Annotated in this window: 35 protein-coding genes, 2 pseudogenes and 1 riboswitch (1 of these 38 running past the window's edge); of the genes and pseudogenes, 12 read left to right on the top strand and 25 right to left on the bottom strand. The window is 53.3% G+C overall.

Annotated features, from left to right (window positions below):
• The 5 genes from ABKW30_RS28420 to ABKW30_RS28440 all read right to left on the bottom strand — a co-directional run.
• A protein-coding gene (locus ABKW30_RS28420) for a class I SAM-dependent methyltransferase (protein WP_348602332.1) crosses the window boundary here: on the bottom strand, positions 1-313 show its beginning. It extends 533 nt beyond the left edge of the window; only the first 313 of its 846 coding nucleotides appear in the window; the start codon lies at positions 311-313; its stop codon lies off the left edge, out of view.
• Positions 310-2568 carry a glycosyltransferase family 2 protein gene (locus ABKW30_RS28425; protein WP_348602333.1) on the bottom strand — a complete coding sequence of 753 codons (2259 nt, stop codon included), beginning with the start codon at positions 2566-2568 and terminating at the stop codon, positions 310-312. Before ABKW30_RS28425 ends, ABKW30_RS28420 begins: the two co-directional genes overlap by 4 nt.
• Before the next feature lie 78 nt (positions 2569-2646).
• Positions 2647-3306 carry a calcium-binding protein gene (locus ABKW30_RS28430; RefSeq protein ID WP_348602334.1) on the bottom strand — a complete coding sequence of 220 codons (660 nt, stop codon included), beginning with the start codon at positions 3304-3306 and terminating at the stop codon, positions 2647-2649.
• 294 nt (positions 3307-3600) lie between these two features.
• Complete coding sequence (locus ABKW30_RS28435) at positions 3601-5019, bottom strand: HlyD family type I secretion periplasmic adaptor subunit (protein WP_348602335.1); 1419 nt, start codon at positions 5017-5019, stop codon at positions 3601-3603.
• Complete coding sequence (locus ABKW30_RS28440; protein WP_348602336.1) at positions 5016-6725, bottom strand: type I secretion system permease/ATPase; 1710 nt, start codon at positions 6723-6725, stop codon at positions 5016-5018. Before ABKW30_RS28440 ends, ABKW30_RS28435 begins: the two co-directional genes overlap by 4 nt.
• Before the next feature lie 256 nt (positions 6726-6981).
• Between ABKW30_RS28440 and ABKW30_RS28445 the strand changes: the two genes are divergently transcribed.
• The 3 genes from ABKW30_RS28445 (at position 6982) to ABKW30_RS28455 (ending at position 10457) form a co-directional block, all read left to right on the top strand.
• A complete protein-coding gene (locus tag ABKW30_RS28445) occupies positions 6982-7551 on the top strand; it encodes a MarR family transcriptional regulator (protein WP_348602365.1) in 570 nt (189 codons plus the stop codon).
• A 44-nt stretch (positions 7552-7595) separates the two neighbouring features.
• On the top strand, positions 7596-8816 hold the full coding sequence (locus tag ABKW30_RS28450; protein ID WP_348602337.1) for a glycosyltransferase family 4 protein: 1221 nt from the start codon (positions 7596-7598) through the stop codon (positions 8814-8816).
• Between the two features lie 417 nt (positions 8817-9233).
• A complete protein-coding gene (locus tag ABKW30_RS28455; RefSeq protein ID WP_348602338.1) occupies positions 9234-10457 on the top strand; it encodes an adenylate/guanylate cyclase domain-containing protein in 1224 nt (407 codons plus the stop codon).
• Here the strand turns inward: ABKW30_RS28455 and ABKW30_RS28460 are convergent.
• Entirely contained in the window at positions 10450-10638 is a 189-nt protein-coding gene (locus ABKW30_RS28460) for a hypothetical protein (protein ID WP_348602340.1), read from the bottom strand. The two genes, ABKW30_RS28455 and ABKW30_RS28460, sit on opposite strands and share 8 nt — an antisense overlap.
• A 451-nt stretch (positions 10639-11089) precedes the next feature.
• Between ABKW30_RS28460 and ABKW30_RS28465 the strand changes: the two genes are divergently transcribed.
• A complete protein-coding gene (locus ABKW30_RS28465; protein WP_348602341.1) occupies positions 11090-11308 on the top strand; it encodes a hypothetical protein in 219 nt (72 codons plus the stop codon).
• Between the two features lie 127 nt (positions 11309-11435).
• Here the strand turns inward: ABKW30_RS28465 and ABKW30_RS28470 are convergent.
• A pseudogene (locus ABKW30_RS28470) lies at positions 11436-11594 on the bottom strand (LacI family transcriptional regulator); the annotation flags it as partial.
• Positions 11595-11862: 268 nt separating this feature from the next.
• Complete coding sequence (locus ABKW30_RS28475; protein ID WP_348602342.1) at positions 11863-12114, bottom strand: TraC family protein; 252 nt, start codon at positions 12112-12114, stop codon at positions 11863-11865.
• A gap of 252 nt (positions 12115-12366) precedes the next feature.
• On the opposite strand from ABKW30_RS28475, the gene traA reads away from it, so the two are divergent.
• Positions 12367-15669: a Ti-type conjugative transfer relaxase TraA gene (traA, locus tag ABKW30_RS28480; protein ID WP_348602343.1), complete on the top strand. Its 3303-nt coding sequence runs from the start codon at positions 12367-12369 to the stop codon at positions 15667-15669.
• A gap of 52 nt (positions 15670-15721) precedes the next feature.
• Here the strand turns inward: traA and ABKW30_RS28485 are convergent.
• A pseudogene (locus tag ABKW30_RS28485) lies at positions 15722-16276 on the bottom strand (helix-turn-helix domain-containing protein); the annotation flags it as partial.
• A gap of 339 nt (positions 16277-16615) precedes the next feature.
• On the opposite strand from ABKW30_RS28485, the gene ABKW30_RS28490 reads away from it, so the two are divergent.
• Complete coding sequence (locus ABKW30_RS28490) at positions 16616-17671, top strand: nucleotidyltransferase domain-containing protein (protein WP_348602344.1); 1056 nt, start codon at positions 16616-16618, stop codon at positions 17669-17671.
• 39 nt (positions 17672-17710) lie between these two features.
• Here the strand turns inward: ABKW30_RS28490 and gcvP are convergent, their stop codons facing one another.
• The 4 genes from gcvP to ABKW30_RS28510 form a co-directional block, all read right to left on the bottom strand.
• On the bottom strand, positions 17711-20512 hold the full coding sequence (gcvP, locus tag ABKW30_RS28495) for an aminomethyl-transferring glycine dehydrogenase (RefSeq protein ID WP_348602366.1): 2802 nt from the start codon (positions 20510-20512) through the stop codon (positions 17711-17713).
• Between the two features lie 2 nt (positions 20513-20514).
• On the bottom strand, positions 20515-20883 hold the full coding sequence (gene gcvH / locus ABKW30_RS28500; RefSeq protein WP_348602345.1) for a glycine cleavage system protein GcvH: 369 nt from the start codon (positions 20881-20883) through the stop codon (positions 20515-20517).
• 5 nt (positions 20884-20888) lie between these two features.
• A complete protein-coding gene (gene gcvT / locus ABKW30_RS28505) occupies positions 20889-21995 on the bottom strand; it encodes a glycine cleavage system aminomethyltransferase GcvT (RefSeq protein WP_348602346.1) in 1107 nt (368 codons plus the stop codon).
• 159 nt (positions 21996-22154) lie between these two features.
• Positions 22155-22252: riboswitch (glycine riboswitch) on the bottom strand.
• 96 nt (positions 22253-22348) lie between these two features.
• Complete coding sequence (locus tag ABKW30_RS28510) at positions 22349-23395, bottom strand: adenylate/guanylate cyclase domain-containing protein (protein ID WP_348602347.1); 1047 nt, start codon at positions 23393-23395, stop codon at positions 22349-22351.
• Positions 23396-23562: 167 nt separating this feature from the next.
• On the opposite strand from ABKW30_RS28510, the gene ABKW30_RS28515 reads away from it, so the two are divergent.
• Both ABKW30_RS28515 and ABKW30_RS28520 read left to right on the top strand, forming a co-directional pair.
• Entirely contained in the window at positions 23563-24018 is a 456-nt protein-coding gene (locus tag ABKW30_RS28515; protein ID WP_348602348.1) for an Rrf2 family transcriptional regulator, read from the top strand.
• Positions 24008-24913, top strand: a complete 906-nt coding sequence (locus ABKW30_RS28520; RefSeq protein ID WP_348602349.1) for an NAD(P)/FAD-dependent oxidoreductase — start codon at positions 24008-24010, stop codon at positions 24911-24913. Before ABKW30_RS28515 ends, ABKW30_RS28520 begins: the two co-directional genes overlap by 11 nt.
• Here the strand turns inward: ABKW30_RS28520 and ABKW30_RS28525 are convergent.
• From ABKW30_RS28525 to ABKW30_RS28540, 4 genes are read right to left on the bottom strand one after another with little or no spacing between them, the layout of a single operon-like run.
• Positions 24910-25758: a metal ABC transporter permease gene (locus ABKW30_RS28525; protein ID WP_348602350.1), complete on the bottom strand. Its 849-nt coding sequence runs from the start codon at positions 25756-25758 to the stop codon at positions 24910-24912. The genes ABKW30_RS28520 and ABKW30_RS28525 overlap by 4 nt on opposite strands.
• Positions 25755-26612, bottom strand: a complete 858-nt coding sequence (sitC, locus tag ABKW30_RS28530) for an iron/manganese ABC transporter permease subunit SitC (protein ID WP_348602351.1) — start codon at positions 26610-26612, stop codon at positions 25755-25757. Before sitC ends, ABKW30_RS28525 begins: the two co-directional genes overlap by 4 nt.
• Positions 26613-27512 carry a manganese/iron ABC transporter ATP-binding protein gene (locus ABKW30_RS28535; RefSeq protein WP_348602352.1) on the bottom strand — a complete coding sequence of 300 codons (900 nt, stop codon included), beginning with the start codon at positions 27510-27512 and terminating at the stop codon, positions 26613-26615.
• Complete coding sequence (locus ABKW30_RS28540; RefSeq protein WP_348602353.1) at positions 27509-28429, bottom strand: metal ABC transporter substrate-binding protein; 921 nt, start codon at positions 28427-28429, stop codon at positions 27509-27511. The genes ABKW30_RS28535 and ABKW30_RS28540 overlap by 4 nt, the downstream gene beginning before the upstream one ends.
• A 220-nt stretch (positions 28430-28649) precedes the next feature.
• Between ABKW30_RS28540 and ABKW30_RS28545 the strand changes: the two genes are divergently transcribed.
• Entirely contained in the window at positions 28650-29645 is a 996-nt protein-coding gene (locus tag ABKW30_RS28545) for an ATP-binding cassette domain-containing protein (protein ID WP_348602354.1), read from the top strand.
• Positions 29645-30454 carry an ABC transporter permease gene (locus tag ABKW30_RS28550; protein ID WP_348602355.1) on the top strand — a complete coding sequence of 270 codons (810 nt, stop codon included), beginning with the start codon at positions 29645-29647 and terminating at the stop codon, positions 30452-30454. The genes ABKW30_RS28545 and ABKW30_RS28550 overlap by 1 nt, the downstream gene beginning before the upstream one ends.
• Positions 30455-30484: 30 nt before the next feature.
• Here ABKW30_RS28550 and ABKW30_RS28555 read toward each other — a convergent pair whose 3' ends face one another.
• From ABKW30_RS28555 to ABKW30_RS28590, 8 genes are all read right to left on the bottom strand, one after another.
• Positions 30485-32881, bottom strand: a complete 2397-nt coding sequence (locus tag ABKW30_RS28555; RefSeq protein WP_348602356.1) for an aldehyde dehydrogenase family protein — start codon at positions 32879-32881, stop codon at positions 30485-30487.
• 10 nt (positions 32882-32891) lie between these two features.
• Positions 32892-33851, bottom strand: a complete 960-nt coding sequence (gene deoC / locus ABKW30_RS28560; protein ID WP_348602367.1) for a deoxyribose-phosphate aldolase — start codon at positions 33849-33851, stop codon at positions 32892-32894.
• Positions 33852-33892: 41 nt separating this feature from the next.
• On the bottom strand, positions 33893-34900 hold the full coding sequence (locus ABKW30_RS28565) for an ABC transporter permease (RefSeq protein WP_348602357.1): 1008 nt from the start codon (positions 34898-34900) through the stop codon (positions 33893-33895).
• The gene (locus ABKW30_RS28570; RefSeq protein ID WP_348602358.1) at positions 34893-36383 is read right to left on the bottom strand and encodes a sugar ABC transporter ATP-binding protein; all 1491 of its coding nucleotides are present in this window, start codon (positions 36381-36383) and stop codon (positions 34893-34895) included. Before ABKW30_RS28570 ends, ABKW30_RS28565 begins: the two co-directional genes overlap by 8 nt.
• Complete coding sequence (locus ABKW30_RS28575) at positions 36373-37368, bottom strand: sugar-binding transcriptional regulator (RefSeq protein WP_348602359.1); 996 nt, start codon at positions 37366-37368, stop codon at positions 36373-36375. The genes ABKW30_RS28570 and ABKW30_RS28575 overlap by 11 nt, the downstream gene beginning before the upstream one ends.
• Positions 37365-38882 (bottom strand): FGGY-family carbohydrate kinase, encoded by a 1518-nt coding sequence (locus ABKW30_RS28580; protein WP_348602360.1) that lies wholly within the window; start codon positions 38880-38882, stop codon positions 37365-37367. Before ABKW30_RS28580 ends, ABKW30_RS28575 begins: the two co-directional genes overlap by 4 nt.
• A 25-nt stretch (positions 38883-38907) precedes the next feature.
• Positions 38908-39930 (bottom strand): galactitol-1-phosphate 5-dehydrogenase, encoded by a 1023-nt coding sequence (locus ABKW30_RS28585; RefSeq protein ID WP_348602361.1) that lies wholly within the window; start codon positions 39928-39930, stop codon positions 38908-38910.
• A 74-nt stretch (positions 39931-40004) separates the two neighbouring features.
• Entirely contained in the window at positions 40005-40964 is a 960-nt protein-coding gene (locus ABKW30_RS28590; RefSeq protein ID WP_348602362.1) for a substrate-binding domain-containing protein, read from the bottom strand.
• A gap of 366 nt (positions 40965-41330) precedes the next feature.
• Between ABKW30_RS28590 and ABKW30_RS28595 the strand changes: the two genes are divergently transcribed.
• Together ABKW30_RS28595 and ABKW30_RS28600 are read left to right on the top strand one after the other, a co-directional pair.
• Positions 41331-41507: a hypothetical protein gene (locus ABKW30_RS28595; RefSeq protein ID WP_348602363.1), complete on the top strand. Its 177-nt coding sequence runs from the start codon at positions 41331-41333 to the stop codon at positions 41505-41507.
• 17 nt (positions 41508-41524) lie between these two features.
• Positions 41525-41839 carry a hypothetical protein gene (locus ABKW30_RS28600; protein ID WP_348602364.1) on the top strand — a complete coding sequence of 105 codons (315 nt, stop codon included), beginning with the start codon at positions 41525-41527 and terminating at the stop codon, positions 41837-41839.
• Positions 41840-42478: the final 639 nt, after the last annotated feature.

Below are 42478 nucleotides of genomic sequence, written 5' to 3' on the forward strand. Positions count from 1 at the left end.
CAGGATCAATACCGCAGTAACTACCCTTTTCGAAATCAAGATACTGCGTCAGTGGCACTGCCATGCGTCCAATGCCGCAACCGATATCCAGTATGCGATTTGTCTTTTCCAGCCCGCCCTTACGGATGAAATGGCCAAGGAACTCAGCGCCAACGGCCTGATAACTGCCATCCCCTACAAATATACTCTCCGGCTCCGGGCAGGGGAGGAACCGGTTCTTCAACACCGCATCCATCAGCCATTCTACATGGTCATTATCATACAGCCGGATATGGTCAGCTGGTGTTTTCTTGAGTGCGATGACCTCGGTCAAGCGGCGCTCCTTTCGGACTTGTTACTGACAAATGGTGTGACCGTATCTTCGTCCGTTTCGTTAAGATAACTCGTCATCAATTCTGAAATATCGTGGTTCCAGCGCTGGGTGTGAAGCCACGAATTATACTGGCTGGCGAGACCCCGCATGTAATCGGAGCTCCGGCGTATTGAACGCCGCTCGAAATGGTAGAGCGCGACACCCGGTTCGTAGGCAATCTGAAACCCTATCTGGCGGATTTTAAGGCAAAGATCGCTGTCCTCGTAGTCGCCTATGACGTAATCTTCCGTAAAACCGCCGACGAGATCGTAAATATCCTTACGTGTAACGAGGCACGCTCCCGTTACACCGGGGACAGATCTGGGATTCTGAGCTGGCGCATAATCACCCGGCATTCCCTTGTAAAAATGATGATTGAGCCAAACTCCGCGCTGATCGCGAGCAAAATACAGGCCTGCATGTTGAAGAGAGCCATCTTCGAATAGCAGCTTGGGTCCGACAGCACCAAGCTTCTTCTGCTTGAACAGCGGATTGATCAGTTCATCCAGCCAACCTGCCTTACATGGCACTACGTCCGAGTTCAGCATCACCAGTATAGTCCCGGTAGCAAGGCTTGCACCTGCGTTACAGGCACGCGCATAGCCACCATTGCGGTTCATCGTTGCCAGCTTCATCGGTAAGTCGTGCAGGATATGCAATCCACCGAGCATGTGCTCCGTATCATCCTGAATTTCGGGTGAATCCAGCACGAAAATGACCTCGGCATTCTCAACCAGCCAAGGATCCGTTGCCATCGCCGAAAGCTGGAAACGGAGGAAGTCAAGATTCCGATAGAGTGGAATGACGATTGATACCAAAGGCGCTTCAGGCATCACCCCATAATCTTTGACATCCGCAATCTTGACGATTGTTCCGATCTTTTGTTCGACTTCCCGCAGGGCTGGTGCCAGAATCTTCTCGAATACCTGTGCCTTGGCATGCTGCGGCGGGACCGCGCGTAAGATGCAATTGCGTTGAGCGCTCACCTCGAATGGCTGCATCTGCGGTACGAGTGCGGATGTCGCGCCGGATATCAAACGCATCTGAAATCGCGGCTGCAACAGAGGGCCGAGATTGTTTACCTGAGGCATCCAGGCGGCAAAACCTGTTACATCGGACCGTGACCCATCTTCGTTTTTCCCGGTTTTTCCCGGGAAACTATAAAAATTGGGTTCTAGCGGAAGGGCAGTTCCGTCTTCAGTCACATATTCGATGCGGGTAAGCATTCCGGAAGGATCATTGGTCCAGCCTCCGACGAGCAGTCCGCCATCCAGTGCCAATGCCAGATCAATCTCGCCGGATGGCTGCGTTGGCGATTTGGCTATTTGCCGAGCAGAAAGCGGGGCCCTTATCTGCATGTCAATTGCAGTTGCGTTTCCTGCACCTGGCACCTTTGCAAGATGGCGTACAAGAAACGCACGTAGTCCAGCATCACCCTGACGCTTTCCCCACCATTTCTGGAAATCACCCGTACTGGTATTGTCGGAGAGCTTTCGCACAGCGACGCCATTTTTTCCTGAAATGACCAAGCGAAATGATTGGGGCAGGGCGCGGGTAGATTCAACAAGCAGATGGCATTGCTGCAAGCCTTTTTTGGCTGCATGGCAAATTATTAGCTTAACCGGAAGGGATGTGACAGAATTGCCGGTTATTCCATAGATTGCGGTGACTGCACCAAGATCAGGATCAAGAGCAGTCTCAAGCAGGTGGTGTCCGTCGATCGGCTGTCCGCAGTTGCGTGCTTCACGCGGCTCGGGCGTGAGCGCCACAGTGACTTCGCGTGCGACACCCGCGAAAATTGAATTCTGTGAAAGGCGGAACGCGCTCCGCCAGGTTCCGAGTAAATTATTGAGAAGCTTGATGTGTCCGCTCGCCCCGATATTGTTCAGAGCAAGGTCTATATCGAAAGCATCCAGTTCCGCTGCCGGATAGAGCAAAACTTCCTGACTTGACGTCGAGCCTCCATTGGAAAGCTTGATTGCAACAGGCTCATCTTTTGTCCGCATTGCCCAGAACATACGCTGGCCACCTGTATCAAGCGGCATGTTCAGACTAACAAGTGGAACGAGCGGATCAGATGTCTCAATCGTACATTTTGTTGAAACTTTGGAGGGCCCGGGAATATCCCATATTATAACGGCCACGTCAGCGCACAAGCGCGAGATCGAAAGGTTCTGCGTATCGTCTTCAATATTCGTTGAATGGTCTAGGTGCAACAAATTGCCCTTTCACTCACTGCGCAACGCAAGAAAAAAGCGTGCCCTGTGGGAGACAGGGCACGCCATAAATCGATATTAGTGAACGACGAAGAAATCGCTTGGGTTTGCGAGTACATCGTCAGCATTCACACCAACGAGAGTGACAGAATCGCCATTGCCGAGATCGACAACTACGTCACCGCCAACCTGTGTAACGTGGGAAGCTACATCGTCAGCCGAGTGGATATCAGTTCCATTGATGCCACTGGAGATCTGGAGATGATCCTGACCTGGAGTGAAATCGAGCACGACGTCATTGCCGCCGCCTCCATTGAAGACGAAGGTATCGCTGCCGGAGCCGCCGATGAGTATGTCATCGCCCGCACCGCCATTGAGGATATCATTGCCGGAACCGCCGGACAGGATATCACTGCCTTCGCCGCCATACAGAATATCGTTACCCGAGCCGCCAAGGAGAACATCATCCCCCTGACCGCCGAATAGGACATCACTGCCTGCCCCGCCGGTCAATGTATCGTTACCGACATCTCCGTAAAGAATGTCGTTACCATCACCACCGAACAGGGAATCATTCCCATTCCCACCGAATAGCAGGTCGTCACCGCCATCCCCGAATATCGTGTCATTTCCGTCCCCGCCAAAAACGACATCATCCCCGCCCTGTGCATGAATGAAATCGTCAAAGCGCGAGCCAAACAAAACGTCGTCGTAGGCGCCGCCTTCTAAAGTGGCCATCTGCTTCTCCTTTGTTGTCCTGCATTGAGTTTACGCATTGCCGGGCAATCCCCCGGCGATCAGGTGCTTTGACGATTGTGCGCTGCACCAAATCGAAATGCAACATATGTTATGAATATAAATGTGGCAATCTATAGTAACAATTTATTACATGAATGTATTACGACATGTTTATATTAGACTTATAATTCTGCTTTAAATTGAATATACTTTAGTTATGCGCTATCATTACGATTAAATTATTTTGAAATTTGAATTAATGCCACAGACGTCAGTTATACCAACGCCTTCCTGTTAATCTTCTCTGAAGGCTCTATTAAAGCTATCGGTGATTGGACCGGCAATATAGTCGATCGCTCGCCGCGATTTGTGGACGATCAGAATTTCCGCCGGCATGCCGGGATAAAGTTTTATTGTTGGATTTGCCGTGAGTGACCGGGGTGATATCTCCGCCCGTGCCACAAAGTAGGCCGTTTCGCTTTTTTCATCGATAAGCTGATCAGCAGCGACATAGGTCACTTTGCCATCAAGCGGCGAGAGTGACCTTTGGTTAAATGCGGTTAGTTTAACCTGAACTGCTGAATTTACAGCCACGCCATCAATGTCACGCGGACTGATCTTCATTTCGACGACCATGCGCTCATTCTCTGGAACGATATCAAGGATCGCCTCTCCAGCCGCGACAACGCCGCCAGGAGTCCGCAACCGGATATTGTCGACTATACCGGCCTGCGGCGAACGTATCTCGACGCGGCGCATGACATCTTTTGCAGCAACGATCCGCTCTTCCGTATCAGCGAGATCGGTTTGGCTGGTAGTAATCTCGCCAGCAATTTCCGACTGCACATCGCTTTCAATGCCGGTAAGGGCAAACTCAGCGCCTGCTTTCGCTTGCTCTGCTTTAGCCTTGTCACCCGCATATTCGCCGCGACTTCCTGCCAGTTCGCTTAATCGTGTATCGATTTCAGTAAGCTTGGACTTCTGTGCAAAACCCTTCTTGACCAGACCCGCAATTGCCTCCCGCTGTTCACTGATAAGCGCAATCTGCCTGTCGGTTGCAGCTATTTGGGCCTCGGACGCCTTGGCTTGTTCAGTATATTGTTCAATGGTTTTCTGCTGAACATCAACACGGCTCGTTTTCTGAGAAGACCGCTTCTGGAAGAATATCTGCTCCGCTTTCATGGCATTCTGAGCAGTGACATCATCGGCTGCGCCGAAATCCTTTGGAAATTCAATCTCAGTTGCACTGGCCTGTTCAGCACGTAACCGGGCAAGCTTTGCAATCAAGCCGACGCGGCGACTTTGCAGCGACTGCAATTCCGAGCGGGCTTTTGTGTTGTCCAGCCTGACGAGTGGCTGTCCGACTTTTACGACATCACCTTCCTGCACCAGCAGACGATCAAGCATACCGCCTTCGAAATGGCTGATCGTCTTACGTTTTGAATCAACTATTACTGTGCCAAGTGCAACGGCAGCACTGCCGAGTTCGGCAGAGTAGGCCCAACCAAAAAAACCGCCAAAAGCGATGGTGATAGTCGTAATTCCAGCAATGATAAGCCGACGCAGAGGCGATTTTGCATCTTCCTGCTCCAGATCTTCTACCCATTCGGGGCGTACCGTACCAAATTTGGTTGGAAGATTGTCACCGGTCGAGACGGCCCGTGGAGCAAGGAGTTGTGTAACACGCTTGGGAAGGTTGATTTTCTCAGTCATGATGCGGTTGCTCTCTTGGGTCCCGTTGGTGTTATCGAGGCGACAACATCCGTTCGTGGTCCGAATTGGGTGATACGCCCATCCTCAAGGACGAGAAGTTTGTCTGCCACCTGCATGATTGTAGGTCTGTGAGCGATCATAATGACTATCGCACCATCGTCCCGTGCATGCTCGATCGCGCGCATCAGCGCTCTTTCGCCCACCGCATCCAAATTCGCATTGGGTTCATCCAGAACGATGAGGCGAGGGCGATTATAAAGACACCGGGCGAGCCCGATTCTCTGACGTTGGCCGCCAGACAGGGTCAACCTGCCATCGCCTACCGGCGTGTCATAACCAAGGGGTAATCTTCCGATCATTTCATGCACGTCGGCCAATCGGGCGGCTTCCAGAACACGATGGGGATCACTATCCCCCATGCGCGCTATGTTGTCCTTGATCGTACCTTCGAGCAGTGCCACCGACTGCGGCAGATAGCCAGCGATCTCACCGAACGAGCCGCGTTCCCAAAGATAGACATTGTTACCATCGAGGAAAACACCACCGGACGTTGGCTTGACAATACCTATCATCAACCGGGCAAGCGTCGACTTGCCTGCTGCCGATGGACCGACAATGCCAAGTACCTCACCAGGAGAAAGGGCAAATGAAATACCCTTGATAATAGGCATTTCCACACCAGGTGCGGCATATACGAGACGATCTACGATAAGGTCGCCATGCGGACGCGGGGTCGGCATTGTCTGGCGCACCGCGAGATTCTGAGCCAGCAATGACTGTATTCTCTGCCAGTTGCCAACGGCGTTGACCCATTGCCGCCAAGTCTCCACCACTTGATCGAAGGGGATCAAAAGACGACCGACAATGATGCTCGTAGCAATCATTGCGCCAGGCGAAATTTGCTGCTCCATGGCCAGCAATGTACCGGTACCAAGGGTCACAACCTGAATCATAAACCGCAACGTGCGCGAAATGGATATCATCGCACGGCTGCGTGTACCGCCGAGATCGAGCAAATCCAACGCATTCATCTGCAAACCGCGCCAGCGTCGGGCCAGAGCAGGCAACATGCCCATCGCTTCAATTGCTTCAGCATGGCGCAATGTAGCACCAATCTTTGATATCGCCTCGATATTCGCCTGATTTGCATCTTTTACGAGACTACGCGTCATTAAGTCCGTAACGACACCGCAACAAACCAGAATGATAACAGCAACGATGCCAATGATCCCAAAAATCGGGTGCAGCAGGAAAAGTACACCGAGAAAAATGGGCGACCATGCGGCATCAAGCGGAGCGCTGACCGCGGATGAAGTTAGAAATGATCGTAGTTCCGTGAGATCACGAAGGGACTGCGTTGCTTTTGGAAGGCCTTGATCAACCGAAGCTTGTACAGCTGCGGTAAGTACCGGAAGGTTGAGTCGGCGAACCAGTGCGCTGCCCATCGCCTGAAACGACAGAGCCCGGATAAACTCCAGAATACCGTAAACGATCAATGCGCCAATCGCGAGAATCGTCAGCATCAGCAAGGTGTCAGTGCTTCGGCTGTTTAAAACCCGGTCATGAACCTGCAGCATATAAAGCGGCACGGTGAGCTGCAAAATGTTAATACACGCGCTGAGCAAGACAGCATAAAGCAGCCCCGCCAGAAACACCCGGCGGGCTTTAAAAATCAGTGTTTGCGGCGTAGGGACCGCAGGTGTCATCGCTTTTTTTCCAACATTGCTATTGCCATTCTCATTGATTTGACGAGTATCTGTCATACACTTCTGCCTTGGAAATGACACAGCCGCGGGTTAGCTCCTACGACCTTGGTCTAAGGCCATAGAATAGTAAAGTAATACTGCGCAGAATGTGACAGAAAAAAGTTCTTACGGTGGGGAAATATTCGAAGGAGAATCGAAAACATACTTGTAACTTACTTCAAATTTTGAAGTAAACTTGATCATGGAGACCAAGATGATACAAAAACTTCTACACGAAGGAGTGGAAGTCGAAACATCTATTGACGGCTATGATGCCGCCAATTTCCCCGAAATTACCGCAGAAAAACAGGGACATAGACATCCAGTTCATACAGTTGTTGTGACGCATTTTGAATTGGCAAGAATGATTGAGAGGGTCAATCGCCGGTTTGCGAGTCTACTCAGAACAGAGATGACCAAGCTTGGTGTCGAAGACGTTGGTCCAGCTCAGGCGATGGTACTTTTGGCTATCGGTGACGTTGAACTTTCTGTCGGAGAACTGCTTGATCGGGGCCATTATGTTGGCTCCAACATTTCGTACTATCTAAAGCAGCTGGCCGATGGAGGATATATCGACAGGGTTGCATCTCAACGGGACAAGCGGTCTGCCCGGATCCGACTGACCGAAAAAGGTGAGCAGCTTTGCGCCAATTTGCGCAATGCTGGTGGCGCTTATAATCGGGTTCTCGCGAGGGATGATGATGATCTTCGCAATCTGGAGATCGCATTTCAAACATTGCATCGGCTTGAACTGGTGTGGGGCAATGCCGCGCGTTACGGCATTTGATATCCATACCGCACACATACTGATACCCGGAAAGGACTGAAATCATGCATGTGGCATTCGTGCACAGACGTGGCTTCGGTCAATTTTCTGCTCTGGCTGAGCATCTGGCATTAAACGGTCATGATATCAGCCTCGTTTGTGAAACTGTGGATCGGCGCCTCCCATCGGTCCGCGTTATCAAACACAGAGCAGAACCCGGTCCGCGATCGGATACTCAGATGGCAAAACATCTGGGTATACCGGACCACCACATCCGGATTGGATATCGCGTCGCTGAAACATTCGAGGCCATGATCCGTCATGACCAGAGACCGGACATCATTGTCGGTCATATAGGCTGGGGCAGCATGATGTTCGTAAAGGACGTGCTGCCGCAGGTTCCAGCTATTGGCTATTGCGAATTCTTCTATAGAGCTGACGGCGCGGACGTAGGGTTTGCGCCTGATGATGTGCCAGATGCCGATACACGTAAGCGTCTGCGTTTGCGCAACATCGCCCAGCTTATTTCTCTTGAAGCCATTGATGGCGGCATTAGTCCCACGCAATGGCAGAAAAGCCTTTATCCGGCGGCAGCTCAAAATCGCATTGCGGTTTGTCATGAAGGTGTGGACACTCAGCGCTTTCGCCCCGACCGCAATGCCTCGCTGCGTCTTCCGGACGGCCGCGTGCTGCGAGCAGGTGACCCGCCAATCATAACGTTCGTCGCCAGAGACTTGGAACCCTACCGTGGTTTCCCGCAAGCGCTGGAAGCAGCGGCCAAAGTTCTTGCCAAAAATTCCGAAGCGCTATTCATCTTTGTCGGGGGCGACGGTATCAGTTATGGCAAACCACCCGCCGGTGGGGGGTCGTGGAAAGAAGCCGTCCTGGCACAACACAATATTCCGGCTGATCGCGTCTTGTTCACTGGCCCTATTTCTCATGACCTGCTCCGTCAGCTTTATCAAATTTCCACAGCGCACATCTATCTGACCTATCCGTTTGTCTTGTCATGGTCGGTTGTTGAAGCCATGGCTTGTGGCGCTCTGATAATCGGTTCAGACACGCCTCCGGTGCGAGAAATCATCCGCTCCGGAAAGAATGGTTTGCTCGTACCCTTTTACGACACAGATGCATTGGCGGATACGATACTACGCGTACTGCACAAGCCAGATGATTATATCCCGCTTCGCGTCGCGGCACGCAGAACAGTGGAACACCGTTTCCAATTGTCAGACTGCCTGACACGGCAAAAAGCTTTGATCGGATCGGTTATCAAGACAGGTTGACATATACGAACTATTGCGTTCACCAGTGATCGCGTCAATTTTCGAACTTCGCGCAAATTCGTTTCCATTGCATTTCGCGCTTCCGTATGCCTTTCGGCGACCGCGCTATTACTCAGTTCGAGTTTCGCGCCTATCCCGGGGACAGGATTTGAGGGTGGGTGCATACGTACACGATTGGCGCTGGCAACCGCCTTACAAGTTGTCAGACCGCAGCACCTATGAGCAGTGATTGCTCGAACGCATCGACCATAGTGGCAAGAGGCATTGGCGGTGTTTGTTTCATAATTTTAAAGACTTGAACTGAAAATAGCGCCCACAGATTTTAGGTATCGTAAATTTATCGTCCTGCACGCCCAAGACTTTGTTAAACCGCTGTACAATGCTAACCGTTCCAGTATCCCCAACTAAGGCACTCCTATGAATGAAACGTCAATCGCAGAAATTGAGACATGGCTGGACATGCAGGGACTTTCCGGTGCCAGCGAAACAGCACTCATGAACGGATTTTGTCAGCGATGCCTTGATGCGGGAATCCAACTTGAGCGGGCGAATGCTTTCGTCGATACCTTGCACCCCATCTATGAAGGGAGAGTTTTTTTGTGGCGCAGGGAAGGTGACGTCGAGCGCGCAATTATTGAGTACGGCTCTTCGCAGGAGGGTGAAAGTGCAAGCAACTGGCAGACCTCGACGTTTTACAGCATGCTGAATGCTGGTGAAGATGAAATGCGCGTGCGTCTTGGGCAACGTACAGATCCGGGATTCCGCCATCTCGTCACACTCAAAGAGGAGGGGTGCACCGACTACCTTGCTCTTATAAACCGGTTTTCTTCTGAAGGCACCATCGGCGAAATGGATTGTTTTTATTCATCCTGGTCCACAGACGAAGTGCACGGATTCCGTGAAGAGGACCTTGCTGCAATTCGCCGGATGGTTCGTGGACTTGGGCTGGCGATCAAGTGTGCCTCGCTGACACGTATCGTCCAGACTTTGGCCGATGTTTATCTTGGACATGATGCTGCCAAACGCGTCCTTGCAGGACGGATCAATCGGGGCTCGGCAGAACGCATTGAAGCGGTGTTATGGTATTCTGACCTGAGAGGTTACACTCGCATTTCGGACACAGCATCGCCCGATGCAATTATTCCCATGCTTAACGACTATGCAGAGGCAGTCATTTCCTCAATACAGGAAGCAGGTGGCGATGTACTCAAGTTGATGGGTGATGGCATCCTTGCGATCTTTACCAATGGCACGTCCGTGGACGACTGTGCAGCAGCATTAAGGGCCCAGTCTTTGCTTCGCAAACGCCTTGTCACTCTCAACCAAGCTCGCATTACTGATGGTGCTCCCGCAACGGACGTATATCTTGGCCTACATATCGGAGAAGTGTTCTACGGCAATATCGGTAGCAATACGCGCCTTGATTTTACAGTCGTTGGTCCGGCGGTGAACGAAGTCAGTCGCATCGCGTCGATGTGTCGATCAGTCGATCAGGACATACTGATTTCTGACAGTTTTGCTGCAGCTCTGCCAAGTAAGTTACGTAACCAGTTGGTATCTGTCGGGCGATATGCGTTGAGAGGGGTTGGCCGTGCGCAGGAGCTTTTCACGCTCGATCGCGACGTTATTTCCATCACATAGCATGGATAGTCAATTCAGTCTCGCGGTCAAACAAGTGGATGTTATCCGGGGCGGTATATAGCCGTACCTTTTCGGGTCTGCCGCTATGCGCCACCACAACCGCTTGGTCAGCAACATCAAGAACGACGAAGGTCACGCTGCCTGTCGATTCGATACCGGTTACAAGGGCATCAATTTTCATGTCATTCGAACCGGCAGCGGAACTCCACGGTGCCACGCACCAAGCCGTGATGGAGTTCCAAGTACCGGCAAACGAATGCCCAAGATCAAAGCGGGCCGCAATTTGATCGTCTTCTACTATCGCAAGGACATCGCTGCCGTGGAAGCGGCGTGCACATCCGGTTCAAAATCGAAATTAATACGCGCGAGATCGAAGCCTTCGACCCTCCACAGCCCCTCGAGCTGCGGGGAGATAATCCGTGTGCACTGGCGAGGCTGCGATCCGGCCTTTTTCCCGAGAGGAGATGCTGGCGACGAAGCTGCGTACGCTTCTGCAGCGCGAAGGGCCGGGACCTCTATGATCTTTCTCACGCACTAAAGCGTTCGATGGCCTGGATGTCGATCGTATCGCCGTATTATTCGGCCAATATCATGCCCTCGCAGGGCAATATCGCGCGCAGGCGGAACGGCGGATGTTCGCCAAACTGGCGAACCCGCGTCTCCTTATCGACATGAAGCCGCTACTTCCCATCGCACAAGCAGAAAGCTTGACCCAAGACGCAACCAAGGATGCCTTCGTGCGCCTGTTCGAGCAGCTAATCGTCAAGATCGCCGGCGACTCATGGGTCCGCATGGGCGAGATGAAAGAGTGGACAATTCTCCTGCACAAATTGTTCCCTAGCTACGGCTAGTCGATCAGTTGAAGGGTGTCCCCTTCAAGCCGCGGCTGCCACACCAATGTATTCAGCTGATGATGGTTTATCCATATATCCAATGGCTTGGCGATAACTTACCTTGAAGGCGTAGGTTCACATACTTTCAAGTCTGTAAACTTACTCTTTTCGTCTCATCCAACCGCTTCGGTTGTTTCGGAGCTGGCCCGGATGACCGACGTTCGACGAATGTAGACGCAATTAGTACACGCCTCGCCGGCTCGGAAAGACCTTGCGTTAAGATGCGCTCCAACAGCAGACGCATCGCTGTTGCCCAAACGACCTTTATCGACAAATGCGCTGAGTGTTATTTCCTTGCGAAAAGAGCGTGAGGCAAAGTTTACATTGAAGTTGGCATCAGCGCCGTTCGTTCCGAATCGCAAGAAAGTCGTGTGCGCTATCTTCGTAAACATCAACGGCGGCCGGTCCCCAGAGTTGCTGGATGGAGCGGCCCCAAATCAAAAGCAAGGCGGCAATGGGTAAATAGACTGGGATGAGCCATTCGGAGACCGACATCGACGATAATGAGAACATCAATGCCGGTTCGCTAAGCTGACAACCCCATCGCCCATACCGTTACCGCTGCTCAAGATCAAGACAGCCGTGCAAGTAGCGGCAACCTCCTCGAAGGCATTCTGCAGCTGGGTTTCGTCAACGGCAATCTCGCCGATACCTGCCTTCAGCGCGATCCGGCCAATGCGTTCCGCCTCACGCGTCTCGGCCTGCTTCAACTGGTCCTGGAGGCGGGCGATTTCCTCTCTGATCTTCGAGGATGGTTTCTTCATTCCGATATTCCTTCCCGGGTTACAAAGCCAAGCCTGGAACGCCAAGGATTGCCCGGGAAGGCGCAAAGCGCATCCCCGTTTATTCTACAGTCGGCAAAGCCGACACTTTGGAAGATCATCCCGTCCGTTCCGAAGGAGCGGTCCAAGGGCGCAGTAATACGTCGCTGTCGCGACGCCTTGCGCCGGGTGGTCGAACACCGGCCGCCTTCCGGGTGAACAGGATGCCTGTTTTTCTCCGGAGACCGCTTCGCCTTGGCCATCACGCATTTCACACCCCGGCTCATCGGACGCAGCGCAGGCCGCAGTGCTGTCCTGTCGGCTGCGTACCGTCACTGTGCCCGGATGACCTGCGAGATCGAGGCGCGTACGGTCGATTATTCCAACAAGGGCAATCTTGCCCATGAGGAGTTCCTGCTTCCACCGGGTGCGCCGGAATGGGCGAGGGCGCTGATCGCCGACCGGTCGGTTGCCGGAGCGGCAGAAGCCTTCTGGAACCGCGTCGAAGCTTTCGAGAAACGGGAGGATGCCCAGTTCGCCAAGGAGTTCATCATCGCTCTGCCGGTGGAGCTGTCCAGAGACGGGAACGTTGCGCTGATGCGCCAGTTTGTGTTCGGGCAGGTCCTGTCCCGCGGACAGGTTGCCGACTGGGTCTATCATGACGAGCCGGGCAATCCCCACGTCCACCTGATGACGACATTGAGACCTCTGGACGAGACCGGCTTTGGCGCAAAGAAGATTGCCGTGACCGGCGATGATGGTCAGCCAGTGCGCACGAGGCGCGGCAAGATCCGCTATCAGCTTTGGGCAGGCGGGAAGGGTGAGTTTCTGGAGCAGCGCAACCGCTGGCTTGATCTCCAGAACGAGCATCTGGCCCTGCGCGGTTTCGAGTTGCGTGTCGACGGGCGTTCCTATGCCGAACGTGGCATTGACCTTGTTCCAACCACTCATATCGGCGTCGGAGCCAGGGCAATCCAGCGCAAGGCCGCGCAACAGGGATGGCAGCCATCGCTCGAAAGGATTGATCTTCACAATGCCCGAAGGCAGGAAAACGCCGCCCGGATCATGAAACGGCCGCAGATCGTTCTCGATCTTCTTTCCGGTGAAAGGAGTGTCTTTGACGAGCGGGACATCGCAAAAGTCCTGCACCGCTATATCGACGATGCAGACACGTTCCGCAAAGTCATGGCGGCCATTCTTGACAGCCGGGAATTGCTCCGCATCGATCGCGATGCTGTCGATCTTGCGACCGGAGAGCGTATCCGTGCCCGCTATACGACGCGCCAGCTGATCCGGCTTGAAGCCGGGATGGCGAAGCGCTCCATGTGGCTTTATGAACAAGACAGCCATGGTGTGAAGAAGCAGGTTCTCCAAGCGGCATTCGCACGCCATCAACACCTCTCGGCCGAACAGAGAACGGCGATCGGACATGTGACGGGCAATGCCCGGATCGCCGCTGTGGTCGGTCGCGCCGGTGCCGGCAAGACCACGATGATGAAAGCGGCCCGCGAAGTCTGGGAAGCGGCCGGTTACCGCGTCGTCGGTGGCGCGCTCGCCGGCAAGGCGGCCGAGGGACTTGAGAAGGAAGCAGGCATCCGGAGCCGGACACTGGCTTCATGGGAACTGCGCTGGCGCGAGGGCCGGGACACGCTTGATGAAAGAAGCGTCTTCGTCCTCGACGAGGCTGGCATGGTGGCGTCGAAACAGATGACCATCTTGCTTGAAGCGGTGGTGCGCTCCGGTGCCAGGTTCGTGCTCGTCGGCGATCCCGAACAGCTCCAGCCGATCGAAGCCGGTGCACCGTTCAGGGCCATCGTCAACCGCATTGGTTATGCCGAACTCGAGACGATCTATCGCCAGCGTGAGGACTGGATGCGCACAGCCTCGCTCGCTCTTGCCCGGGGTCGTGTGGCCGAAGCGGTCCAGACCTATGAAGACAGGGGGCGCGTCATCGGCGAAAGTCTTAAAACCGGTGCCGTGACACGGCTCGTCGCCGACTGGAACGACGAGTACGATCCGGCGAAAACCACCCTGATCCTGGCACACCTTCGCCGCGATGTGCGAAAGCTGAACGAGCTGGCGCGCGACAGGCTGGTCGAACGCGGTATCGTCGGACAAGGACACGCTTTCGCCACCGCGGACGGTATGCGTCACTTCGATACCGGCGACCAGATCGTCTTCCTGAAGAACGACAGTATACTCGGTGTCAGGAACGGCATGATCGCCCGTGTTGTCGAGGCTGCACCCGGCTGCCTCGTCGCCGGGATCGCAAACGGCGACGGGCGCCGGCAGGTCAGGGTCGAACAGCGTCTTTACAACAATGTCGACCATGGCTACGCGACGACGATCCACAAGTCTCAAGGGTTGACCGTCGACCGCGTGAAGGTACTCGCCTCGCTCTCGCTTGACCGTCATCTGACCTATGTTGCAATGACCCGCCACCGCGAGGACATGGCACTTTATTACGGCAGCCGTTCCTTTGCAAAAGCTGGCGGGCCGGTGCCCGTCATGTCGCGGCGCGCCGCGAAGGAAACGACGCTCGATTACGAACACAATGAACTCTACCGGCAGGCGCTTCGTTTCGCAGACAATCGCGGCCTGCAGATTGCCCGCGTTGCCCGCACGCTGCTTCGGGATCGCCTCGAATGGACCATACGCCAGAAACGCAGGCTGACCGGCATCGCCCGGCGTCTGCGCAGTGTCGGCGAACGGCTCGGCCTTGCTGAACTGCGCAAAACCCGGACCGGAAAGGAGATCGAACCCATGGTTGCCGGCATTCCTCTCGACCGGGCTGCACTGGAAGAGACCGTGCAGCAGAAACTTCTGGCCGACCCTGCCGTCAAAAAACAATGGGACGATGTTTCCGACCGCTTCCGGTATGTCTTCGCCGATCCCGAAACCGCTTTCCGGGCCATGGATTTCAACGCCATCCTCACCGACCGGCGGATCGCAAGGCAGACGCTTGAGCGTCTGCTCGCTGCCCCCGCATCCATCGCAGCGCCCGCCGGCAGGACGGGCATGTTCGCCTCGAGCGTCGACAGGCAGGCGCGCCGTGTCGCCGAGGTCAATGTCCCGGCGCTCGGGCGCAGCATTGAACGTTATCTGGATCTGCGTCAGGCGGCGCAGGAGCGGATAAGAAAAGAAGAACAGGCGCTGCACAATCGCGTCTCGATCGACATTCCGGCACTCTCGCCGGCGGCACACCTTGTGCTGGAGCAGGTCCGCGACGCCATCGACCGCAACGATGTGGCGGGCGCCATCGGCTATTCTGTCAGCAACCGCGAGATCAAGGCCGAGATCGACGCGCTCGCCAAGGCAGTGGCGGAACGGTTCGGGGAGCGTACCCTGCTCATGAATGCAGCGCGCCATGCTTCCGGCAGCATCTTCGACAAGGCGGCGCAGGGCCTCGGTCCGCTCGAGCGCGGGAAGCTTGCAAAGGCATGGCCGCTCATGCGCACCGTGCAGCAACTCGCCGCTCACGAACGCACCGCAGAGACCCTCAGGCAGACCGAGAGCCTGCATTTGTCGCAGCGGCAGCATCCGGTACTCAAGCAATGAAGCGAAGACGCAACATCGCCATCAGCATCGCAATCGCCGCCCTCTGCCCGCCGGTGCAACGAAAGACGCCATGCTTGTCGCTGCAAAAGGCCAGCGGCTTGCCCCATTGCTGCAGATAAGCCTTCGTCGCATGCAGATAGTCGAACGTATTCTCCGATCCGGCAAACTGCAGATGCAGGAGCTTTCCGATGGCGTCATCGATCTGCACGAGTTCACCAAAGCAGTCACGCCGGTCGCGTGGCTGAAAGACCCGCTTCTTGCGTTCGCGACGCGAGACCCAGATACCGGCCTCGGTCATCCATTGCCTCAGCGTTTCCTTGGCCACCGAGATCCGGTGCAGCTCGATCAGCTTCTCACGCGCCAGCGTCGGACCGAAATCCAGATAGCGTTCGCGGATCAGATCCAGCGCCGCATTGCGAAACTCCTCGCTGGGACGCCGATTGCTCGGCCGTGATCGCTTCTTTGAAACGAGCCCGGCTGGACCATCCCGGTCATAGGCCTGCAGCAACCGATGGACCTGACTTCGACTAAGGTCGAGCAAATCGGCGGCCTGGACGACGCTCAGGCGTTCGTCACGGATCTTCTGGATGACTTCGAGGCAATGCAACTCTTTCTGCTACATGGTGATCAAACAGGACATGACGACTCCGACCCCTCATGGTCTTGACCAAGCTGAGGATCGTTATCCTTGCTCCCAACGTTGGCTTTGACCAGTGCGTCGAGAGGCGAGACTGTCGCATCTCTAACTGGCCAACTGTCGCATTTGAAAATAGAATGTGCCCGGCTACACCTAAAAGTGGGGTAAGAATAGTTATGGAACCAGATTATCCCTTTATTATAACCCATGCATCACAGTCGGGATAATTTTTGATTTATCAGAGTGTTAAAATGAAATTTATACGGTATTATCCCTAATCGGCATGATGGAGATTGAGATAGGGATAATATGAGCAAATTCATTGAACTATCATCAGAACAAATTCGTCAGCATGTCGATACAGCCCAAGCTTATGAAGTCTACCGGGCAAGTGCTAAGGAATATGATTTACGATTCTCTGGCTCCATGTCATGGAAAACAAGCACAAACGGCAAGCCTTATCTGTACAAGAAAGTCAGAGGTATCTGGAAATCTCTTGGTCCCAGATCACCTGAAACAGAACTGATCTACAATCAATTTCATTCGGGCCGTGATAGCTCAAAAGATCGTGTGTCAAAACTTGCACAACGCCTTGACCAACTTGCTCCCGTTAACCGCGCAATGGCGCTTGGCCGCGTCCCGCTTTTGACTGGACGCATTATCCGTGCGCTCGATAAACTTGGATTGATCGGAACCGCTGTCGATGTGGTCGGTACAAACGCATTATTTGTCTACGAGCGCTTGGCTGCCGTGCACATCAGCAGCGGTCTATTGTCGACGCAGGATGTCGATCTGTTGATGGATTCGCGATTTAGCTTACGGCTGATAGCCAAGGACTTTTCCAATAAAGGGCTTATTGGCCTGTTACAGAAAATCGATCATTCATTTCGGCCCTTGGCCAAGAACGGATATCGCGCAGCCAATCGCGATGGCTTTCTGGTGGATCTTATTAAACCCACTCCGAAGAATATTCTTTCGTCCAGTGAGAAATCCCGCTTCAGTACTGACGCAGAAGACTTGCAGGCCATAGAAATCGAAGGGCTATCATGGCTGGTCAATAGCCCGAAGACCTCGGTTACCGTCATAGACGAACGAGGCTACCCGCTTAGTTTTTCCTGCCCGGACCCACGAGCGTTCGCACTGCATAAATTATGGCTTTCTCGTAGAGTCGACCGGGATTCAGCCAAACGTTTGCGGGATGAACAGCAGGCCCGTGTTGTTGCAGAGCTTATCAGGAAGCGCCTTGCCAACCTTTCATTCCTATCCACTGAGCTACAGGCATTACCGCTTGGCTTGCGTCAACTGGCTTCGGAGTTCTATGCAGTCAACGAGAATGAACCGTCGAGCCTTACTCCAAACTGGTAGAGCAAGAAAAAGCGCCGGCATGACCGGCGCTTTAATGACTTAATTGTACGCCCGCATAGGTGGGCAGGAGCAGACCAAATTGCGGTCGCCAGCGACATTGTCAATGCGGGAAACCGGTGGCCAATATTTCAACAGGTCTTCTGATTCACCGCCCGGCAAGCTTGCCACCTTTCGGCTATACGGATGCGACCAGTCATCAGCCAAAACATCTCCTGATGGGTGTGGTGCATTAACGAGTGGATTATCGTTCCTCGGCCACTCACCATTGGCAACCTTTGCAGCCTCACCCGCAATTGAAATCATTGCATCACAGAAACGGTCGATTTCGCGCTTCGATTCTGACTCCGTCGGCTCAACCATCAACGTACCTGCAATCGGCCAAGACATGGTTGGAGCGTGAAAACCATAATCTATCAAGCGCTTGGCGATATCCTCGACACCAATCCCGGCACTTTCCTTGAGCACTCGGGTATCAAGAATGCACTCATGCGCAACACGATCATTACGACCCTTGAACAGAACCGGATAATAGTCCTTCAACCGCTCAGCAATGTAGTTGGCATTGAGGATCGCCATCTCGGTTGCACGTTTCAAACCTGCTCCACCCATCATGCGGATATACATCCATGTGATCGGCAAAATTGATGCACTACCGAACGGTGCAGCTGAAACTGCTTTGCCAGTGCCATTGGCAACATGACCAGGCAGGAATGGAGCCAGATGCTTCTTGACGCCAATTGGTCCAACACCCGGTCCACCGCCGCCATGCGGAATGCAGAATGTCTTGTGCAAATTCATGTGGCAAACATCCGCGCCGATATCGCCGGGACGAGCAAGACCGACCAGAGCATTGAGATTAGCACCATCAAAATAGACCTGACCGCCATGTTCATGAACAACGGTACAAATATCCTTGACGCCTTCCTCGAAAACGCCATGTGTCGAAGGGTAGGTGATCATTAATGCGGCCAGATTGGCACTGTGCAACTCGGCCTTGGCTTTCAAATCATCAAGATCAATATCGCCAGCCTCTTCGCAAGCAACGACAACAACCCGCATCCCGGCCATATGTGCGCTGGCAGGATTGGTACCATGTGCAGATTCCGGAATGAGACAGACATCACGGTGATCATCGCCGCGATCCAGATGATAGCGACGGATAGCCAGAAGTCCGGCATATTCGCCTTGGCTACCAGCGTTTGGCTGAAGTGACACGGCATCGAAACCCGTGATTTCCGAAAGCCACGCTTCCAGATCGTCAGTCAGCGACTTATAGCCCAGTGCGTGATCCTTTGGAGCGAAGGGGTGCACGTTGGCCACACTCTGCCAGCTTACGGGAAGCATTTCCGCTGCTGCGTTGAGCTTCATGGTGCATGAGCCGAGTGGGATCATCGCGCGGTCAAGTGCCAGATCTTTATCGGCTAGCCGACGAAGAAACCGCATCATCTCAGTTTCTGAACGTTGCTGATGGAAGACAGCCTGCGTCATGAAACCTTCTTCCGATCGCGAGCTTGGAAGTCTTGAACCCGGATCATTCGACAATTTTGCGCCAAACAGTGCGGCAAGGGCAACTAGATCATCATCAGTTGTCGTTTCATCAACGGTGATCCCGAGCAAATCCCCATCCATGCGGCGGAGCAGGCGCTCACCCTTTTCAGCTTCAGCTGCAATGGACGCCGCCTTGCCGGGAGCATTAACCGTGAGGGTGTCAAAGAACTTAGCGCCACTTAATTTAAGTCCTGCAGTTTCAAGCGCTGCCGCCAATCGTGTGGCTTTGGCGTGAACCTGGCTGGCAATTGCTTGCAGTCCCTGTGGCCCGTGCCAGATAGCGTAGGAAACCGCCATATTCGCGAGCAATGCTTGAGCGGTACAGATATTCGATGTGGCCTTGTCACGGCGGATATGCTGCTCGCGCGTCTGCAGTGCCAAGCGGTATCCCGCCCTGCCCTTGCTGTCGACGGACTGACCGACGAGGCGGCCAGGAATGAGCCGGGTCAGATTCTCGCTTACTGCGAGATAGGCTGCATGCGGACCACCATAACCGACAGGGACCCCAAAACGCTGCATAGAGCCAGCGGCGATATCCGCACCCAACGATGCAGGTGATGCTGTAATCGTCAAAGCCAGTGGGTCGGCAATTGCAACAACCAGCGCGCCTGCTGCCTTGGCAGCCTTGATAGCCGCAGAATGGTCCCCATAAACACCATAAGTATCCGGCCAAGGCACAATGACGGCTGCAACTGTCGAATCGATTTCACCGCCATTTACACTCATACCGAGCGGCTCCGCGCGGGTCCTGACAACATCCAGAATTTGCGGGTGCACATCACCGGCAAGCACGATGCGCGTGCGTTTTTCGCGGTGATGGCGATAGGCGATCCCCACAGCTTCCGCAACGGCCGTTGCTTCATCAAGTAACGAAGCCGACGCTACAGGCAATCCAGTCAGCTCGGTCACCAGCGTCTGGAAATGAAACAGCAACTCCAGACGGCCTTGGCTGATTTCGGACTGATAGGGCGTATAGGCTGTATACCAAGCCGGATTCTCGAATAGATTGCGTTGGATTACCGCTGGAACATTGGTGCCGTGATAACCCTGACCGATAAAGCTTTTAAAGGTCTTGTTCTGGCCCATCTTGGTTGCAAGTTCGGCCAACGCTTCGGCTTCATTGACAGCTTCCGGGATATTAAGCGGCTTTTCGAGCCGGATCGACTTCGGTACAGCCTGTGAGATCAGTGTATCAAGCGAAGGAATCCCCAGCGCAGCAAGCATGGCGCGTGAACCTTGTACGCTTGGACCGATATGCCGCTCGGTGAACGGAAATATACTTTTATTCATGATGCTCAGCCAATAATTGCTTTGTAGCCGGCTTCGTCGAGCAAACCGGTCAGTTGTTCAGTGTTGGAAAGTTTCATTTTCCACAGCCAGCCATCGCTTGTCGCAGCAGAGTTGATCAACGCCGGATCGCTCGCAGTTGCATCGTTAACTTCCGTCACTTCGCCATCCAATGGTGCATAGACGTCGGAAGCTGCCTTTACGGACTCAACAACAACTGCTGCATCACCCTTGGAAAGACTAGTGCCGATGTCTGGCAACTGAACGAAAACGAGATCGCCAAGCTGGTCTTGCGCATGATCGGTAATACCGACAGTTGCGATATCGCCTTCAACGCGTACCCATTCATGATCTTCGGTAAAATATGTAGTTGCCATCTGAATTATCCTTTGTGGTATCGATGTGGCGTGAAGGGAAGTGAATGGATATGGACGGGAATGCGATTACCCCGCACCTCCGCGAAAACCGGTGTTGAAGCTGCAAGGGCATCCTTGGTGACGTAGCCCATTGCAACCGGATGACCGGCCGACGGCCCAAATCCACCAGATGTAACCAAGCCAATATTTTTGCCATCAGCATCAACGAGAACCGTATCGGATCGAACAGGCTGGCGGCCGTCAGGCTTCAAACCCACACGTTTGCGCAGACTGCCTGAAGCGATTTTCTCCAGCAGTGACTTGGCACCGATAAACGCCGCCTTCTCGCGCACCGGCTTGCTGATAGCCCAAGTCAGACCGGCATCAACAGGGTCAAAGTCGGGGGTGATATCATGGCCGTGCAGGCACAAACCAGCTTCCAGCCGCAAGCTGTCGCGCGCGGCAAGACCCACCCACGCTACTCTTTCATCTGTGAAAAGCTTGCTTACAAGCTCACGGGCATCAGCCGCCGGCAGTCCGATTTCAAATCCATCTTCACCCGTGTAACCGGACCGGCTCATGAACCAGCCCGGCTTCGGCTCGAAGCCATGCATGAAAGCGAGTTCCGTACCTACAATACCGGCCGTATGTAAAACGCCTGCCGCCTGCGGCCCCTGAATAGCCAGAAATACACGGTCCAGTGCATCAATCTTGGTATCGAAATCCTTGGCAACATTGCGTAGATGCGCCTCGTCAGCCGTCGCATTGCCTGCATTGGCGACAACCATGAAATGCTCGGCACCCAAACGGGTCACGATCAGATCGTCCAGTATTCCTGCCTGTTCATTGAGGAAGAATGTATATTTGGACTGGCCGGTCTGCAGCGTCTCTGCATCCAGTGGACAAGCGCGGGATAAAAGCGCAGCAGCGCCCGACCCGGACACATCAAACAGCTGCATGTGAGAAATGTCGAAGAGCCCAGCATGCTCTCGCGCGTGCAGATGTTCTTTCATCACCCCCAGCGGATAGGTGATTGGCATCGACCATCCGGCAAAACCGCCAAAGCGCGCGCCTGCGGCCTTATGCAGATCATCAAGTGCCAGTGATTTCAGTTGTTCTTCTTGATTGCCCATTAGTACTCCAGAGTCGCGCAAAGACCTCCGCCATAGCGACGGAATGTTTCTTTGCCCCTCTGTCGGAAGCCTGAGAGACTCGCACAGTCTTTGAACCGTTGGTCCGGACTGAACTTACACCTTCGGCGCGAGGTTTCCCCCGACTTTCCAGAGTTGCCTTACCTGTTTGCGGTTCCTGATACCTGAGAGATTTCGGGCGATTTCCCCTTCGGTGGCTCTGCACATTGCTGCACAGGACACTCTCCCGCAAACTGATAGGGCCTTTTGATTCTTCAATCCCAAGGCCCTCGACAAGGCCGGACCATAGCTCAGCACAACGACCGTGTCATCCGCCCAAATTGTAAATCTGGCGCTTAATGAACAAAATTTGTCGAAGTGGGGATATATGCCGCACGCTTGAGTGCCATTACGCCAAGAGCCTGCCCCCTGCCCTTCAAAGCATGGGTGCCAAGAAATTCGGGTTCAATACCGTTTGAAAACTCCATGCGTTTGGCCAAATCACTCGAAATCAACACGGGTGCATCGAGTGTACGGCATAGGCTTTCCAAGCGCGCTGTCGTGTTCACCGTGTCGCCGAAGTAGGTAATTTTATGATGATCGACACCAATTTCCGCCGTGATAATTGGCCCGCCATGTAGTGCAGCGCGAAGCTGTGGAACACGGCCAAATTCCTTGATCCACCTGTCCCGGTCTGCCTCAATAGAATCCAGAATAGCGAAAACGCATTCGACACTGTTACTATTTCTGACACCACGCCTCATTGGCCAGGTAATGATGGCAGCATCGCCAATATAATCGTCAATCGTGCCCAAGTATCTACGCACCGGTTCTGCGAATGCAGCGAACAACGTGCTCAAGAATTGTTGGGCACGGAGGTCTCCAAATTCCTGCGCAAATGACGTAGATCCTACGAGATCAATAAAAAGGAACACGCGCTCCTCTTCTATAGGTTTGCGGTAACGTCCGGTGAGTAGACTTGAAAATACATCACGGCCCAATAATTCTCGCACACGCGCGACAAAGCTTACGACCAGCGAAACACCCAGCGCCGAGAACATTGCGCTGGCCGGTAGAATGGCGATTTCGTGCCATGACTCGTAAGTCTGATAACCGAGCCAACCCAATAGGATGCGGCACAAAGCAGAACCAACATACATCAGTATGTATGTAACGATCAGCATGGCGATCAGATAGAGCGGAGTCGAGAGCGCAGCCATTCTGGCATAAAGCCGGGGAAACAAGGCGCCGCGCTCAAGTGCGATGATGGGGACACACGTAAAAAGTGCAAACACTGAACCTACAATGGATGGTTCACCATAAAAAGCCCAACTAAAAAAAGCGCCGCTTATGGAAACGGCGCATAAAATGAATATCCAAAAACCTATGGAGTATTTATTCATGGCCGGATGCGCCGCGGCAGCAAAATATGGCTCGGCTTTATAATCATGCAACCTCCGGATCATCTTCTGCCCATATGTAGAACCTTTTGGCCTTCGTCCAAGGTGAGTTGAGTAATTTATTTCGGACACTCTTGACGTGCTTTAAATCACGTATCATATGTTGTTACATGAAACGAAACAGCCGCCTTTCTTCTGTTCTACACGTCATCCTCCACATGGCGGAGCGTGCCTCACCAATGACATCGGAGGAGCTTGCGGTACACATGCATACAAATCCTGTCGTGGTTCGCCGAACAATGGCTGGATTGCGCGATGCCGGTTTTGTGCAATCGGAAAAGGGCTACGGTGGTGGGTGGGTTATAGCGCGTGACTTGGGAACATTGACCCTACGCGACATCTACAACGCACTTGGTTCACCAGAATTTTTCGCTCTCGGCAATCGCACTGAGAATCCCGCTTGCCTAGTCGAACAGTCCGTCAATCACGCACTCGACAGCGCATTTCATGAGGCCGAAACACTGATAATCGAGCGCCTCGGCAAAGTCTCACTCGCAGATCTTGCAGCAGATTTCCATCGTCGCTTCGACGCATATAAAAAGGAGAAGATATCCCATGACTTATGATGCCATCGTCGTTGGGGGTAGCTACTCTGGTCTTTCGGCTGCCCTGCAGATTGCTCGTGCCAGGCGCAAAGTTCTTGTGGTTGATGCCGGTGAACGCCGTAACCGTTTTGCTGAATCCTCCCATGGTTTTCTTACGCAGGATGGTAGTCAGGCAGCACAAATTGCAACTCTCGGGCGTGAGCAACTCCTGGCCTACCCGAATGTCACCTGGATCGATGAACGAGCGGAAAATGTTCTGGGTTCCCTTGACGCCTTTACCATTGCCACATCATCGGGAACGAGCTTTGAAGGCCGGCGTCTTATATTGGCAACTGGTGTTACAGATATTTTGCCGACGGTTCCGGGACTGCGGGAACGGTGGGGCAAGAGTGTGTTCCATTGCCCATATTGCCATGGATACGAAACCGATGGCGGGAATATCGGTGTACTCGCAACGGGGTCCCTTTCAACCCACCAAGCTATGATGCTGCCGGACTGGGGCAGAACCACTTTTTTCGTAAACAACATGTTCGAACCGGATGACGATCAACTCAATGCTTTAGCGGAACGTGGTGTCCAGATCGAGTATACTCCGGTCAAGGCAATCTCTGGCGAAAGGGTCGAGCCCGTCGTCGAACTTTCTGATGGACGTGATATGCTTTTTTCCGGACTATTCACGCTTTCACGTACCGCCGTTACAGGCCCCCTTCCCCACCAATTGGGATGCGACTTGGAGGATGGGCTGCTTGGTACATTTATCCGAACGGAAGCGAGTAAAATGACCTCCGTTCCGGGAGTCTACGCCTGTGGTGATACTGCCTTGATGGCCGGATCTGTTTCCTTTGCAGTCGGCGATGGCGTTAAGGCCGGAGTATCAGCACATCAATCACTGATATTTTCCGGCCTACCCCACTAGGACAATTGCCGAGCTTCTGTCCTCCGGGCTTGTCTGTACGACACAATCACCAGCGCACCGATGAATATTCCGGTCATCAGAAGCACGATAGTTGGTGCCGGCGCGCTGTCGATGAAGAACGCGAAATAAGTACCGAAAAAAGAGGCAAGTACAGCAATCACGACAGAGACAATAAGCATTTTGCTGAATGTGCGTGTAAGCAGAAAAGCAATCGCTCCCGGCGCTATAAGCATGGCAATAGCCAATATGATGCCAACAGCTTTCAATGCACCGACAATCGTCAGGGAGATCAGGCAAAGCAGGCCATAGTGCAGGAGCCTTACCCGCAAACCGACTGCTCGCGCTTGTACAGAGTCAAATGCGTGAAGAAGAAAATCCCGCCATTTGAAGATCACGACTCCGGTAGTGAGCGCGGCAATGAGCGCCGTTTGTATAATGTCATTCAAGCCGATACCAAGCATATCGCCGAATAATATGTGGTCGAGATGCACGTCAGACTGGATCTTCACGTAGAGCACCAGTCCGAGACCAAACATACCTGAAAACACGACACCCATAATGGTATCTTGTTTGATGCGACTGTTCTCTTTCAGAAACCCCGTCGCGACTGCGCAAAACATGCCCGCTACAAATGCCCCAACTGCATAGGGCAGTCCGACAATGTAGGCGATAACAACACCCGGGAAAACCGCGTGTGAAATGGCATCTCCCATGAGAGACCACCCTTTGAGTACCATGAAACAAGATAGCAGAGCCGTTGGAATTGCTACCAGCACAGAGATAATCAGGGCATTGACCATGAATTCGAACTGGAACGGTGAAAGCAGGATTGCAATGAGGCTCATGATGGCACCTGCTGGACATTGGCGGCACGCCACCGCGCAGCTATCAGGCCATGTTTTGGTGCGAACACAAACGCTGAAAGAAAGATCAATGTTTGCAACACGACGATGATGCCACCCGTCGCCCCATCCAGAAAATAGCTGATATAAGCGCCGGTAAAACTTGTCAGTGCGCCAATGGTAACAGCAATGATCAACAAGCGCGGGAACCGGTCAGTCAAAAGATAAGCGGTCGCGCCTGGAGTAACCACCATGCAGATAACAAGAAATGCCCCAACAGTCTGCAATGCGGCCACGGTTGACGCCGATAGAAGCGTAAAAAACATGATCTTCAGCGCCGTGGGGTTAAGACCGATGGAGCGCGCATGGCTTTCGTCGAAGAAGACAACCATGAGGTCTTTCCATTTTACCAACAGGATCGCCAGTGAAACAAAGCCGATTATGGCAAGCTGAAGCGTGTCTTCCGGGGTGATGGCAAGAATGTTGCCCAGAACGATAGTTTGGATATTCACCGAGGTGGGGGATAACGAAACCATAAAAAGCCCGAGGCCAAAGAAGGAGGAGAAAATCAAACCAATAATGGCATCTTCCTTGAGTTTGGTTCGCTGGTTGAGAAACAGCATGGCGACTGCAGCTAGTCCGCCTGAAAAGAACGCGCCAATGGAAAATGGGAGGCCCAACATATAGGCCCCTGCGACACCCGGCACGATGGAGTGCGAAAGCGCATCCCCGATAAGCGACCAGCCTTTTAACATGAGATAGGCGGACAGGAAGGCACAGACACCACCAACCAGCGCCGAAACCCACATGGCATTGACCATGTATTGATAGGAGAATGGTTCGAGCAGCAGCGTCATCTACGATCTTCCTTTACTTTTGGCAGTTACGGTCTTTTCGTAGAGGACGAAGGGGCGCTCATCATCGGTAATTACGCCGACGGCACGCCCTTCGCCAGCCTTTGGCGCATCAAAGTTGAAGTGGCGCAGCACACCACCGAAGGTTCGTTCAAGATTTGCCTGCGTGAAGGTCTCGGTCGTTGGACCATAAGCGAGCACAGTGCGATTGAGCAGAACCGTACGATCACAGAACTCCGGAACACTGCCGAGATTATGCGTCGATACCAAGATGACGCGTCCTTCATCGCGCAATGCGCGCAGCAATGTAATAATCGACTCTTCCGTTTTCACGTCCACGCCTGTGAATGGTTCGTCCAGCAGAATGACGCGCCCGTCTTGTGCGAGTGCACGGGCTAGGAACACCCGCTTTTTCTGACCGCCTGAAAGCTCACCAATCTGGCGTTGACGAAACTCAGTCATCCCTACACGAGCGAGCGCATCCGATACCGCCTGCCTGTCAGCAGCCTTTGCAATACGCATCATGCCCATGTGACCGTAACGACCCATCGTTACGACATCTTCCACGAGAACGGGGAAATTCCAGTCGATATCCTCACTCTGAGGAACATAGGCGATCAGGTTCTTTTTCAATGCTTCATTGACCGACTGACGCAACACCGAGATCGTTCCTTGAGATGCGCGGACAAAACCCATGATCACCTTGAAAAGCGTCGACTTTCCAGAGCCGTTGACACCTACCAGCGCTGTAATCGTGCCGGTAGGAATTTCAAATGTCGCATCATGCAGCGCCGTGTGACCGTTGCGATAGGTTACCGTCGCGCCTTTTACTGAAATGCCTCCACCCGCGTCGGAAGACACGGGAGCAGGTCTGTTGAGAGACTGAAAGTGCTGGGCGTTCATTGGGTGATACCTTTGGCAAGGCCTTCCGCAACTCTGCTCGACGTTACCCGCAAGAGGTCAATATAGGTCGGGACTTCGCCATCGGTATCGGTGAGCGAATCTACATAAAGTACACCGCCATAGCTTGCCCCGGTCTCCCGCGCGACCTGCTTAGCAGGATCGGCAGAGATCGTGCTTTCCGAGAAGACAACTCCGATCTTATTCGCGCGAACCGCGTCAATCACTTTGCGCACTTGTTGCGGTGTTCCCTGCTGATCCGCATTGATCGGCCAAAGGTAAAGCTCTTTCAAATTGAAATCCCGAGCCAGATAAGAAAATGCGCCTTCGCTCGATACAAGCCAGCGCTTCTCAACGGGAATAGTTGCAAGCTCGGCTTTGATCGGATCAATTGCTGCTTTGATCTTCGACTTGTAGGCCTCGGCATTTGCCTTGTAGATTTCTGCGTTAGCCGGGTCATATTTCACGAAAGCATTGCGAATGTTGTCTACGTAGATCAATGCCGCGGTCGGAGACATCCACGCATGGGGGTTTGGTTTGCCGGTATACGGGCCCTCAGCAATGCCCATCGGCGCTACACCCTCGGAAACAACGATCCCCGGAACATCCTTCAAGTTGGCGAAGAACTTCTCAAACCAGAGTTCAAGATTAAGCCCATTCCACAAAACAAGCTGAGCGCCTTGCGCCTTCTGTATATCCCCAGGTGTCGGCTGATAATTGTGAATTTCTGCGCCGGGTTTAGTAATTGACTCAACAATTGCAGCATCGCCGGCAACATTGCGTGCTATGTCAGCGATAACTGTAAATGTTGTGACAGCCTTGAATTTATCCTGTGCAGATGCGGGAATGATTGCCAAAACCATTCCAAGTATAGCACCTGTCATTCCGGCCAATACAGACCGCCTCACCCCATTCCGCATAATTTCTCCTTTTTGCAATTGAGTTGCAACTGCATCTCTAGGCGAGATTTTGTACTATTGCAAGTGCAAATGATTTGCAGAAAGAAATGGCAGTATCTGTCAGGAATGACGTATGCGTCCAGTGCGGCGCTTTGACAGAAAACAGATGCATTGGTATCAGTTTCGCTTTCTCGCCGCCGCTGATTCCTGTTGACGTTTAGCCAATTGAAGGACTGTGACGATGCCCGATACAGCCGCGTCATCGAAAGGCGCCTTACCCCTGGCAATCGAGGCACGAGATCTTGCCAAGCATTTTGGTGACGTTCGGGCCGTCGATGGCATTGACCTCGACGTGCCCCGCGGCATGATTTTTGGCATCCTCGGCCCGAACGGAGCTGGCAAGACCACTCTGCTGCGCATGCTCGCGACACTACTCCCTCCTGATGCAGGATCAGCAAAGGTACTGGGATTTGACTTGTTAAAGTCGCCTCACGAAGTGCGTGGATCAATTGCCATGACCGGGCAGTTTGCATCGCTTGATGAAGATCTGACTGGGCGCGAGAATCTTATTCTACTGGCCCGCTTATGGGGCTTTCGCGGACAAGACGCAAAGAACCGCGTGGACGACCTGCTGACTGCATTCGATTTGGCAGATGCCGCAACTAAACAGGTCAAAGACTATTCTGGGGGTATGCGGCGGCGGCTGGACATCGCAGCATCACTTGTGGTGACACCGGGTGTTCTTTTCCTGGATGAACCAACAACGGGCCTTGATCCCATGGCGCGCAAAAGCGTGTGGCGTATGATCCGCTCCCTTTCCGAAGCGGGCGTCACCATCCTTTTGACTACTCAGTACTTGGAAGAGGCCGACCAACTCGCCGCTCGCATCGCTGTGATTGATCACGGCAAAAAGATTGCGGAGGGCACCAGCAGAGAACTGAAGGCCGCAACCGGCTCCGGTTTCCTGCATCTGACACTGGTTGATGCTGCTCACATTGGTGAAGCTGAGGGCGTGCTTGAGGAAATAACCGGCAACAAACCGCAACGCAGTTCAGAGGGCGCAGCCCTGTCCCTCATGGTTGATACACCGCAAAATGCCAATCGTGCTCTTGCTGCTTTAATCGAGGCAAATATCGAACTTGCTGATTTTTCTATGGGCGCTCCCAGCCTTGATGAAGTGTTCTTTGCATTGACCGGCCAGATTACCGAGCCGCAGAGTGCGGAAGGAGATGCGTGATGGATGATACCAATCCGACAATTTCCCTTATTCACGCAGCCCGCCCTCCCCAGCCATCTGCACTGTCCAATGCGCTGGTATTCGGTTGGCGCGCTGTCTTGAAGTTCAAGCATATCCCTGAGCAACTCTTCGATCTGGTCATGACACCGATCATGTTCACCTTGCTGTTCACCTTTGTTTTCGGCGGAGCGCTTTCAGGGTCAACAGCGGCCTATCTGCAGTATTTTCTGCCGGGCATTCTGGTGCAAACAGTGGTGTTCAACTCAATGTATTCAGGAATGGGTTTGAGTACTGATCTTGGCAAAGGCCTGTTCGACAGATTCCGTTCCTTGCCGATCTGGTCTCTCTCACCTTTTGCAGGACTAATGGTGGGCGACATATTGCGTCACCTCATAGCGTCACTGCTTATCCTGATAATCGGGATTGTCCTCGGCTACAGACCAGAGGCAGGTATTATCGGCATTCTTGAAGCGCTGCTGCTGCTGCTCATCATTGGCTTCGGTTTCGGCTGGATATTCCTCATTCTGGGGCTGGTTATGCGCACGCCCAATACAGTGATGACAATGGCCTTTACAGGCATCATGCCTCTGGTGTTCGCATCGAATATAATGGTGGATCCTGCAACGATGCCAAGCATGCTAAGAGCGTTTGTCGAGGTTAATCCCGTTTCGCTCACGACAACGGCGATGCGTGGCCTGATGGCTGGAAACATAACAGGAGTTCAACTCGGTGCAGCGCTGATTGCGCCAGTGTTATTAACGATCACACTGGCGCCGCTAACGCTTTGGCTCTATCGCCGCCGTAAATAAAGCGGCTATAGAGCAGTCCCTGACAGGTTTTTACTCGCCGTAAGGCACCCAGATATTCTTTACCTGTACAGCGCGGCGCAAATATTCTTTGCCTTGTGTGCGATTTCCAAGCCAGTCGCGCTGACGGCCATTGCTGACCCATGTCGTCTTCAGGTTACCACACGAAGCCCGCTCGACCATGGCACTGCCCTCCTTGGAACCGACATACCAGATCGCATCAACTTCATCATGCTCCGCCAAGGTTTTGGCAAGGACATCACGTTCCCCAGTAATGATATTGACCACACCGCCGGGTACATCGGATGTGTCCAGCACCTGATAGAGACTCGTTGCAAGTAAAGGGTGCCGTGTCGATGGAACTGTCACCACACGATTACCCATCGCAATGGCAGGAAGCACCAGCGAAACAAAGGACAGGAGCGGGTTTTCATCCGGGCAGAGAATGCCGACGATACCGAAAGGCTCGTTCATCGCCAGCGTCACATGACGCGACTTGGTCGCATGTACGGCACCATCATACTTATCGGCCTGCGCAGCGTAATAGAATATACGACGCAGCGTTGCGTCGACCTCCTCTGCCGCAGCCTTTGTCGAAACACCTGTGCTTTCAACTAGCAGCGCTTCAAACTCTGCACGACGTGCATCGAGGTTTTCACCGAGATAATATAGGACCTGGGCACGGTTGTGTGCAGTCGCGCCACCCCATCCACCGGCTTTGGCTGCCGCTTCAACCGCATTGCGGATGTCTTTGCGGTTGCCGATACCAGCCTGGCCAATTACTTGTCCACCCTTGCCCATCACGGAATAGGAATAACCACCATCCGGGCGTGCCTGCTTACCGCCAACATAATTTTTGGCTGTGCGGTCAATTGAACCGTTCGCCACGACCTTTGCGTCACCGTCAGGAGCAGCAGAGAGCTTCAGGGGCTGTTCGACTTTGGCCAATGGCAGGCGCTTTTCCCAATCTGCAGCCAGATATTCGTAGAGGCCTTCACGTCCGCCTTCCCTACCGAAACCGGATTCGCGATAGCCGCCAAAGCCCGCGCCAGCATCAAGAAGATTGGTCGAATTGATCCAGACAACACCGGCTTTTACGCGTGCAGCCATATCAAGTGCCAGATTGATATTTTCTGACCAGATCGACGCTGCGAGGCCATATTTCGTATTGTTGGCCAGAGCGATTGCCTCATCCGGCGTACGGAACGTGGTCGCGGTCGCGACTGGGCCGAATATTTCTATCTCGCAAACAGTCGACGCCGGATCAACATCGGTAAAGAAGCCCGGAGCAAAGAAATTACCCTTGGTAGGGAGTGTCACGGGAGCTTGCCAAAGAGTGCCGCCTTCAGTCTTACCCTGTTCAACCAGCGAGGTAACGCGCTTCAACTGACCTGCTGAAACCAGCGCACCAATATCCATTGTCTTGTCCAGTGGATCGCCGACCCGCAAGGTTTCCATGCGTTTGCGCAGCTTGTTGTAGAAGCGCTCGGCAATACCTTCCTGCACAAGGATACGCGAACCCGCGCAACATACTTCACCCTGATTGAACCAGATCGCGTCGACAACCCCCTCAACCGCGCCATCAATATCCGCATCTTCGAAGACAATAAAAGGCGATTTACCACCAAGCTCCAGAGAAAGTTTCTTTTCCGAACCCGCAATCTGTTCACGAATGATACGTCCAACCTCGGTCGAGCCGGTGAAAGCGACCTTATCGACATCTTTGTGTCCGCAAATCGCTGCCCCTGTTTTACCATCGCCATGGACGATATTGACGACGCCTGCAGGCAAGCCGACCTCATGGCAGACTTCGGCAAAGGCAATGGCCGTTAGAGGCGTCAATTCAGCAGGCTTCAGGACAACAGTATTACCGGCGGCGAGTGCCGGAGCGATCTTCCATGCCAACATAAGCAGCGGGAAGTTCCATGGGATCACCTGTCCACAGACGCCCACCGGTGAATAACCTTCGAATTCAGTCTCCACCATCTCAGCCCAACCGGCATGATGATAGAAGTGACGGGCAACGAGTGGTATGTCTATGTCCCGTGTCTCGCGGATCGGCTTGCCATTATCCATTGTCTCAAGCACTGAGAAAAAACGCTCGCGCTTCTGGATGTGCCGCGCAATCGCATAGAGATATTTAGCGCGTTCATGTCCCGACAGTACGGACCATTTGCCGAATGCCGTACGTGCGGCTTTCACCGCCGCATCGACATCAGCCGCGTTGCCATGGACAACTTTGCCGAGTACAGAGCCGTTGGCAGGATTGCTCACGGTAATGAGTTCACGTCCTTCAACACCGGTGAACTTACCATTGATGAAATGGCCGAAACCTTGGCTGTTGGCATCGAGCCAAACTTGAACGTCAGTGTTGCTTTCAGGTGCCGGGCCATATTCCATGGTGCGAAGAATATCCTTGATCTGTCCCATGTTCGTTTCCTTAAGCGAGCGCGTGGCGCGAAGACGCGGCATAGCGACCGGTCACATAATGTTCGAGCTGCCGTTCGATATCGCCAAGCATCGAACTTGCCCCAAGGCGGAAAAGATCCGGCTGCAACCAGGGAAGCCCGAGTTCCTCCTTCATCAGGATCAGCCAATTCATGGCATCCTTGGCAGTTTTCATCCCGCCCGCCGGCTTGAAGCCAACAATCTGACCGGAATATTCGCCGAAATCACGTAAAGCCCGCAGCATGACAAGGCTAACCGGCAATGTCGCATTGACCTCTTCCTTGCCGGTTGATGTCTTGATGAAGTCAGCCCCGGCCTGCATCGCGACCATCGAAGCACGATAGACATTGCGTAGCGTGTTAAGATCACCCGTAGCAAGAATTGCTTTGAGGTGAGCATCTCCCGACGCCTCCCGCATCTGAACGATTTCGTCGTAAAGCTCGGACCAGTTCTGCGTCAAAACCTGCTCTCGGTTGATGACAATATCAATTTCCTTGGCACCTTCGCCAACTGCATACTTAATTTCCGCAAGGCGCTGAGGCAATGGCGTCAACCCAGCTGGGAAGCCTGTTGCAACCGAAGCTACCGGGATGCTGGTTCCCTGCAAAGCCTTGACCGCATGTCTCACCATAGTTGGATAAACGCAGACGGCACCCGTTGTTATATTAGCATCTGCCAGACCAAGCGCCGCGAGAATATCCGCACGAACGGGGCGCTTGGCTTTCGCACAAAGCCGCTGAACCCGTCCAGCCGTATCATCACCGGCAAGCGTCGTCAGGTCGATGCAGGTGATTGCCTTCACAAGCCAAGCCGCCTGATACTCTTTCTTTACAGTCCGGCGTGTTGTCAGAGTGGCGGCACGACGCTCCGTTGCAGAACGATTGACGGCAATGTCCTCGAACCATTCGGGTTTCAGCTCAGTGCCGGTGTTGCGCGCATGAGCTTTCTGCACTGCCAGGTGCGTACCCTTGGCAACCGATAAATCTTGCGTGTTCATCCACGACCCTTCCTGTGATCTATGAAGCGGTTGAGCAAAATGGCTGCAACGATAATGATACCCGTAACAGTCATCTGATAGAACGAGCCCAACCCCAGAAGATTGAATATATTCCGAAGTACCTGAAGTAACATTACGGCAAAGAACGTGCCGAGAACACCACCGCGTCCGCCAAAAAGACTAGTGCCCCCGAGAACCACTGCTGCGATGGCATCAAGCTCAAGCCCTTGCGCAGCCGTCGGCTGGCCTATGCGCAAACGGGACGTCAAAAGTATTCCGCCGAGCGCGGCCATAAATCCGGATACAGCGAATACGGACGTAACAATCAAGCGGGTTGGCAAGCCCGAAAGCCTCGCAGCTTCAGGATTGCCACCTGTGGCAAAAACATACTCACCAAAAACCGTAAGGCGCAGCACCAACCCTGCTAGAATACATAAGCCGATAAAAATCAGGCCCATGGATGAGATGGCAAAGCCCGGTAAGATTGGCACCATGGTGGACCCTATGGCAGCAAACCCCTTTGGAAGTCCGCTGACAGGTACACCGTCAGTCAGAAGATAAGTAATGCCGCGAAACGAAACGAGTCCGGCAAGCGTCACGATAAAGCTGGGAACCTGCGCCAAGGCGCTTGTTGCCCCCATCGCTGCCCCGCATGCAGTTCCCGCCAAAACGGTGATTGCAACAGCGATGAAAGGGTCGACGCCATTTGACATAAGCACAGCGACCAGCATTCCGCATAACGCGACAATACTGCCCACCGAGAGGTCAATATTACCTGTCAGAATGACAAAGGTCATGCCGACTGCCACAACACCAACTACAGCGGCTTGCTGGAACAGATTGGCGATATTGGTGAAGGTCAGAAAATTATCCGAAAGCGTGGTCGCAACCACGACCACGGCAAGAAAGATAACGATGAAGTTGTACTCGATCCCTAGATCGACGATCCGCTTACCCAACGCCGGTGAAGGCGCTTGAGCGGCTGATACCGCAGTTTTAGACATGATGTTCACCCAATATTGTAGCCCGCAGGATTGTATCGCGGTCGGTGACAGAAGGATCGTAGCGGCCGATATTCCGCCCTTCGTGGAAGACCCAGATAGCATCGCAGGCGGCATAAAGTTCTTCCAGCTCGCTGCTCGCCACGATTACTGCAGCACCGCCTTCTGCCAGTTTGTCGACAAGATTGTAGAGATCGGCTTTAGCTCCGATATCAAGTCCTCGGCTTGGCTCATCGAGCAAAAGTACGCGCGCGCCGTTGATGATCCACTTTGCCAGAACAACCTTCTGCTGGTTGCCGCCGGAAAGTTGAACAACAGCCTGCTCCGGTTTCCCGTACTTGGTGGAAAGACTTTGAAGGACGGGCGTTGTGCGCTGTTTTTGCAATGAGTGTCGCGTTAGCCAGCTTTGGCGCATCGAGGGCAGAGTTGCATTCTTGTAGATCGGCGCATGGAGTATCAAGCCCTCCGTCTTGCGGTTTTCGGGAACAAGGCCAATGCCACGCCGGATGGAATCTGCCGGGTGACGTGGATGGAATGCCTTTTCTTCCAGAACGATTTCGCCATCAAAATGATGAGCACCGAACAATGCCTTAAGGAAAGATGTCCGCCCCGAACCGTTGAGGCCTGTCAGACCAACCACCTCACCCCAACGCACGTCGAGCCCGGAAATATTCAGCCCTTCCGCCCCGCGCAATTGCTTAACCTGAAGAGCCACTTTGCCGGTTACTGGCTTGCGAACCTTGCGTTCAATCAGTGATCGCTCTTTGCCAATGATTGCGGTAATGAGCTCTTCATCACTCGTATCGGCGATATTGTAAGTGCCGATAGTCTTGCCACCGCGCAATACCGTAACCCGATCTCCAATTTCGCGGAGTTCACCAAGCCGGTGGCTGACATAGACAATTGCAACGCCCTGCCTCACCAGATCTCTGATAACTTCGAATACGCTCTTCAACTCTGTTTCGTTGAGCGATGCCGAGGGCTCGTCCATGATGATGATCTTTGCATCCATGGTAAGTGAGCGGGCAATCGCAGTCAGCTGCTGATTGGCAACAGACAGAGTCTCGACACGAGCATCCGGCTCAAAATTGGCACCTACGCGCTTCAACGCTTCGCTCGCACGTTTGCGCCTTGCATTGCGGTCTATCAAGCCGAATCTGCCGGGTATATGACCCAGAAACAGGTTTTGCTCGACGGTCAACTGCGGCACCAGATCAAGTTCCTGATAGATCATTGAAATGCCAAGGTGTGATGCCTCGGCGGGATTGCGTAATTCCACCGGATTTCCATCCAGCAACAGCTGTCCCCCAGTTGGCCGGAAAGCGCCCGCTATTATTTTCAGAAGCGTTGATTTCCCGGCTCCATTTGCGCCAAGCAGGCAATGGACTTCACCAGCCGCCACATCCAGTGACGCGGATTCCAGCGCTATAATATTTGGCAGGAACGTCTTCGAGACGTTCTCAACTTTCAGCACATTACGTGTCATCGCCGATCCCTAGTGCATAACGCGCTGTGGCTTCATCGGTGACGATGACCGAGACATAGCCAGCCTTTAGAACTGACGTCGCAATCTTGAGTTTTTCTTCCCCTGCAACGACACCTATGGACCATTGCTTACTTTTGAGAGGCTCCAAGCGCATGCCGACAGTCCGGTCGTCAATGGCCGCATCAACAATCTTCCCATCCTTATCGACGAACCGCCCTAGAATATCGCCGACAGCACCGGCATCCTTAAGACGATCTATGTCTGCTTCGTCGAGATACCCCGAACTTAAAAGAACGGACTCATGCGTAATCCCACCCATGCCGAAGCAAACGATATCGGCTTGCATGGCTAAGGTTAGCACCCGTTCAATGATCGGATCTTCTTCCAGAACCTCCCGCGTACTCTTTTTTCCGACAATAGCCGGAACGGGAAGCAACGTTGCTGTGCCATTGCCAGCTTTGGCGAATTCTTCCGCCACTGCGCTGGTATGTGTCACGGTGGAGCGCAAGTTGGTAGCACCATTGACCAGCACCACATGCACACCCGGGTTCCAATTGTTCGGTAGGAAACGAGCCACAGCGGACATTGTGCGGCCCCAGGATACACCAATGAGTTCGGCTTTGGGGTTGAGCCCAGTCAAATATCGAGCAGCGGCTTGGGCTACACTTTCCATAAGCAGCGCGGAATCGGTTGTGCCACCGGACGGGACAACGATTGCATCTCGTAGACCGAACTCCTGCTGCAGCCGCACTTCCAGCTCGGTCCTGCGATACGCACGCGGCGTTATCTCGATACGTACAACACCAAGTTCCTTTGCCTCTGTCATCAACCGGCCGACCTGCCATCGGGTCAGGCCAAGTTCCTTTGCAATCTCGCTCTGGGTCTTATCAAGATCATAATACAGCTTGGCAACACGAACCATAAGGTGCTCGCGCTGCTCGTCGGAGGGCAATCTTACGGATGGTGTCAGACGTGCATCGTTCATCGTTCGGCTCCTGCCCTTTGCCGGGCGCTCAAGGCATGGAGCACCGGCGTCAATGATTCCGTTGCACTTCTATAAAGTTCCATCGCGTCGCGATAGCGTTCTGCCCGCTGGGGATCAGGCAGCAATTCTTTTGTGGGTGCGGCGCAGGCTTCCGAGGCACTGATCAGATCCGGAAACAGACCTAACGCATGGGCTGAACAAACCGCTGTGCCAATCAGCGATAGATTATCTCCATGGGCAACGTTCACGGGTCGTTGCAACGCGTCGACAGTTGCCTGCAGCCACAACGGATTCTTGCATATGCCCCCCGCGAGGACGATCCTTTCGACATGGACGCCGCGATCCTCAAGAACTCCGACCACATTGGCTGATCCCAGTGCAATAGAATCTACCGCCGAAGCATATACATCGGCGCGATCATGACCCAGTGACAGGCCAAGTACTGCACCACGTAAATCGGCATCCCGATATGGAGTACGGTTACCCATCCAGTAGTCGAGCGTCAAAAGTCCGGAATTACGCGCAGAAGTGCTGGCTTGGCGGATCAATTCGGCATGCCCCTCTTCATCAAGTCCGAAGAGTTTCTGGCTGAACCAATTCAGGATCGAACCAGCTGAAACCTGCCCGGCCTCGACAAGCCACAAGCCCTCAACCAACGCATTCGGATAGGGCCCCCAGAAACCGCTCACGTCCGCCTGCTCTTTAAGATGCGTCAGGTGAACCACTGAGGTTCCACCAATAATAAGCATCCCGCCCGCTGCAACGGTACCCGCTCCAAGCACGCCTATATGTGCGTCGATCCCACCTTGTGCGACAATCGCCCGCCCGTTAATGCCAAGCGCCGTAGCAACTTCTGGTTGTATACTACCAATCACATCTCCGACCGGGACGATGCGTTGTGGCAATTTCTTCTGCAATCCGGAAATTCCGAGCGCCTCGTAAATTTCGGGTACAAAACTGCCATTGCTGGAATCATAATTCCACTTGCACGCGGCGTTCATGCGCGAGCCGGCCCACTCACCACATAGCCGGAAATTGATGAAATCCAAGGCCTCGCAGATGATGTCCGCTTTCTCAAAAATCGCAGGCTCATTGGAGGACAGCCACATGGCCTTCGGCACCAGCCATTCGGCAGCATCACCGCCACCGCTATAGTTCATCACCGGATGATTTATTTTTTCCGTAATACGAGCTTCCTCACTCGCCCGGCAATCCATCCAGAGAATGGCCGGGTAAAGTGGTTTGCTTTCCCTGTCGCAGATCACGACAGACGAGGCGGTGGTGGCGACACAGACGGCGGCTATGTCGCCTGATCCGCAGCGCTCAACGGCTTCGCGCCCGGCTGTCAGCACCGCAACCCACCACTCTTCAGCCTGCTGCTCAGCCCAACCTGCACGCGGATAGATTGTACCGTAACTGGATTCCGACATGGAGAGCATTGACCTGCCCTCTACATCGTAAACTCCAGCCCTGACACCTCCCGTGCCAAGATCGAAGTTCAGAACCAATGTCATTTCTGCATCCTCCCGTTACGTCTCATTATGGACGGAACATTACTTTGGAGAAGAACATTGATTTATCGGTGCGGAACTTTTCGAACATGCCCGGCAATTCGGCAAGGTCAAGATCATGGGTGATCATGAACTCCCATTCGAGTTCGCCAGAACCGAGCTTATCCAATGTAACAGTCCACTGGCGCCCTGGATAAGGCGCACCAAAGGAGTTCCAGGAACCATGAAGTGAGATTTCCTGTCGGAGAAAATGCTGGAACGTCTTGTTCTCAAGCGGCACTTCGCCAACCGGTATGCCTATGAAAACCACGTGGCCGCTCGGCGCCGCCATCTTCACTGCCATATTGACTGACGAAGGATGGCCTGCCGCTTCGACAATGGTGTCGCAAAGCAAATCAGTCGGAATATCCGAACCTGAAAGGAACGTGTGTTTGGCGCCGGCCCGCCGTGCCATCGCCAACTTTTCTTCTGAAACGTCAATGGCAATGACCTCGCTGGCCCCCATTAACCGCATCCATTGGATAGCAAAAAGTCCAATTGGACCACAACCAATGACGCCGCCACGCTGCCCCATCGTGATGCCCCCGGCTTTCCAGATTGCATGAAGTGCAATTGAGGCCGGATCTGTCATGGCGACCGCACGTGGATCTATATCCTTTGGTGTCTTGAGCAGATTGGAAACAGGTACACACACATATTCCGCATAGGCACCATCCCGGCGTGAGCCAAAGTAATCATAGTCGCGACAGCGGGAAAACTGCCCTTGCTGACACTGATCGCATTTGTAGCACGGCAACATTGGTGGAATAGCAACCAACTCGCCTACATCAAAGCCCTCGACGCCTTCGCCGACTTCAGTGATATGCCCGGAGAATTCATGCCCACAGATCAAAGGCATCTTATGAGCACCCTTGGTCAGCATGCGCGGCATATCCGACCCACAAACCCCAACGGCTGCGACCCGTACCTTTACATGACCGGGAAGCAATTGTGGAACCGGAACATCTTCGAGGCGAATATCTCCGGGGGCATAAAGTACGGCAGCGCGCATCTGGCAATCCTTGGAATTAATGAAGAATTTGCGGGGCAGGATGTGCCCTGCCCCGTCAGGCCTTGGGAGGGCAATTACTGGCCTAGAACTTTCGGACGGTATTCCGCAAAAAGTCCCTCTCGGGGAAAATCGGCAACATTCTTGGAGGTTACAAGCGTCGAACCTGCATCGACAAATTTCGCTACTTCCTTCTTGGCAGCTGCCTCGCGTGCTACCTGAATTGTCACATCCCCAAGGTATTTCGGATCGTTAAGTGCGGAACCGATATAATTGCCACCATCGGCGATAATTGTCAGCGCTTCGGAGAGACCATCCACTCCGGCAACAAGAACATCGTTCCTGTTATTTTCCTTGAGTACTTGTAATGCGCCAAGAGCCATATCGTCATTGTGGGCATAGACGACTTTTACATCGGGATTAGCCTGCAACAGATCTTGCATCGCCGTTACCGCATTGGCGCGGATGTATTCCGCATAAGGGCCTTCAACGATTGTATGGCCAGAACCTTCCAGCGCGGCGTGGAATCCGTCACGGCGATCCATCATGACGGCACCGCCGGCATCACCCTGAATTTCGATAATCTTTGCTTTCTCGACACCATCCGATTTCAAACGCGCAACGACAGCTTCACCAACCAACTGGCCCATCTTCTTGTTGTCTCGGCCAACATGCGCGGTAACACCGGTACCATTTACGCTCCGATCTACTGTGATCACTGGGATACCGGCAGCGACAGCAGCTTCAAGTGACGGCACTACTGCATCCGGATTAACAGGATTGATAATCAGCGCATTAACGCCCTGCGTGATCAGATCCTGGATATCGTTGTTCTGTTTGCTGACATCACCGTTTGCATCAAGAAATACCAATGTATCTCCGTCTGCCTTGGCGGCGGCTTCCGCTCCGGTTTTCAGCTGAACATAAAATGGCGACTGCAACGTTACTTGGCTAAAGCCAATTTTCAAACCTTCCGCGAAGGCAGATGAAACTGGCATCGCAATACCCAATGCAAGAGTGAATATGGAAGCACTCATAATTGACTTTAATAGGAAGCGGCGACGGCTGAGCATGGTTTTCCTCCCCAGGACTCTTTTTGATAACAACAAAAGTGCAATTATTGCTCATTTGTATTGTTAAATAATCAGATGCCTGTTCATGTGTCAACGCCTCGCAGCAAATTACGAGCATGACTTTCCATTTGTGTGATGAGGTGCGATTTGAGCGCGGAGCTACGCGATTGAGATAGGCTCGAAGTTTGTGGTCAGTCTCAGAAGCACTACCGTGGCGAAATATTTCTGGAATTGTAGACTAGCTACCCCCGGTCAGCGCTTCACCTCACGTCATTGAATTTGCAGTTTCTCTGTCGCTCCACCCGATTTTGTGTGGGAATACGGAGGGATATGGCTGGTGCAGCGGGATCATTTGCCGAAGGCAGTGCCTTTATCCATGTCGCCAGTGCCATGACGGGCAGTATCGACCCGCTAAAGCAGCAATGGATGGCTACCTCACGGGTATTACAAGTATTTGCCTATAATCAGAATTATAACCGGGTTTATTTCCTGGTTGTTTTGATATGAGGTGGAACTTGGTTGCGATGTTTACACTTGCTGCAAGCCAGAGTGAGGCAAAAACGTCGACTTGTTTACCGGCAAGCATGGTCAGCACAACGCCTATTGCCAGTTTCACGTTCTACCTTCAGCTCGTGGCGATGTTGGGTTCCGATGCGGAAGCGTATTATCTCCCGTTGCAGAAAATACTTACTGCTTGGAATGCCGCGACCTCTACATCACCGCTATCGATACGATCACAGCAAGTTTTCAAGAATTGGCAGCACCAAGCCTTTCTGATGTTTTATGCCGCGTTTATGCTGTTTGAGATTTATCGCTGTGTGGGAAGCTGGTTTTTTTGAGATTTCAAACGGGTTGCTTAGCTGATTTATCTTTTCGGATTCTGCTTGAGAATGAGTTGTGCGGCATGATTTTTGCGGTCGGTGGCCGATCTTCAGCTTGTTGAGCTGAGAAGCTGAAGCGTTAACTGCGATAGTTTTTGGGGATGTGATTTCTGGTGCGGTTTTCCCATTGCGTTTTTAGCCCATGCGCAGGCTTCTTATCCAGCTTTGCCATTGCAGACTATTGTTAGCTGAGTGCTTTGTCAGGGTTTGCGAGTGGCGCTGCAGTGGGGCGTTGCCTGGAAGTGGGTTTATTTTGTCCGGACGATGAACTGGCCCGTTGAATTGGGGGGATGCTGTCTGGCGGGCTATTGAGATTGCTGATTTTGTGGTTGGCCTTTGAACGGCTTGTGACTTCAGCCTTTGCGGCGGAGCGCTCGGCGGTATTGCGGGGGGCGGTTCAGGGTGTGAGATATACGCCCTGGTGTGATTATACTGCTTTATGCGTGGTTGCTTTGGGGATTTTGGGGGGTTTTGGTTGCGGGGACAGGATTTGAACCTGTGACCTTCAGGTTATGGTGAGCTTGCGAACGACGAGCTACCATCGTCAGGAAAGCGAAGCTTTGCGCCGACGATATTTGCGTTTTGAAAGGTTGGTTT

The organism is Phyllobacterium sp. SB3 (assembly GCF_040009165.1).
GTDB lineage: Bacteria > Pseudomonadota > Alphaproteobacteria > Rhizobiales > Rhizobiaceae > Phyllobacterium.

Excerpts from the sequence above, each read along its gene's own strand:
- ABKW30_RS28430 (WP_348602334.1), bottom strand. The coding sequence starts at position 3,306 with ATGGCCACTTTAGAAGGCGGCGCCTACGACGACGTTTTGTTTGGCTCG.
- ABKW30_RS28435 (WP_348602335.1), bottom strand. The coding sequence starts at position 5,019 with ATGACTGAGAAAATCAACCTTCCCAAGCGTGTTACACAACTCCTTGCT.
- ABKW30_RS28440 (WP_348602336.1), bottom strand. The coding sequence starts at position 6,725 with ATGACACCTGCGGTCCCTACGCCGCAAACACTGATTTTTAAAGCCCGC.
- ABKW30_RS28450 (WP_348602337.1), top strand. The coding sequence starts at position 7,596 with ATGCATGTGGCATTCGTGCACAGACGTGGCTTCGGTCAATTTTCTGCT.
- ABKW30_RS28455 (WP_348602338.1), top strand. The coding sequence starts at position 9,234 with ATGAATGAAACGTCAATCGCAGAAATTGAGACATGGCTGGACATGCAG.
- ABKW30_RS28460 (WP_348602340.1), bottom strand. The coding sequence starts at position 10,638 with ATGAAAATTGATGCCCTTGTAACCGGTATCGAATCGACAGGCAGCGTG.
- ABKW30_RS28465 (WP_348602341.1), top strand. The coding sequence starts at position 11,090 with ATGTTCGCCAAACTGGCGAACCCGCGTCTCCTTATCGACATGAAGCCG.
- ABKW30_RS28475 (WP_348602342.1), bottom strand. The coding sequence starts at position 12,114 with ATGAAGAAACCATCCTCGAAGATCAGAGAGGAAATCGCCCGCCTCCAG.
- ABKW30_RS28490 (WP_348602344.1), top strand. The coding sequence starts at position 16,616 with ATGAGCAAATTCATTGAACTATCATCAGAACAAATTCGTCAGCATGTC.
- gcvH (WP_348602345.1), bottom strand. The coding sequence starts at position 20,883 with ATGGCAACTACATATTTTACCGAAGATCATGAATGGGTACGCGTTGAA.
- gcvT (WP_348602346.1), bottom strand. The coding sequence starts at position 21,995 with ATGGGCAATCAAGAAGAACAACTGAAATCACTGGCACTTGATGATCTG.
- ABKW30_RS28510 (WP_348602347.1), bottom strand. The coding sequence starts at position 23,395 with ATGAATAAATACTCCATAGGTTTTTGGATATTCATTTTATGCGCCGTT.
- ABKW30_RS28515 (WP_348602348.1), top strand. The coding sequence starts at position 23,563 with ATGAAACGAAACAGCCGCCTTTCTTCTGTTCTACACGTCATCCTCCAC.
- ABKW30_RS28520 (WP_348602349.1), top strand. The coding sequence starts at position 24,008 with ATGACTTATGATGCCATCGTCGTTGGGGGTAGCTACTCTGGTCTTTCG.
- ABKW30_RS28525 (WP_348602350.1), bottom strand. The coding sequence starts at position 25,758 with ATGAGCCTCATTGCAATCCTGCTTTCACCGTTCCAGTTCGAATTCATG.
- sitC (WP_348602351.1), bottom strand. The coding sequence starts at position 26,612 with ATGACGCTGCTGCTCGAACCATTCTCCTATCAATACATGGTCAATGCC.
- ABKW30_RS28535 (WP_348602352.1), bottom strand. The coding sequence starts at position 27,512 with ATGAACGCCCAGCACTTTCAGTCTCTCAACAGACCTGCTCCCGTGTCT.
- ABKW30_RS28540 (WP_348602353.1), bottom strand. The coding sequence starts at position 28,429 with ATGCGGAATGGGGTGAGGCGGTCTGTATTGGCCGGAATGACAGGTGCT.
- ABKW30_RS28545 (WP_348602354.1), top strand. The coding sequence starts at position 28,650 with ATGCCCGATACAGCCGCGTCATCGAAAGGCGCCTTACCCCTGGCAATC.
- ABKW30_RS28550 (WP_348602355.1), top strand. The coding sequence starts at position 29,645 with ATGGATGATACCAATCCGACAATTTCCCTTATTCACGCAGCCCGCCCT.
- ABKW30_RS28555 (WP_348602356.1), bottom strand. The coding sequence starts at position 32,881 with ATGGGACAGATCAAGGATATTCTTCGCACCATGGAATATGGCCCGGCA.
- ABKW30_RS28565 (WP_348602357.1), bottom strand. The coding sequence starts at position 34,900 with ATGTCTAAAACTGCGGTATCAGCCGCTCAAGCGCCTTCACCGGCGTTG.
- ABKW30_RS28570 (WP_348602358.1), bottom strand. The coding sequence starts at position 36,383 with ATGACACGTAATGTGCTGAAAGTTGAGAACGTCTCGAAGACGTTCCTG.
- ABKW30_RS28575 (WP_348602359.1), bottom strand. The coding sequence starts at position 37,368 with ATGAACGATGCACGTCTGACACCATCCGTAAGATTGCCCTCCGACGAG.
- ABKW30_RS28580 (WP_348602360.1), bottom strand. The coding sequence starts at position 38,882 with ATGACATTGGTTCTGAACTTCGATCTTGGCACGGGAGGTGTCAGGGCT.
- ABKW30_RS28585 (WP_348602361.1), bottom strand. The coding sequence starts at position 39,930 with ATGCGCGCTGCCGTACTTTATGCCCCCGGAGATATTCGCCTCGAAGAT.
- ABKW30_RS28590 (WP_348602362.1), bottom strand. The coding sequence starts at position 40,964 with ATGAGTGCTTCCATATTCACTCTTGCATTGGGTATTGCGATGCCAGTT.
- ABKW30_RS28595 (WP_348602363.1), top strand. The coding sequence starts at position 41,331 with ATGGCTGGTGCAGCGGGATCATTTGCCGAAGGCAGTGCCTTTATCCAT.
- ABKW30_RS28600 (WP_348602364.1), top strand. The coding sequence starts at position 41,525 with ATGTTTACACTTGCTGCAAGCCAGAGTGAGGCAAAAACGTCGACTTGT.